At 43.1% G+C, this 57,671-nt stretch carries 47 protein-coding genes and 3 pseudogenes (1 of these 50 running past the window's edge); 15 read left to right on the top strand and 35 right to left on the bottom strand.

From position 1 onward, the window contains the following. The 6 genes from EAE89_RS13250 to hpaB form a co-directional block, all read right to left on the bottom strand. Nucleotides 1-455, bottom strand: partial view of a SpvB/TcaC N-terminal domain-containing protein gene (locus EAE89_RS13250; RefSeq protein WP_214086029.1) — the start only. 3,955 nt of this gene lie to the left of the window's left edge; 455 of the gene's 4,410 nt are visible here — the first part of the coding sequence; the start codon lies at nucleotides 453-455; its stop codon lies off the left edge, out of view. 57 nt (nucleotides 456-512) lie between these two features. After that, on the bottom strand, nucleotides 513-7,712 hold the full coding sequence (locus tag EAE89_RS13245; RefSeq protein WP_214086028.1) for a Tc toxin subunit A-related protein: 7,200 nt from the start codon (nucleotides 7,710-7,712) through the stop codon (nucleotides 513-515). A 606-nt stretch (nucleotides 7,713-8,318) separates the two neighbouring features. Then, nucleotides 8,319-14,861, bottom strand: a complete 6,543-nt coding sequence (locus EAE89_RS13240) for a Tc toxin subunit A-related protein (protein ID WP_214086027.1) — start codon at nucleotides 14,859-14,861, stop codon at nucleotides 8,319-8,321. A 435-nt stretch (nucleotides 14,862-15,296) separates the two neighbouring features. Then, complete coding sequence (dtpB, locus tag EAE89_RS13235; protein WP_054477724.1) at nucleotides 15,297-16,766, bottom strand: dipeptide/tripeptide permease DtpB; 1,470 nt, start codon at nucleotides 16,764-16,766, stop codon at nucleotides 15,297-15,299. Nucleotides 16,767-17,102: 336 nt separating this feature from the next. Then, nucleotides 17,103-17,618 (bottom strand): 4-hydroxyphenylacetate 3-monooxygenase, reductase component, encoded by a 516-nt coding sequence (gene hpaC, locus EAE89_RS13230; RefSeq protein ID WP_054477727.1) that lies wholly within the window; start codon nucleotides 17,616-17,618, stop codon nucleotides 17,103-17,105. A gap of 20 nt (nucleotides 17,619-17,638) precedes the next feature. Beyond that, on the bottom strand, nucleotides 17,639-19,201 hold the full coding sequence (gene hpaB, locus EAE89_RS13225; protein ID WP_054477729.1) for a 4-hydroxyphenylacetate 3-monooxygenase, oxygenase component: 1,563 nt from the start codon (nucleotides 19,199-19,201) through the stop codon (nucleotides 17,639-17,641). Nucleotides 19,202-20,092: 891 nt separating this feature from the next. Between hpaB and EAE89_RS24400 the strand changes: the two genes are divergently transcribed. From EAE89_RS24400 to EAE89_RS13215, 3 genes are read left to right on the top strand one after another with little or no spacing between them, the layout of a single operon-like run. After that, complete coding sequence (locus EAE89_RS24400) at nucleotides 20,093-20,386, top strand: DUF6347 domain-containing protein (protein ID WP_422615515.1); 294 nt, start codon at nucleotides 20,093-20,095, stop codon at nucleotides 20,384-20,386. Continuing rightward, nucleotides 20,316-20,735: a hotdog family protein gene (locus EAE89_RS13220; protein ID WP_244866438.1), complete on the top strand. Its 420-nt coding sequence runs from the start codon at nucleotides 20,316-20,318 to the stop codon at nucleotides 20,733-20,735. Before EAE89_RS24400 ends, EAE89_RS13220 begins: the two co-directional genes overlap by 71 nt. A gap of 4 nt (nucleotides 20,736-20,739) precedes the next feature. Beyond that, a complete protein-coding gene (locus tag EAE89_RS13215) occupies nucleotides 20,740-23,751 on the top strand; it encodes a PfaD family polyunsaturated fatty acid/polyketide biosynthesis protein (protein WP_214086026.1) in 3,012 nt (1,003 codons plus the stop codon). 290 nt (nucleotides 23,752-24,041) lie between these two features. On the opposite strand, the gene EAE89_RS13210 is transcribed toward EAE89_RS13215, so the two are convergent. The 16 genes from EAE89_RS13210 to EAE89_RS13135 all read right to left on the bottom strand — a co-directional run bounded on the left by EAE89_RS13210 (nucleotide 24,042) and on the right by EAE89_RS13135 (nucleotide 40,907). Beyond that, a complete protein-coding gene (locus tag EAE89_RS13210; RefSeq protein ID WP_214086025.1) occupies nucleotides 24,042-24,524 on the bottom strand; it encodes a hypothetical protein in 483 nt (160 codons plus the stop codon). After that, a complete protein-coding gene (locus tag EAE89_RS13205) occupies nucleotides 24,524-27,352 on the bottom strand; it encodes an RHS repeat protein (protein WP_214086024.1) in 2,829 nt (942 codons plus the stop codon). The genes EAE89_RS13210 and EAE89_RS13205 overlap by 1 nt, the downstream gene beginning before the upstream one ends. A 240-nt stretch (nucleotides 27,353-27,592) precedes the next feature. After that, nucleotides 27,593-28,339, bottom strand: a complete 747-nt coding sequence (locus EAE89_RS13200; RefSeq protein WP_214086023.1) for an SDR family oxidoreductase — start codon at nucleotides 28,337-28,339, stop codon at nucleotides 27,593-27,595. Nucleotides 28,340-29,138: 799 nt separating this feature from the next. Beyond that, nucleotides 29,139-29,450, bottom strand: coding sequence for a YjeO family protein (locus tag EAE89_RS13195; RefSeq protein ID WP_054477740.1), 312 nt, complete (start codon nucleotides 29,448-29,450; stop codon nucleotides 29,139-29,141). Beyond that, nucleotides 29,450-29,608, bottom strand: a complete 159-nt coding sequence (locus EAE89_RS13190; protein WP_161804220.1) for a hypothetical protein — start codon at nucleotides 29,606-29,608, stop codon at nucleotides 29,450-29,452. Before EAE89_RS13190 ends, EAE89_RS13195 begins: the two co-directional genes overlap by 1 nt. 403 nt (nucleotides 29,609-30,011) lie before the next feature. Beyond that, nucleotides 30,012-30,902, bottom strand: coding sequence for a 4-hydroxyphenylacetate catabolism regulatory protein HpaA (gene hpaA, locus EAE89_RS13185; protein WP_054477742.1), 891 nt, complete (start codon nucleotides 30,900-30,902; stop codon nucleotides 30,012-30,014). Nucleotides 30,903-30,926: 24 nt separating this feature from the next. Beyond that, on the bottom strand, nucleotides 30,927-32,303 hold the full coding sequence (hpaX, locus tag EAE89_RS13180) for a 4-hydroxyphenylacetate permease (RefSeq protein WP_214086022.1): 1,377 nt from the start codon (nucleotides 32,301-32,303) through the stop codon (nucleotides 30,927-30,929). Between the two features lie 97 nt (nucleotides 32,304-32,400). Beyond that, nucleotides 32,401-33,207 (bottom strand): 4-hydroxy-2-oxoheptanedioate aldolase, encoded by an 807-nt coding sequence (gene hpaI / locus EAE89_RS13175; protein ID WP_214086021.1) that lies wholly within the window; start codon nucleotides 33,205-33,207, stop codon nucleotides 32,401-32,403. An 11-nt stretch (nucleotides 33,208-33,218) separates the two neighbouring features. Then, nucleotides 33,219-34,022: a 2-oxo-hept-4-ene-1,7-dioate hydratase gene (gene hpaH / locus EAE89_RS13170; protein ID WP_054477748.1), complete on the bottom strand. Its 804-nt coding sequence runs from the start codon at nucleotides 34,020-34,022 to the stop codon at nucleotides 33,219-33,221. 4 nt (nucleotides 34,023-34,026) lie between these two features. Then, the gene (locus EAE89_RS13165; RefSeq protein ID WP_172910077.1) at nucleotides 34,027-35,499 is read right to left on the bottom strand and encodes an NAD-dependent succinate-semialdehyde dehydrogenase; all 1,473 of its coding nucleotides are present in this window, start codon (nucleotides 35,497-35,499) and stop codon (nucleotides 34,027-34,029) included. After that, nucleotides 35,489-36,718 (bottom strand): Bcr/CflA family multidrug efflux MFS transporter, encoded by a 1,230-nt coding sequence (locus tag EAE89_RS13160; RefSeq protein WP_214086020.1) that lies wholly within the window; start codon nucleotides 36,716-36,718, stop codon nucleotides 35,489-35,491. Before EAE89_RS13160 ends, EAE89_RS13165 begins: the two co-directional genes overlap by 11 nt. Before the next feature lie 2 nt (nucleotides 36,719-36,720). Next, on the bottom strand, nucleotides 36,721-37,107 hold the full coding sequence (locus EAE89_RS13155) for a 5-carboxymethyl-2-hydroxymuconate Delta-isomerase (protein ID WP_214086019.1): 387 nt from the start codon (nucleotides 37,105-37,107) through the stop codon (nucleotides 36,721-36,723). Nucleotides 37,108-37,110: 3 nt separating this feature from the next. Continuing rightward, a complete protein-coding gene (hpaD, locus tag EAE89_RS13150; RefSeq protein ID WP_149616872.1) occupies nucleotides 37,111-37,986 on the bottom strand; it encodes a 3,4-dihydroxyphenylacetate 2,3-dioxygenase in 876 nt (291 codons plus the stop codon). Between the two features lie 64 nt (nucleotides 37,987-38,050). Then, nucleotides 38,051-39,517, bottom strand: a complete 1,467-nt coding sequence (gene hpaE / locus EAE89_RS13145; RefSeq protein ID WP_214086018.1) for a 5-carboxymethyl-2-hydroxymuconate semialdehyde dehydrogenase — start codon at nucleotides 39,515-39,517, stop codon at nucleotides 38,051-38,053. After that, nucleotides 39,517-40,278 (bottom strand): fumarylacetoacetate hydrolase family protein, encoded by a 762-nt coding sequence (locus EAE89_RS13140; protein ID WP_054477760.1) that lies wholly within the window; start codon nucleotides 40,276-40,278, stop codon nucleotides 39,517-39,519. The genes hpaE and EAE89_RS13140 overlap by 1 nt, the downstream gene beginning before the upstream one ends. Beyond that, nucleotides 40,275-40,907, bottom strand: a complete 633-nt coding sequence (locus tag EAE89_RS13135) for a fumarylacetoacetate hydrolase family protein (protein ID WP_214086017.1) — start codon at nucleotides 40,905-40,907, stop codon at nucleotides 40,275-40,277. Before EAE89_RS13135 ends, EAE89_RS13140 begins: the two co-directional genes overlap by 4 nt. 453 nt (nucleotides 40,908-41,360) lie before the next feature. On the opposite strand from EAE89_RS13135, the gene hpaR reads away from it, so the two are divergent. Both hpaR and EAE89_RS13125 read left to right on the top strand, forming a co-directional pair. Then, the gene (hpaR, locus tag EAE89_RS13130; RefSeq protein ID WP_054477764.1) at nucleotides 41,361-41,798 is read left to right on the top strand and encodes a homoprotocatechuate degradation operon regulator HpaR; all 438 of its coding nucleotides are present in this window, start codon (nucleotides 41,361-41,363) and stop codon (nucleotides 41,796-41,798) included. A gap of 122 nt (nucleotides 41,799-41,920) precedes the next feature. Further along, nucleotides 41,921-42,490 carry a type II secretion system F family protein gene (locus tag EAE89_RS13125; RefSeq protein ID WP_244866434.1) on the top strand — a complete coding sequence of 190 codons (570 nt, stop codon included), beginning with the start codon at nucleotides 41,921-41,923 and terminating at the stop codon, nucleotides 42,488-42,490. 141 nt (nucleotides 42,491-42,631) lie between these two features. Here EAE89_RS13125 and nadS read toward each other — a convergent pair whose 3' ends face one another. Together nadS and EAE89_RS13115 are read right to left on the bottom strand one after the other, a co-directional pair. Continuing rightward, nucleotides 42,632-42,928 carry a NadS family protein gene (gene nadS, locus EAE89_RS13120; protein WP_054477766.1) on the bottom strand — a complete coding sequence of 99 codons (297 nt, stop codon included), beginning with the start codon at nucleotides 42,926-42,928 and terminating at the stop codon, nucleotides 42,632-42,634. An 80-nt stretch (nucleotides 42,929-43,008) separates the two neighbouring features. Beyond that, nucleotides 43,009-43,332, bottom strand: coding sequence for a type II toxin-antitoxin system RelE/ParE family toxin (locus EAE89_RS13115; RefSeq protein ID WP_054477768.1), 324 nt, complete (start codon nucleotides 43,330-43,332; stop codon nucleotides 43,009-43,011). Between the two features lie 210 nt (nucleotides 43,333-43,542). Here EAE89_RS13115 and EAE89_RS13110 point away from each other — a divergent pair, with 210 nt between their 5' ends. Both EAE89_RS13110 and EAE89_RS13105 read left to right on the top strand, forming a co-directional pair. Further along, entirely contained in the window at nucleotides 43,543-43,998 is a 456-nt protein-coding gene (locus EAE89_RS13110; RefSeq protein WP_214086016.1) for a hypothetical protein, read from the top strand. Nucleotides 43,999-44,000: 2 nt separating this feature from the next. Next, complete coding sequence (locus EAE89_RS13105; RefSeq protein ID WP_244866431.1) at nucleotides 44,001-44,825, top strand: TIGR03759 family integrating conjugative element protein; 825 nt, start codon at nucleotides 44,001-44,003, stop codon at nucleotides 44,823-44,825. Here the strand turns inward: EAE89_RS13105 and EAE89_RS13100 are convergent. From EAE89_RS13100 to EAE89_RS13085, 4 genes are all read right to left on the bottom strand, one after another. Continuing rightward, on the bottom strand, nucleotides 44,771-45,205 hold the full coding sequence (locus tag EAE89_RS13100; protein ID WP_054480723.1) for a regulatory protein RecX: 435 nt from the start codon (nucleotides 45,203-45,205) through the stop codon (nucleotides 44,771-44,773). The genes EAE89_RS13105 and EAE89_RS13100 overlap by 55 nt on opposite strands. Continuing rightward, nucleotides 45,202-46,596: a DUF6880 family protein gene (locus EAE89_RS13095; protein ID WP_054480725.1), complete on the bottom strand. Its 1,395-nt coding sequence runs from the start codon at nucleotides 46,594-46,596 to the stop codon at nucleotides 45,202-45,204. The genes EAE89_RS13100 and EAE89_RS13095 overlap by 4 nt, the downstream gene beginning before the upstream one ends. Nucleotides 46,597-46,655: 59 nt before the next feature. Further along, nucleotides 46,656-47,237 carry a recombinase family protein gene (locus tag EAE89_RS13090; RefSeq protein WP_214086015.1) on the bottom strand — a complete coding sequence of 194 codons (582 nt, stop codon included), beginning with the start codon at nucleotides 47,235-47,237 and terminating at the stop codon, nucleotides 46,656-46,658. Nucleotides 47,238-47,808: 571 nt separating this feature from the next. After that, complete coding sequence (locus tag EAE89_RS13085; RefSeq protein ID WP_149616867.1) at nucleotides 47,809-48,336, bottom strand: hypothetical protein; 528 nt, start codon at nucleotides 48,334-48,336, stop codon at nucleotides 47,809-47,811. Nucleotides 48,337-48,472: 136 nt separating this feature from the next. Between EAE89_RS13085 and EAE89_RS13080 the strand changes: the two are divergent. After that, nucleotides 48,473-48,632 (top strand): annotated as a pseudogene (locus tag EAE89_RS13080) (ribbon-helix-helix domain-containing protein); the annotation flags it as partial. Nucleotides 48,633-49,426: 794 nt separating this feature from the next. On the opposite strand, the gene EAE89_RS13075 reads toward EAE89_RS13080, so the two are convergent. Beyond that, on the bottom strand, nucleotides 49,427-50,047 hold the full coding sequence (locus EAE89_RS13075; RefSeq protein WP_214086014.1) for a TetR/AcrR family transcriptional regulator: 621 nt from the start codon (nucleotides 50,045-50,047) through the stop codon (nucleotides 49,427-49,429). 140 nt (nucleotides 50,048-50,187) lie between these two features. Between EAE89_RS13075 and EAE89_RS13070 the strand changes: the two genes are divergently transcribed. Next, nucleotides 50,188-50,898, top strand: coding sequence for a Tm-1-like ATP-binding domain-containing protein (locus tag EAE89_RS13070; protein ID WP_244866429.1), 711 nt, complete (start codon nucleotides 50,188-50,190; stop codon nucleotides 50,896-50,898). Nucleotides 50,899-51,527: 629 nt separating this feature from the next. Continuing rightward, entirely contained in the window at nucleotides 51,528-51,764 is a 237-nt protein-coding gene (locus EAE89_RS13065) for a helix-turn-helix domain-containing protein (protein WP_165578108.1), read from the top strand. 514 nt (nucleotides 51,765-52,278) lie between these two features. On the opposite strand, the pseudogene EAE89_RS13060 reads toward EAE89_RS13065, so the two are convergent. Both EAE89_RS13060 and EAE89_RS13055 read right to left on the bottom strand, forming a co-directional pair. Then, nucleotides 52,279-52,464 (bottom strand): annotated as a pseudogene (locus EAE89_RS13060) (transposase domain-containing protein); the annotation flags it as partial. A 199-nt stretch (nucleotides 52,465-52,663) separates the two neighbouring features. Beyond that, entirely contained in the window at nucleotides 52,664-53,284 is a 621-nt protein-coding gene (locus tag EAE89_RS13055) for a TetR/AcrR family transcriptional regulator (protein ID WP_214086013.1), read from the bottom strand. A gap of 140 nt (nucleotides 53,285-53,424) precedes the next feature. On the opposite strand from EAE89_RS13055, the gene EAE89_RS13050 reads away from it, so the two are divergent. The 3 genes from EAE89_RS13050 to EAE89_RS13040 all read left to right on the top strand — a co-directional run bounded on the left by EAE89_RS13050 (nucleotide 53,425) and on the right by EAE89_RS13040 (nucleotide 55,782). After that, the gene (locus EAE89_RS13050) at nucleotides 53,425-54,669 is read left to right on the top strand and encodes a Tm-1-like ATP-binding domain-containing protein (RefSeq protein WP_214086012.1); all 1,245 of its coding nucleotides are present in this window, start codon (nucleotides 53,425-53,427) and stop codon (nucleotides 54,667-54,669) included. Further along, complete coding sequence (locus EAE89_RS13045) at nucleotides 54,653-55,483, top strand: phosphoenolpyruvate hydrolase family protein (protein WP_149617587.1); 831 nt, start codon at nucleotides 54,653-54,655, stop codon at nucleotides 55,481-55,483. Before EAE89_RS13050 ends, EAE89_RS13045 begins: the two co-directional genes overlap by 17 nt. Before the next feature lie 110 nt (nucleotides 55,484-55,593). After that, a complete protein-coding gene (locus EAE89_RS13040) occupies nucleotides 55,594-55,782 on the top strand; it encodes a hypothetical protein (RefSeq protein WP_149617588.1) in 189 nt (62 codons plus the stop codon). Between the two features lie 157 nt (nucleotides 55,783-55,939). Here EAE89_RS13040 and EAE89_RS13035 read toward each other — a convergent pair whose 3' ends face one another. Continuing rightward, nucleotides 55,940-56,146, bottom strand: a complete 207-nt coding sequence (locus EAE89_RS13035) for a hypothetical protein (RefSeq protein WP_054481439.1) — start codon at nucleotides 56,144-56,146, stop codon at nucleotides 55,940-55,942. Between EAE89_RS13035 and EAE89_RS13030 the strand changes: the two genes are divergently transcribed. After that, nucleotides 56,132-56,344 (top strand): hypothetical protein, encoded by a 213-nt coding sequence (locus EAE89_RS13030; protein ID WP_054481438.1) that lies wholly within the window; start codon nucleotides 56,132-56,134, stop codon nucleotides 56,342-56,344. The genes EAE89_RS13035 and EAE89_RS13030 overlap by 15 nt on opposite strands. A gap of 162 nt (nucleotides 56,345-56,506) precedes the next feature. On the opposite strand, the gene EAE89_RS13025 is transcribed toward EAE89_RS13030, so the two are convergent. After that, complete coding sequence (locus EAE89_RS13025) at nucleotides 56,507-56,665, bottom strand: hypothetical protein (RefSeq protein WP_161804253.1); 159 nt, start codon at nucleotides 56,663-56,665, stop codon at nucleotides 56,507-56,509. 202 nt (nucleotides 56,666-56,867) lie between these two features. Then, the gene (locus tag EAE89_RS24010; protein WP_262500095.1) at nucleotides 56,868-56,999 is read right to left on the bottom strand and encodes a hypothetical protein; all 132 of its coding nucleotides are present in this window, start codon (nucleotides 56,997-56,999) and stop codon (nucleotides 56,868-56,870) included. A 168-nt stretch (nucleotides 57,000-57,167) separates the two neighbouring features. Between EAE89_RS24010 and EAE89_RS24395 the strand changes: the two genes are divergently transcribed. Then, entirely contained in the window at nucleotides 57,168-57,521 is a 354-nt protein-coding gene (locus EAE89_RS24395) for an Abi family protein (protein WP_054481436.1), read from the top strand. 36 nt (nucleotides 57,522-57,557) lie between these two features. On the opposite strand, the pseudogene EAE89_RS13015 reads toward EAE89_RS24395, so the two are convergent. Beyond that, nucleotides 57,558-57,671: pseudogene (locus EAE89_RS13015) on the bottom strand (IS5/IS1182 family transposase); the annotation flags it as partial.

The raw sequence follows: 57,671 nt of genomic DNA, 5'->3' as shown, positions 1-57,671 counted from the left end.
GTTGCGTTTGTTGTTTTCGGCTGCCAGTACTCTAACCGGCTGAAATGACTTTCCAAGCGGTAACGGTAGCCGGTAACGGTGAAAGTGGTACCCAAATTGATGTCTTGTAATGTGGATTCATCACGGGGGTGATCCACCATAACCAGAACTTCGCCTTCCGGTCCGAGGAAGGTATCGGTTTCATTATAATGGGGAACACCAAAATGTGTGCGGCGGCGAATAGCCATAACGTTGCAATCCCAGCCTAGTCCAAACGGGCTATTACCGGCACCGCTATTATAGTTCAGGGTTAATGAGGGGGCATAACCGCGCCCGGCAGAAATGGGCAATGGCAGAGAAAGTGCAGTCATACCATCCGGTCCGGCGGGTGTTAATGCTTCACCCATACCTGTGATAGCGCCCCCCCCTTTGGGCAATGACAGCTCTGTAATATTGAAATCTTGTGAATTTTGCATATAAAGACTCCTTGCAGGCCCCGCTTAGGGGCCTGTTTTAATACTTAGTTGAGATGGTTATTGGCGAATGGTGTAGCGAATATGCAGAATGATGTCGTTTAGACTCTCCAGCATGACTTTTTGTTTTCCAGTTGCATTTGGGAAGCTCAATGTCAACGTACCATTATCGATTGGGATTCCTTCAAACGGCAGGAACTTGCCATCATTGAAATCCAGCTGGAACTGACCACTGTCATTCATCCCATGAGAAACCGCCAGTGATTTGCAACTTTCAGCTAATCCGGTGACATTTCCGCCGTAAGACAGAATGGCTTGTACATCTTGATATGGTCCTAATAGCGCTGGTAGGGTAACACTGAGCTGTTTAATACGGCGAATGTTGCCTACTCCGCTATCTGTTGGATAATCATCACGGATTTGCAAGTCAGCTAATGAAATGGATGCTTGCAGAGAATTTCGGGCGTTCCCTGTACCAAACTTCAGGGTATTATTCCCGTTACCGGCATTGCCTGATCCACGTCTGACTAGTTCTGCAATTTTCTCTGACAGGGAAAATCGACCTTTATTTTTATAGAGTTCTGCCAGTGAGACGGTGCGTTCTATCTCCAGTACACGTTGTTCCTGTTTTAGGTGCGCATCTTCCATTTGTGCCAGATTCAGCATCAAGGCTTCACCTGCGAGCAGGCCGGCATGGGTTCCTTGCCAGGCTCCAGGTTTAATGAAGCGTACAGAAGCATTATTAGTTTCCCAGCAATAGGCCATTTCTGCCATCAAACAACGGGTTACCGCCAGATCGTAGAATTGGAAATAAATGGCGGCTAGGCGACCACGTAGCCAGTTGTACAGCGCCTGATTGCTGAACTTACGTTGCAGGAAGACCAATTGTGCTTGAGTTTGTTCCTGTTGGATTTGCAGGCTGGTTTTCTGCAACACAGTGGCTTCACGGCGTATAGTCAATGAATTGAGCTGAGCATCAATTTGTTTCAGCTCGGTTTCTGCATTATTACGCTGGATTTCCCATTCCTGACGACGACGACGATAGGCTTCAGATTGGCTGATTTTATCTGCTTCTGTGTTCATGACACTGGCTGAGAACTCCATGACATTACCTGTAGCTTGAGCAATTGCCCCCCAATGGCTGCCGCCATCAGCTAAGCCGAAAATGTTGGGTGCCAGATCAAGTGCTGCGCCTGCCAGATGTGATGCTTGAAGAGCAGTAGAAAGGCCAGCTATGGAGGCACGCAACGTCATTGCCTGTTTTTCACCGGCATTGATATTTTCATCGAACAGTTTGCTGTAACTGTCAAAACGTGATTGTGCTCCAGCGCGGTTTTTTTCCAGCACAGTTTTTTCAGCATCTAGCTCTTCGATGGTTTTGTCTTGTATGCTCAAATTGGTCAATATCAGTTCTGCCGCCTGATTCTGCAACAGCGTATTTAGTGCTTCTGCATCTTGACGTTCGATAATATTTTGTAACGTGGAACCAAACTGCGTGAGTTGACTTACCATGCTGCGCGCGTTTTCCAGCATGCGTGGGAAACGCCATAATGATATAAATGGTTGCGGGAGAACCCCTCCGGCCTGTGAGCTGGCGACAGTGGCGCTGAGCAGCGCTTTTGGATCTGCCGGTGTAGCGTAAATAGGTAGATGTAATGGCTGACCGTCGATAGAAAGGTTATGGCGCAGGTTGTATAACCGTTGTTCCAGTGTCTGCCAGTAGCTCAGCATGACTTCATTGACCTGCGGCAGGAAAAGATCTGTTTGTGTGTCGGTTGTAGATTGGCCCTGTCGTAAGGCTACCATTGAGCGGGAATGGGCTTTTTGTCTCTCAATATCTGCGGTATCTTTCAGATCGGGTTCGCTCCACACTGAATTGAGTGAAAGATGAGGCTTATCACCCAATAGGTGTAGTGCCTGCATATACCACATTTTTGCTTCGTTGAGCGTGTCCCGTTCCAGCTGGCGATAAGCATAATCTCCATGTGCTATTAACAAATCAAGGGTCCGCATAAACGTAGCAACTTTGTAATGCATCGGATCATGTTGAGCTACGGCGTCAGGATCAACCGAGTCTAATGGGTCATCGTTCCAACTGGTATCTTCCTGTAATGGGCGGACATTCCAGCGGTAATTTTGAATTTGACCATTAACAATATAACCAGACGAATTCCAGACATATTTCAGCCAACGGTTAGCTTCATCAAAGTTTTGTTCATGTAGCAAACGTTGAGCAATCAGCATCGGGGTATAATAGAACAGTTCCCAGAAATAGAGACTGTTAGCGCCGCTGAAATCCATCGGTTCGTTCTTAACATCTTTCAGAACATTAACGCTTTCGAAATGGGTCAAAATAGAGCTAGGACTTATTGTGACTACCCCATTAGCATCTCTGACAAAATGAGGGCCGCCCCAGGAACTATCTGACAATGATTTCTGAAAGGTCATATAAACCTTGGCGTGAAAATCTCGATTTAGTGGCGCATCATCAAGAGGGATAAATAAAGTTATGTTTGCGCGGGTATCGCCTAGCTGACCTGAATAGATAATATGTGAGTTATTATCTACAACATGTTTGAGATAAAGCTTAAACCAACGTTCATTACCATGAATCGATGGGCTATAAGGGGGTATGACAAACGTAGCATAGAAACCCTTACCTAATTGCGACTCCTGAATATTCTGAGTATCCATACTTAAGATAGTATCGATTCCAGCGGTGGCACGGCTAATTAATTTGCGGGCAAACAGCGTGTTAAGTCGAGTACGATAGATTCCCCACTGTATATATTGCGCCCCATTTGCATCATGGTTAAGGGTCAGGACATCATTATCGGTACTTACCTTACGAGTGACAGTAATACTGAAATGTTCCTCTCCCAGTTTACGATCATTTTCTCCTTCGGCAAATGGCTCAGCAAATGCGGTAAAGGTGATATCAATACTGGCTGAATTATTAATGAAATTCAGACCTGAACCCTCTATTTCCAGGGAATTAAATTGATAAATCATCTCTTCGAAGTTGGGTGATGGCTGAGTGGAAACCTGTTTGTCTGCTGTAAAAGTTTGTATTTTACTGCCAGCATTCACTGTTACTTGAACTTTTGTCGAAGAAATTGCCGTATTGATATTTATTGGTCCTGAAACATCAGTAGCAATTCCCATGTTGTCAATCATAAAGAGGTATTTATTAAGATCATTGGGCTGATTCTGGGGATCGGTAACATAATCATCACCAATGGCAGCATTGTCTTTGCTCAATGTTCGACGCGCATCAGGTATCCATGCTTCGACTTTAGATGAATAATTGGTATCCCGATGGAATAATAGTCTTCCTTTATCAAGCTTACTGGCATTTCCACTATACTGATAAATGGGGTAAAACAGTTGTTTCTTTGTTGAGTGATCTGGGTTGACGCCTAAATTGTTATAGATAATAAATTTGTCGCCCAATTTACCGTATTTCTTCATCAAGTTACATTGATTACGTTTTTGGCCTTCATATCCATTATGAATAACTCTTAATTTAGGTGAAATTTTGATTTTTAAATTATCTGATTGAGATTCTAGGCTGATAGCTGAAATATTCCCGCCATACACCATACCGAGGTAATGTTCTTCCCAATTGTAGCCCTTATTATTGTTTATTGATGAGGGGATTTCATATTTTTCTGCATAGCGGTTATTCACTCTTATGATACTGTTTGTATCGAAGTGTTTATAGCTATTATCCCGATAAGATGTAATTTGTGTAATTGGCATGGATTTGGAGGACATATCGGAGAAAATATACAGTCCTTGCATTGAGGCGTTTTTATAATTATCTAATTTATTTTCTTTGCCGTAAAACATAACCAACAAGGTATCTTCACCCTGATAACCTGCACAATAGAATCCGAGTGCTTTATTGGCCAATTTTAAATCAGATATTTTGCTATTTACATCAAAGGTGATTGGTGTATTCCAGGTTCCGTCATAGCGGATATGTGCTAGTTTTAATTCATAATAATACTCTTGGATAGTTTTTTGACCATTTTTTTCCTGTTTAGCAATCTTCTTCTGTTCCAGCCAGGTTATATGCAGACGGGATTGGTAAACTACCGGGCGGATAGTGTCCTGATAGGGATGAATCGGACAGTCAATTTTGTACCACTCACTCCAGGCGTTAGCGGCGAATTTGCCATTGCTGAATTTATTGTGATCCACGCTGCGCCAGTAATATTGATTAACTTCTGTTTTACTGTGTCCGATAAAATAGGTTAATCCCTGATCACTATTAATATTGTCGTGATAGGCGCTGACGATTTCCAGATTAGCTACTTGTTCGAATGACGTTAAATAAGAATTAAAGGCATCTTCTACAGTATCGGTATTTAATTGACTCTGGCTGACGGATTGCAGCAGTGTATCCATCATTTTTGTTTGTCCGATACGCATGGTCGGATCAATGTAATTTTCAGGGTAATAAGCGAGTTTCGATACGCTGGCCCAGGTGCTGTAGCGTTTATTATATTTATCCCAATCGGCAAAGAATTGACGGCTGGTTACATTCTGGACTGTATTTTCCTCTATGTTTTTCAGTGCCTGGTTAATATACAGTTGGATGCTAGCAATTGCTTCAGCAATTCGCGTGGTTTTAATAGCGGCGGAAACTTGATTATCAATCAATAAATACTGATACAGGTCATCACGGTTTTTAATCGCGGGGCCTTTATTAGTGATGTTGCGGATATAGTACTCGCTTAATGCCGTACTGCGGGATTCATCCAGAAATGCATGCAGGGTATTGGCCTTTGGGGTATCTAAACCAGCAGTTAATGCTGTAGCTATGTTTTCCCACTGGTTATAAGCAGCGAAAAGGTCATTGGTGAGTAATTCTGCCAGTTCTGAAACATTCTCTGGAGAGACATGTAATTGACGCGCTATATCAACCCATTGCAGAATGGCGTCGATAGATGCCCAACTGATGAAGGGATTGCTTGGCTGTATTTCATTGGTAGTTAATGAAATTAATGGATTATGTTTTTGTTCTAGGGTACTGGCTTGTAATAGCAGATTTTTATCAAGGTTCATGGCGCTAGCCAGCTGTTTTGCCGTTAATGTTCCTTTTTCAAGTTCGGTCAGGACGAAAGAAGCTTTTTTGCCCAGTGAATTAATCCAGTCAGCAAAGTGTGTCATCATTATCAATGATAATGCGTTAGGTGTTGATTCCGTTTCGGCTGTAGTGCCAAAGATTTGCGGTTTTGTTACAAACAGATGGAAAGCGTTTTCGTTGAGACCCGTGGAACGGTAGATCAGCGCCAGTTGTGCCAGGCACTGGCAATATTGAATAACGGGTTCAGCTTGTTGCTGGAATTCTGGTTGAGTTGTAACGGGGTTTACCCGTAACCAGCTCCATAATTTCTCAGCTGTCATTTTTCCTTTGCCGGGTTCTAATTTATCCGCCCAGGTGAGGATGGCATATGCCGTATGTTCAGACGGTAATTGCAAAGCGGCGGTGATATAAGGCGAAATAGCTTCCAGCAGATTTTTTTTGGTTTTCTCCGCTTTCTTATCAAAATCTTTTAAGCCGTTATATACAGTATCCAGCAAGTTGTATATTTCTGGGATCAGGGTTTTATCATAGTTATTAGTGGTCATGATGAACAACTGATATACACTTAGCTTCTGTGTACGCAGCCATTCGGTAATGTCATAGAGTTTGTTAATTAATAAGACCAGCTCATTATCTGTGATTTTGAGTAAGTTGGTTTTCCCTTCACCCGTAGCAATGAGCAATAAACCTAATTCATTAATAGTCAACTGATGGATATCTGCCAGTAATTTGGTGAGATAGAGATGAGAAAGATTCTCTATATTATGGATAATTTTTCTAGTGGTGCTACCACCATTGACGATCTTTACTAGGCGATAAAGTGAGACATCATCGACATTAAAAGCACGTTTAAGCGCAGTTTTTTTCCAGTCGTTGGTATTGTTTGGATTTAAATCAATCTCTTTATTCTCGGCAGAAAAATCTTGCCCATTCAGTTTGGGAGTATTAAACAAACGATCAAATTGGCTGGGGCTGTTATTATCATCACGTTGTGAAATGGGGGCTTTACACAGTATTAGTGCTGTTTCAGTATCAATACCGTAACGATGCATATAGTATTTTACACGAAAGACTTTCTTTAGTACTTCTGCATTGATGTTGAGTCCTGGGTTGGTATTGGAGATAATTTCTACCAATACGGGTAGTGGCAGATTTGTAGCTTTGGACAGACGAATAAATTTATTCCGTTTCAACAGAAGAAGATAATCATATTTTGCGTTGGAAGGTGTTGTACTTTTTATTTTTTTTGTAGTTAATGTAACATTCAATTTAGTTAAATGACTAAATTCTTCATCAGTCAGATTATAATAATTCCTCAGATATTCTGGGTTTTCTATCAGGGAAGGATTAATATTACCAAAATTTTTATTATAAAGACTCTTTGCATTGGCTTCGGTAATTTCTTCTGTCAGAATATTAAACAATTCAGGTGAAACAGATGAATTAATCTCCAACAGAGAAATTTGATACATGAGTTTGGCGACGGTTGTTTTCGGTGGTGTACTGGATTGTTCAAATACTGGAGCCTGTAACTGAATAATTTTACGCACGCTTTCATAAGCATCGTGATATGGCAGTGATCCAGCAAAAGGGAAGGTTGATAATTTTTCCATTATTTCAGCATAGTGACTACGTCCACTCTGATTGCTAATAATACTTTCGAGCAACACGTTATTAGACAGAGAAAGTGTGGATATTTCAGTATCCATATTTTTCTGGCTGAGCGTTAGTAACTGTAGATCCGGGCGGCGTGTATCCAGATGATAAATAGAATCGCTCGTATGTAAATCGCGTGCTTGACGGTAAAGTTCGGTCAGGTAAGCGGCAGGCGAGAACATGGAAGAAATTGAGTCTGGTGCTGCATATTGACTGGCGCGGTTGCCAAATTTACTGTTATAACCTTGTTGGTCAGCATGGGGTTTGGTCAAGGTAAGTTGTATTGCATTTTGTAACTGAGGATTAGCGCGTTTCAGAATACGAGCTTCATGCAGTAGATTATCTTTTTGCACCTGTTTTGCATCAAGATATAAGCTGACGGTTTGTGACCATGAAAGCTCGCCTCGTACTTTCTGGCGGAGTTCATCAAAAGAGAGATGGCAGATATCGGTCAGAGAAGTAAAGCTTTTTCCTAATGCTTGTTGGTATGCAGGATTGAGTGTATTCATATTTATTCCTTTTAAATATTAAGTAAAATAAGATACTTATGCGGCCTTGCTTATCGTGGGTTTATACCTGTTATCTTTCAAGTTGCCTCTTTGTTGACTGCACTCACTCACCCCGGTCACATCGTTATCTATGACATAGTTATCTATGCTCCCGGGGATTCGCGCCCTTGCCGTCGCGATCCATCTTGAAATCTATTGGGTATATATCTATCAAAAGCAGGCGGAAAATATAACGTTTGATAGCAGGCTGAATAGATTGAAAATAGTGGAAAAATAAAGAGAACCATTCAGCTATAAACTATTCCATGAAGTTATTATCTATTATTTATTTAAATGGTCGTTATGATGCAATAACAAAATTTATAATCACACCAAAGGTAATATAATTATCAACAATAACGAAATGAAATAATTGCATTTGTTACATATGGTCTACTATGAAAAAGAAGATGATTAATATTTTGTAATGAGCCGAAGGAAGTGTAAGACGGTCAGAAAGGAATCATGGAATTTCATTTGTGAGTGATGGAATATATTTTGTAATATTGATTGAGCAAAAAGATACAGGCCCCATTAGGAGCCTGTTTTAGCATTGAGTTGAGCGAGTTATTGGCGAATGGTGTAGCGAATATGCAAGATGATATCGCTCAGTGTCTGCAACATGGTTTTTTGTTTACCCGTTGCATTCGGAAAACTCAGCGTCAATGTACCGGTATCATTAATCGCAATTCCTTCAAACGGCAGAAATTTGCCATTGTTGAAATCCAATTGGAACTGACCGTTGTCATTCATTCCATGGGAAACGGCCAGCGCCTCACAACCTTTAGCTAACCTAGAGGTATCTCCATTGTAGGACAGAATTGCCTGTACATCTTGGTATGGTCCTAACAGGGCTGGCAAGGTAACACTGAGCTGTTTAATACGGCGGATGTTGCTTGCACCACTGTCCTCTGGGTAGTCATTATGTAGTGATAGACCTGCCAGAGAGATTGTGGTGCGTAGTTGGTTGTTTTTCAGCGTGACAGGATGACTGTCATCGTCAGGCGATTCGGCTTTACCTGTCAGCAGGGTGGAAATACGCGTTGCCAGATTAAACGGTTGTTCCAGCAAGGCGGCATACACTTGCGTCAATGAGATAGTACGTTCCACTTCCAGAGCGCGTTGATCCCATTTCAAATGTGCATCTTCCATTTGTGCCAGATTCAGCATCAAGGTTTCACCTGCGAGCAAACCAGCATGTGTTCCCTGCCAGGCCCCGGGCTTAATAAAGCGGGTAGAAGTATCATTGGTCTCCCAACGATAGGCCATTTCTGCCATCAAACAACGAGCTATTACCAAATCATAGAATTGGAAGTAAATAGCAGTTAATCGACCACGTAGCCAGTTATACAGCGTTTGATTGCTGAATTTGCGTTGTAGGAAGGTCAGTTGTGCCTGGATTTGTTCCTGTTGTGTTTTCAGGCTGGTTTTCTGCAATAACGCAGCTTCACGGCGTATCGCTAATGAACTGAGTTGGGAATTGATTTGCTTTATCTCTGCTTCGGCATTATTTCGCTGGATTTCCCATTCTTGATGGCGGCGGCGATAGGCTTCTGACTGGCTAATTTTATCCGCTTCTATGTTCATAACATTGGCGGAAAGCGCCATGATATGACCTGTAGCTTCGGCAATTGCCCCCCAGTGGCTGCCACCATCAGCGAAACCGAAAATATTAGGTGCGAGATCCAGAGCGGCCCCTGCCAAACGTGATGTTTGCAGGGCCGTATTGAGATCGGCAGCGGAGGCATGCAACGCTATCACTCGGTTTTCACCGGCATTGATATTTTCATCATGTAACTTTTTGTAGCTATCAAAGCGTGATTGCGCTGCGTCTTTAGTTTTTTCCAGCACGGTTTTTTCAGCATCCAGTTCTTCAATAGTTTTGTCCTGTATGCTCAGAGTCGTTAATATCAGCTCTTTTGCCTGATTTTGTAGAAGGCTATTTAATGCTTCTGCATCCTGACGTTCGATAATATTTTGTAGTGTGGAGCCGAATTGTGTTAGCTGATTCACCATGCTGCGGGCGTTTTCCAGCATCTGAGTGAAGTGCCACAGTGGTATAAATTCAGATGGCAGATTGCCGCTATCTTGTGAGTTGGCGATAGTAGCGCTGAGTAATGTTTTAGGATCTGTAGGTGTAGCATATATCGCCAGATGCAATGGCTGACCGTCAATGGAGAGGTTATGGCGCAGATTGTACAGTCGTTGTTCTAGTGTTTGCCAGTAGTTCAGCATCACTTCATTGACTTGTGGTAGGAAAAGATCTGTTGGTCTGTTGTGCAACTCAACATTACCTTGCCGCAAGGCGACTATTGCGCTGGAGTGCTCTTTTTGTTTTTCGGTTTTAGCCGTATCACCCAGACTTGGTTTACTCCACTCTGAACTGAGCGATAGATGAGGTTTATCACCTAACAGATGCAATGCCTGCATATACCACATCTTAGCTTCGTTGAGAGTGTCCCGTTCCAACTGGCGATAGGCGTAATCTCCACGTGTCATCAACAGATCCAGGGTGCGCATAAAAGTAGCAACTTTGTAATGCATGGGATCATGTTGCGCTATAGCATCAGGATCGACGGCTTCTAAAGGATCATCGTTCCAGCTAGTGTCTTCCAGTAATGGACGAACATTCCAGCGATAGTGTTGAATTTGACCATGTTTAATATAACCGGATGGGTTCCAGACATATTTTAGCCAACGATTAGCCTCATCAAAGTTTTGTTCGTGTAGCAAACGCTGAGCAATTAACATCGGGGTATAGTAGAACAACTCCCAAAAATAGAGACTGTTAGCACCGCTGAAATCCATGGGTTCGCTGTTAATATCACTCAGAACATTGACGCTCTGGAAATGTTCTAGATTAGAATCAAGTTTTACGAATACTTGCTCTTGATGGTTTTTAATAAAGAGAGAACCTGGTCGGTAATTATATGAATCTTCCCGGACTTTCTTGAAAGTCATATTAACTCTGGCGTGATAATCAGGATTCGGAAGAGCATTAGGATCGGTGATCAGCGGGATAAATAGTGTGACACTGACACTGGTATCTTCTAACTGACCTGAGTAGATAGTATATGGACTATCACCAGCAGGATATCTGACATGAAGCTTAAACCAGCGCTCACCATGAGTCGATGGATTATAGGGGGGGATCACAAACGTAGCATAGAAACCCTGACCTAACTGCGGCTCCTGAATATTCTGAGTATCTAGACTTAAAATAGTGTCGATTCCAGCAGTGGCCTTGCTAACCAATTGACGGGCGAATAGGGTATTAAGGCGGGTACGATAAATTCCCCACTGTATATATTGTGCCCTGTTGGTATCATGGTAAAGCGTTAAGATATTATCGTTATTAGTCTCTATTGATGGTGAGACTTCATACCGGTTATTCACCTTTATGACACTATTGACCCCAGCACCGGTATCAAACTGTTTACCAATGTTAGTTATGTAATCTCCGAGATTGATATCTTCAGATGACATATTTAAGGTGATATTCAGTCCTGTTATTGGTTCATCTATTGTGTATTTATTCACTGCCTCTTGTTTTTGATAGAACATTACCAGCAGTTTATTGTCTTGATAACTTGCACAATAGAACCCTGGTTTTTGCTCCAGTAGATACTGTTGCTTTTGTATCTCTTGTTGATTTAACTCTTTTTGTTTTCCCAGTATGCTTATTTCCGTCGTTGATTGCCCTTGTTCTGTCAGATTTTTCTCCCATAGCCTTAGTTGTTCCTTCCGTTGTTTTAGTAGCGCCTCTAATAGATCTGATGACTCCAGTGGCTCCACAAGTTCTGGTGGACTTATCGGTTGCAATGGTAGGAATGGTTTTAGCTGTTCTTCATATTCCTGCTGCTGCTTCAGTCTCTCCTCTAACTGTTTTTGATACTTGATCAATTGCTCCAATAATACCGATGTGTTCACTTGTTCTAACGGTGTTAATGTTCTAAAAACAGCAGATATTTTGTCATTCACATCAAAGGTTATTGGCGTACTCCAAGTGGCGTCATAACGAATATGTGCCAGTTTCAGTTCGTAATAATAGTCTTCGACAGTTTGATGTTTATCGTCTGCTTGCTTGGCAATCTTCTTTTGCTCCAGCCAGATTAAATACAGGCGGGATTGGTATATGACTGGACGGATAGTGCTGTTATAAGGGTTCATCGGACAGTCAATTTTGTGCCACTCACTCCAGGCGTTAGGGGCGAATTTTCCATTGTTGAATTTGTTGTGATCCACGCTACGCCAGTAATATTGATTAATTTCTGTTTTACTGTGTCCGATAAAATAGGTGAGTCCTTGATGACTATTAATATTGTCGTGATAAGCACTGATGACTTCTAAATTAGCGACCTGTTCAAACGACGTCAGATAAGACATAAAAGCATCTTCGGCGGTATCGGTATTTAATTGGCTTTGACTGACGGATTGCAGTAGAGCATCCATCATTTTTGTTTGCCCGATGCGTATCGTCGGATCGATGTAATTTTCAGGATAGTAAATAAGCTTAGCAACGCTGGCCCAGGTGCTATAGCGTTTATTGTATTTATCCCAGTTGGTAAAGAATGGACGGCAGGTGACATTTGTGATGGTATCTGCTTCCATATTTTTCAATGCCCGGTTGATGTATAGCTGGATACTGGCGATAGCTTCTGCGATCGGCGTCGTTTTGATGGCAGCGGAAACCTGATTATCAATTAATAAATACTGATATAGGTCATCACGGTTTTTAATTTTTGCACTTGTGTTGACGGCTTTACGGATATAGTACTCACTCAAAGCAATACTACGAGACTCATCCAGAAAAGCGTGTAAAGCATGGGTCTTTTGAGTATTCAGCCCAGCGGTTAATATCGCAGCTACGTTTTCCCATTGAGCATAGGTAGGGTGAGATTCTGCGGTTAGTAGTTGTGCTAGCGTAGAAACTTCTTGGGGGGAAATATTTAACTGACGCGCAACGCTAACCCATTGCAGGAGGGTGTCAATAGATGCCCAGTTGGAGAAATTATTTTGCGCTTGATGACTGGCTTGCAACAGCAGGTTTTCATCAAGATTCATGGCGTTAGCCAGTTGTTCCGCCGTTAATGTTTTACCTTCGAAGGCTGTTAGCACGGTGGAAGCTTTGTCATCCAGAGAGTTAACCCAGTCAGCAAAACGTGTCAGCATTATCAGTGATAGTGCATTATGCGTTGACGCTGTCATGCCAAAGAATTGCGGTTTTGTCACAAACAGACGTAAGGTATTCTCGCTGAGGTCAGTGGAGTGATAAATCAGTGCTAATTGTGCCAGGCACTGGCAATACTGAGCCGCGTGCTCTGGTGTGACAGGGAGCGGTGGTTGTTCTGAATTATGTTGTTCTGAATTATATTGAGCTTGCAACCACCCCCAGAATTTTTCTGCCGTCATTGTACCGTTGCCAGGTTTTAGTTGATCTGCCCAGGTAAGCACGTAGTGAGCGGCGTTTTCAGACGGTAATTGCAGAGCAGCAGCGACATAAGGAGATAGGGCTGCCAATAGTTGGTCTGGCTTACTTTCATCATTATTAAAGCCTTGCAAGCCATTGTAGGCAGTATCAAGTAAGTTTTGGATTTCTGGTGTTATCGTTTTGTCATAGTTGGTGGTAGTCATGACAAACAGCTGATACACACTCCATTTCCGTGTTCGTAGCCACTCGGTAACGGTATAAAGTTTGTCAATCAGAACAGCCAGATGGCTATCACTGATCTCGGATAAGTTGTTTGTCCCTTCACCGATGGCAACCAGCAGTAAATTCAACTCATTAGTCGTTAACTGATGGATATCAGCCAGCGATTGGGTCAAATTGAGGTGAGAAGGATTTGTTATATGAGTCCTTTCTGTAATAGAGACTTTGCACAGTATTAGCGCGGTTTCAGCATCAATACCGTAACGCTGCATATAGTATTTAACTCGAAAGGCTTTCCTTAATGCCTCTACATTGATATCCGGCTCGTCACGAAATTCATTGTATGGGGGAAGGGCAGGAACTTCTATGAGGTCATAAATATCCTCACCTCCAAGTTCTGTAGGTTGAGATGTATGGATACTACCAGAGATAATGTTTTTAAGGATTGCTGGGGAGAGTTTCGCTATTCGAGACAAACGAATAATCTTATTGAGTCTTAGCAGATAATATTGAGCAGGTTGCTCACTGTCTTCATTCTCCATCAACTGATGTACTCGTGCAATTTCTTCCTGTTTAATAAATTGATCGGCTTCTTGATCCGTCAGATGATAATAACTTTTCAACTGTTCTGGTTTGAACATTAGGGAGGGGGCAATATCACCAAAGATCCGTTGATAAAGGTCTTGAACATTATCTTCTGTAGCATTGGTCGTCAGAATATTAAACAAGTCAGGAGAGACAGCAGCATTAATCTCAAGCAGGGAGGTTTGATATATCAGCTTGGCAATTGGGGTTTCTGGAGATGTATTAAATGGATTTAATATTGGTGCCTGTAACTGAATAACTTGACGTATATTTTCATAAGCATCGTGATACGGCATTGAGTCGGCAAGGCGGAAGGTTGATAATTCTTGCATTACTTTAGTCTGGTCTTCTAACTTAGGTAGAGTTTTAATCCCTGCCAGCAACACCTTATTAGACAGAGAAAGGGTAGAAATTTCATCATCCATATTTTGCTGGCTGAGCGTCAGTGATTTTAGATCCGGGCGACGTGTATCCAGATGATAAATAGAACCTTGCACATGTAAATCCTGCGCTTGACGATAAAGTTCTGTTAAATAAGCAGCAGGAGAAAACATGGAAGATACCGCTCCTGGGATTACATACTGATTGGCCCGACCACCGAATTTACTGTTATAACCTTGCAGATCAGCATGAGGTGTTGTGAGGGCCAGCTGAATGGCATTTTGCAACTGAGGATTCGCACGTTTGAGAATATGCGCTTCATGCAATTGATTATCCTGTTGTACATCAAGATATAAACTGAGGGTCTTTGACCAAGAGAGCTTACCGTCCATTTTGTGGAGAAATTCGTCAAAAGAGAGGTGGCCAATATCTAGTGGGGAATTAAAGCCATTATCTTTTAATATTCTTTCGAGTTCGGGCGTGAGTGTATTCATGTTTATTCCTTTTAAATATTAAATAAATAAAACACTTATGCTGCCCTGAGTATCATGGGTACAATAATTTATACTCATTAAAATAAGGCAGAAAATATAACGTCTGATAATGATTGGAAATAAATTGAAATTAACTGACAAATAAGAAGAAATCATTCAATCATTAATTATTTCATAACGTTATTACCTTATTGTTTATTTAAACAGCCGTTGTTATGCAATAACAAAATTTATAATTTCATGAACAATAGTTGTTATTATTTATCATAAGAAAATGAAATAATTGCTTTTGTTCTGAACGAGGCTTTACGAAATGAGATGATTAATATTTTTCTGTAAGCAGAAGAATTAATGGAAAAGTGAACTATTCCGCTCGAATAAAAATGTTTAAACGAGCGGTGTAACCTCCTTTGACGAGGTTTTATTTAAAACAAATTATGCTTTTTGTTTTCCATTCATCATACGATTCAGCCTCGGTACCGTGATTGCCATGATGATGGCGACAATAAAGGTCGCAATACCAATTTTGCCAAATACGTTGGTATAGACTGGCAACGTTTCCAGTGGATCAGTAATACCTTCCGGTACCGCAGTAAAAGCTGCTACATGGCCGCCGAGTAAGAATGAGGTTGCTTGAGTTAAGTACCACATCCCCAGAATAAAGCCCATCAAATACTGAGGAACCAGAGCAGCGACCATTGCCAGACCGAGCGCACCGATCATTAATTCACCCAGACTTTGGAACAGATAAACCAGAACGATAAACCAGGGTGAAGTCAAACCTTGTTCATCAGCAAACCACAAACCGGCAGCCGCGGCAGTCAGGAAACCTAAAGAACACAGGAACATACCAATTGTAAACTTAGTTGGCATCGTCAGGTCTTTACCTTTAGAACCCCAGTGAGTGTATAGAGCCGCTAGTATCGGACTAGCAACCACTATCCAGAATGGGTTGAGGGCCTGGAAACTGACTGGGTTGATATCAAAACCAAGTAACTGATGGTGAACGTTATTGATTGCGAAGAAGTTCAGGGAAGTTGGCATCTGAGCATATAGGATGAAGAATACAATAGCTTGCAGCATCAGAATGAAAGCAACAAACATTTTGTTTCGGCCAACTTTATCCTGCTTGAATGCTTCACGGAAGAAGATAAACACGATAATTACAGACAGCCCAATCAGAACAATATTAGCTATGTTCACATTGTGCATCAGCCATGCACAAATGAAAATCATCACAACACTTCCAGCCAGTACCAGAGTCAGGTTTTTATAGTTGATTCGTTGATGATCGGGTTCAGAACCAATATTGCGAACCGTATTGCGAAAGAGGATATAGAACAACAAAGCAATAATCAGGCCAATACCACAAATATTGTAGGTAATGGCATAACCGAATTTTTCAGCAATGACTGGTGCAATCGCGAGTGAGAACAGGGAACCGATGTTGATTGACATGTAAAACAAAGTAAATGCTCCGTCCAGACGAGGATCTTTCGGTGGATAGCATTTAGATAGCAGGCTAGCCGGGTTGGCCTTGAACAGGCCATTACCAACGGCAATCGTTCCTAATGCGTAGAAAATTAATTCAGGTTTCAAGATCGAAAGACCTGTCATAAAGTAACCTATTGTCAGAACGATGGCGCCTAACACAATGGTTCGTTTGGTCCCCAGTAAGTGGTCACCTACATAGCCACCAATAGCGATCAGGCCATAGACCAGCGCAGCAAATGCTCCGAAGGTGGTAAATGCTTGTTCTTGAGAAAACCCTAATTTGTGTACAAAATAAACAGCAAGAATACCCTGTACGCCGTAGTAGCCGAATCGTTCCCAAAGTTCGACGAAGAAAATCATAAAGAATGGTTTGGGTTGTTGTAATAAACCGATGGATGCGGGTTTATTCATAGTTAATTGCCTCTGATTAGCTAATATTTATTGGAATACACACAAAAACTCACAGTAACATTCAGTAACATAATGTTTTGATAAAATTATGTTTTTATGTGATTTGTCCAATTGTTTGCGAACAAGGTAGATTATTATATGGTTAAAATAGGTTCTTGGTGGTTGATCACACTAATATAAATAACAATATTAAATTTAACAGTATATTCATCAGGTGAATGTCAGAAATTGTAGGGTTTAGAGAGTGGTTAACTGCCAGACAAGAAAAGAAGACTATTCAGGCCGGTTAGGGCCTGAATATTGGAGGAACAGTTTAATCATCTGATGGATGGGGGGTTAAACGGCAGCGGCAGTTTCCAGCATAACTGGACGGAAATTACGCTTGAAGTAGATCAAACCATGTCCTTGTTCGCTTACCGTAATATGTCGGATTTTGACCAGATACACATTATGAGTACCTACCTCTTGAACTTGTTCAATTTCACCTTCAAGACTGGCGAGGGTACCGGTTAACACAGGTTGGCCTAACACTCCTTTCTGCCAGATATTCCAGCGAAAACGTTCTTCCATACTGACGTCGGTCATGCCAGCAAAGTGGCGTGCCATCAATTCTTGCTCATGGTTTAAGATATTTACACACAGGCGGCCATTTTCCTGAAAAACAACATTCATAGCGCTGTTACGGTTAAGACATACCATCAGAGTGGGTGGCGTATCGGTGATCGAGCACACCGCTGTGGCAGTGATACCACAGCATCCGGCATTGCCATCAGTGGTGACGATATTCACCGCTGCTGACAGGCTCGCCATCGCATCTCTGAAACGCAGGCGATGTTCATTTTCTACAGACATAATTGGCCTCCTGCTACTGGTTATTTCAGCAGCTTATCTAACTGGTTAATATCGTTATTGTTGTATAAGTGTGGTCTGAGCCAGCCGTTCTGATCGTAATCAGAAAGGCAGCGATCAACCATATCCATCATTTTCTTCATATTGCCAGAACCATGGGCATGACGTAGACATTGCATACGAATTTCATCTTGGCTGCCAGCGTAATTAATTTCATACAACTCATGACGACCGCCGAATTCACTGCCAATTGCATCCCACATCAGTTTTAAGATCTTAATTCGTTCAACATGATCTATGCCGTTGGAACCGCGAACATATCGGGCCAGATATTTGTTGATTTCTGGGTTATTCATGTCACGTACACTGGATGGCAGATAAATCAGGCCACTGGTGACGTTTTTTTCAATAATATTCTTAATCTTGGTATAAGCCGTTGGCGCCATAACCCGATAAGTTTGTATCGCTTGAGTATCCGGCATATAGGCTCCGCCTTTCCACGGTTTAGCTTCGGCCCACATTGCATCACTCAGCGACCAGAACAGGTTACGCCAGGCAACAACTTCACCTAAATCAGCTTGAACACCTCGGAATTCTATCACTCCGGTACATTCCAAGCTCCTTTGCAGCAGGGCGGTAATAAAATCCAGCTTCACAGCCAGACGTACACAAGCCTGTAATGGGTATAGGCTTGCGAATCCTGCTTGAACTGCCCAGTGACGAGCGCGGTCAAAATCACGGTAAATCAGGACATTTTCCCAAGGGATAAGGACTTTATCCATCACCAGAATTGCATCGTTTTCATCAAAGCGGCTGGATAAGGGATAATCGAACGGAGAACCTGTCGCACCTGCTACGAGTTCATAGGAGGCGCGGGAAATCAGTTTTACCCCATCAGTATTCATTGGTGCGACAAACATCAGGGCGAAGTCAGGATTATCTCCCATTATTTGCGCGGAACCGAAACCAATAAAATTATAATGAGTCAGAGCTGAGTTGGTTGCTACCACTTTTGCGCCGCTGACGATGATACCTGCATCAGTCTCTTTTTCCAGTTGGATATAAACATCACGTGTCTGATCTGCGGGTTTATGGCGATCAATTGGAGGATTAACGATGGCGTGGTTAAAGTAAACACCCGCTTCCTGAATACGTTTATACCAGATACGGGCGTTGTCAGAGAACTGACCATAATATTCAGGAAATGCGCCTAGTGCATTGCCGAATGCCGCTTTATAGTCAGGCGAACGACCCATCCAACCATAAGTTTGACGTGACCATTCAGCGATAGCATCACGTTGCTGACGTAACTCATCTGCGCTGGTGGCAAAGCGGAAAAATTTATGAGTATATCCACCACTGCCGGTATCGGTATTCCAGCATAAAGTATCATGGGTTTCCGGGGAGTGCAGTGCGTCATATAACTGACCGATTGAAGCAGCAGAATTGCGGAACGCGGGATGTGTAGTGACATCTTTTACGCGCTCACCATAAATATAAATTTCGCGACCATCCTGAAGGCTTTTTAGGTACTCTTCACGGGTAAACGGGCGTTTCTTATCGGCGCGAAAATCTTCTGGTTTCATGTCTACCTCACAGTCTGAATAAAAAGCGCCTGTTTTGATATCAATATAATCAATGTTGGCACTGATATGTTAATTTAATGTTTATTTTGTGTTTCTTAATTGAAGCTTCAGAACGGCTTTTCTTGAATAGATTTTTGGAAGGTTCGCTGGTACTTTTCGTTGAGGAGTTGTGATTTGTCACTAAACTGTGATCCAGACGATCTTTTGGTGACGAACTGTTTTAAGATCTGTCTTTCGTCGGCTGAATTGATGAGGTGGTAATTGTATGATCTATTAAGTAAACGGTGACTAGGTTTTTCTCTTTAATATCTTGATAATCAAATTTTCTCCCGATCTTCCTCACATAATTGTTACAGTTTTATTATCTATTTCACTGTATTTCATTGTATTTATTTATGTTTTTTAAGATTTTTATTTTATTTGGTATAAAATGTTATTTTTTATTTTTTTTATGGTTTTTATAGTCTTATATTCCATTTTTTTACCATTGCCCATACATATAACAATTTATTAATGTTTGGTTTTTTTGTATTTAATTGATTTAAAAGGATTATGTTGTCTTTGGTTTTTGATATAAAACAATTTTTACTGGAATTTGAAAGTTAATCTAAACCGATGTATACCAATTATCATAAAAATAAGGCCAGTTTTATTGCCTTGAAAAATACAAAATAAACCAATATAACTCGCACATGCCTTATATACCCTATAGATTTCAAGTTGCAGGGCGACGGCAAGTGAACGCAGCCAACAAAGCAGCAGCTTGAAAGATGAAGGGTATAGATAACTCTGTGACTGGGGTGAGTGAGTGCAGCCAACAAAGAGGCAACTTGAAAGATAACGGGTATAACATGGTGGGGTATATCTATTAGCAAGGTACAAGGTAAGAGCATGTTATGTGTACTTATTGGTAGTATTTATTTTTTCCTCAGCAGCATGGCAGGAAACCCAACCTTCATTGATATTTCTCTGACATTATATTCACTGATGGCGATTATTTCCGTCTCAGGGGAAGTTATTTTTTACAGTACGGTTCAGACTGTCAGGAAATATGATTGTGAGAATAAGACTAATCTTAATAATAATATTCTTATAAACGCGGGACGAATGGTTAATGTACTTTTTAATCTGTGCCTTCCGTGCGTTTATCCTCGTCGTTTGTTTTGGCCCGAAATATGCCTTTGAAGTTGAAGACTGTGAACAACTGATGCAGTTCTACCTATATTATCTGGGGCTGAAATCGCAAAGCGATTTGGTCTCCCAAACACTGTATAACTTTCAGCACAGCGCCAAATTCCGTAGTGAAGTAAAGCGTGAGCGCGGCGTGTTACGTTATCGTCTAACCTGTAAATCGATTGATGCACAGTACCAAGATAATAGCACCACCTTGACGGCTATCTCGCTGATCTTCATTGCTGAAATCATCTATCGCGGCAACGTCATTGGTTTGTGCGATAACCTTGGGATAGGCTTTACTCAGCGCCTGTCTCTACCTTCCACCTCCTCTACGACACTGTTGACACAGGGAGCATGAAAAAATGAGTCATCGTTTGTCTGTTAACCAATCCGGCAGCCGACGCCCAACGTCCGCGCTGCCACTGACGGCGGGTTCCGCCAGTTTGTATGATCTTGACCACGCTCTGCAAGTAGTGCAATTGGGTGACGGGGTAGTGCTGTTACCGGCCAGTGAGCCACTTCCCTCCGAGCAGGCGGTTGTGCTCGGCATGCTACCGGCGGTGACGGAAGCTGATTTGGGGGATGACAGTTTCCGCCGGGATTATGGTGTACGCCTGGCCTATTACGCTGGGGCTATGGCAAATGGTATTCATTCAGAAGAGATGGTGATCGCCTTGGGTCAGCAAGGTATCCTGGGCATTTTTGGCGCTGGTGGCTTGAGCATTTCGCGCATTGCTGAGGCTATTACCACGCTGCGCCAGCACCTACCCAACGGGCCATTCGGTGTCAACTTACTTCACACTCCCAGCAACCCGGCGTGGGAAATGGCTTGTGTGCGGCTGTGTATGGAGCAGCAGGTCAGGGTGATTGAGGCTTCGGCTTATATCAACTTGAGCACAGCGTTAGTGTACTACCGCGTTTGTGGGCTGACGCAGCAACAAGATGGCAGCATCCTGCGTCAAAATCGCATCATAGCTAAGGTATCACGCCGTGAGGTTGCTGAGCGTTTCTTGCGTCCAGCACCGGAAAACATCCTGAAAAAACTTCTGGCTGAGGGGGTGATTACCGTCGCGCAGGCAGAGCTGGCGCGTCAGGTGCCGATGGCAGATGACATTACCGTGGAAGGGGACTCCGGCGGCCATACTGATCAGGGGGTACTGTCCTGCATCTTTCGTTCCATAGTGCAGCTACGTGATGATATTGAACGCGAGTCTTGCCACGGTTTCCGGGTGCGGATTGGGGCAGCAGGTGGTTTGGGAACCCCTCACGCTATTCTGTCTGCCTTTGCCCTTGGCGCGGCGTATGTGGTGACGGGTTCTATAAACCAGGCTTGTGTGGAAGCCGGCACTTCTGAGGTGGTAAAACAGATGTTAGGCAAGGCGCAGACAAGCGACGTGGCAATGGTGCCGTCGGCAGATATGTTTGAGTTGGGCGCTAAAGTACAGGTGTTGAAGCTGGGTAATATGTATGCAATACGCGCCCAGAAGCTTCTCGCGTTGTATAAACAGTACGACAGTCTGGATGCGCTCCCGGCGCAGGATGTGGCTCTGTTAGAAAAACAGATCTTCCATAAGCCGCTGGCTGATATCTGGCAGGAAACGGTGGCCTATTTCCAGCGTTGCAACTTGCCGGCGGTGGTTGAAAAGGCGGAGCAGCAGCCAAAGAAAAAAATGGCGCTGTTGTTCCAGTGGTATCTCGGTCAGTCATCACGTTGGGCGATAAACGGTGAAGAGACACGGCATATTGATTACCAGATTTGGTGCGGTTCGTCGATGGGGGCAATGAACGAATGGTTACAGGGTACGCCACTGGAGGATGTGGCTCAGCGCAAGGTGGCTGAACTTGCTCACCTACTGATGAGTGGCGCCGCTTACCTGGCTCGCATTGCACTGCTTGAGCTTATGCACGTTATGCTTCCTGAGTCGGTTAAGCAGTATGTGCCGTTTAACTTATCCAAAGATGCGGACTATACCAACGGTAATTTGACATCACAAACACAGGCGGAGGGTAAGCAACCTATGGGTACAGCAACAAAACTGTCATTGGAAAGTTCAACAGAATTTTATAAAAAGTGCTGTGATCTGTTACCGGGTGGCAGCCATTACAACTTTGGTGATCCTGAACGACCATTGGTGATCCCGTTCAACCGTGGGCGCAACTCGCGCATTTGGGACCTGGATGGTAATGAGTACCTCGATCTGTTCTGTAAATTCGGGGCACTGTTTGTCGGCCATCACAACGAAGCCTACAATGAATCTCTAATCCAGTACATGGGTAAGGTCACGTCAGTGGATACCTGCGACTTGGAAGTGGAAGTGTGTGAAACCATGGTGAAGCATATCCCCTGTGCTGAAATGGTTCGCTTCTGCCTGAGTGGTACTGAGGCGGTACAGAACGCATTACGTCTGGCTCGCGGTTTTACCGGCAAAAATCGTTTTATCCGTTTCCACGGTCATTACCACGGTAGTGCCGATAACATCATCGGGTGGCGGAATAAGCAGGATCTTCACTATCCAGTGCCGGAGCAATTCCAGGGCGACTTGCTCGATACCTGTGGACGAGCGACCGGCTCGATGACTGAGCAATCCTTTATGCTGCCGTGGAATGACATCGACGTACTCGCGGCCACTATTGAGCGCTATCATGGCGAAATCGCTGCTGTGTTGATGGAGCCTATCTGTCTCAACGGTGGGGGCATTTTCCCGCGTGAAGGTTATCTGGAAAAGGCCAAGGTGTTGTGTGAAAAATACAATATTGTGCTGATTTTCGATGAGATTATCACTGGTGTGCGCTTGGGACTCGGCGGTGCACAGCAACTGTTGGGCGTTACCCCACATCTGGCGACGTTTGGCAAGGCGTTGGGCGGCGGTGCAATGCCAGTTTCCGCCATCGTTGGCCGCCGTGACATCATGGACTTGTATACCCGTGGTAAGGTGATCCATGCCGGTACTTTCAACGGTTATCCGCTGGGGCTGGCGGCTATCAAGGCAACCCTCTCACTGATTGAGCGTGATCCGAGCTGCTACGACCGTATGGCTGACATTACCCGCCAACTTTCCAACGTCTTCGTTAAGGCTGCTAAAGCAGTTGATTTACCGCTGGTGGTTCAGGGTATGCCAACCGCACTGGTGTACCACTGCCAACAGAAGCCGCTTGAACGATCCCAAGACTACAGCGATAAGGTAAAGTTTTGCGATATCATCATCCGCGAAACCGCCAAACACTACGGCATCCAGTTCTCACCGTTATCGCGTATATATTCTAACGTGTTAATGTTGCAGGATGATGTGCGCTTCTTTGAAGAACGTATCTTCGATGCCATGGCGAACGCCCGCAAGATCATCGACATCACTTTTAAAGAAGGGATGGATTGAGTTGGTAAATGGCTGTCATCAGTGGTACAGCAGGCGGTTTTATTTGACGATTGTTAAGATGTTACTGGATGTCGGCTATCTGGCGGTCGCGTTGGGTCATAGGTGTTTCTTCTTGGAAGAAACACCTCATTCAATTGTAATTATTTCAAATTGTTATATACCCAATAGATTTCAAGATGGATCACGACGGCAAGGGCGCGAATCCCCGGGAGCATAGATAACTCTGTGACCGGGGTGAGTGAGTGCCGCCAACAAAGAGGCAACTTGAAAGATAACAGGTATAAATAAATTTATTCAACGGGTTGTAATGAAACAGCCATTTCCAAAGCAATTTTTGAAAAATTTACCCCACCATCTACAGCAGGCTGTAGTTTTAATTCATCAAGTGCATAAACAATAGCGGCTCTATAACCAATTCGAAAAAGTATGACATCATCTTTGTTGTTTACATAAATACCAGCAGTACATATAGAGCCATCACTTAATTTCAAATCAATGGTGTTGTTCATGCTGAAATTGTCCTGACCGGCAATATACGCATCACAGATAACACCAGAAAGAAACAACAGAGGCATCTTCCGTTGTTTGATATTTTTCCACCAGTCTGGCGATCCAAAAAGTCCATACTTCCCTTTAAGACCCATTTGGGGCTTTAATTGGTTAAGTGTTAACTCTTGTGTTAATGAGATACGTTTAGCATTGGTTTTTAGCTCCTCAGAGAGTAAAAAGACGCATTTCATAGGAATACAATCTTGTTCTAAATTAAGTAACATTAATTTTTCCTCTCTGAACGGACTAGTTTGTAACCAATAATGTTTCTATTGAACGTTTCTATTGCCATACCTTGACCAAGTTGTGTTGTCATTTGCCCACCTTCTACTTTGAAGCGTGCGTTTGTTTGCATCCACTCCCCGATGCCTTTTAACATATGAGGGAATTGAACTTCAGCTGGCTTATTGGCTGCGATACCAATTTCTTTAAGTTGCTCAAAGGTACCTGGTTTGGTTATAAATTGGACCGTATGCCCTTTGTAATCTAATGAATAAGATAAAGCCGGAGAAATAGAAGTTTCAGTGGTTGGGGGTAACTTACCGGTTTGTTGTAAATGTTCATAATGTTGCTCTGACATTGTTCGATAAAAGATCTCATTGCCATGAGCGTCAAACTCCAACACTGGATTTAACGGATTTTTTGTGCCTTTGGCGGGAATACCAGTTCCAATTGGTGTTTTAGTAAGACTAATTCTGTCTGGGTTTTGAGCGTTTTCATCAAACTTAGGCGTATATTTATCTGACGTTTTTCCAACGACCTTGGCGGCTTGGCTTAAGGTTTGGGGGTACCCTTTTGACGCCAGTTCTGACTCATCGGGGGCTTTTTTCTTCCGACTGTTTTCCAGATTAGTAATAAATTTTTCAGCAGCGCTGTGAGCATGGGCGTATGCAGAACCCCTTAGCTCTCTAATACCACCGAGATACTGCCTGATATCTTCAATATTATAATGTTTGAATCCAGCGACTGCATTGCGTGTCAATGAGACTAAGGACGGTGGTGATTGTACTGCCTCAGTTCGAGATGATGTCGGCTCTAACATTCGGCCATCTGTGTCTATAAAGGTGACGGGATTATTGCGCACCATTTGGTACAAATTCAGTCCATCTACCGTTCCGGCTGGATCGGCACTTAGCCATCTACCTATCCACGGCTGATAATACCGAAATCCATAATAATACAATCCCGTTGCATCTCTTTCTTTGCCTGAGTACCGGATAGTCTTGTAATTGGCTTCTGTCCTATTCTTTGCCGCCCATAAAGCGGTACCGCCAAATGGATAGTACTCTTCCTGACTAATAATTTGCCCTTCATGATCCAGTTCAAGTTGGCTGGAGCCAATCGAATTATCAACGCTGTAGCGTAGCTGATTGTTGCTGATATCTGCTGGTGGAGTGGTTTCCCAGTGCAATACTCGCACTTGTGCGTGACCCGCCGTCCCTACCGTAATAACATGCAGGTTTTCTGTTATAGCGTTGCCATTTTGTGTTGTACGTAGTTCCAGCCCGGGAAGATAAGTGACTCGTTGTTGTTGGCTGTGACCGGTTTGCTGCTCATTAACTTTTAACAGACGCATCCCGTTACTGTCATAACGATACCATTCCCGGTCACTGATATTTTCATGATTCACTGATGTTACCTGTTGCAGTTCGCCCCGTGCGTTCCAGCTCAGATTTTGCCCCGGCATCAGCAATTTTTGATGTCCGCCAGTATCAAACAACGCATCTACTTGTGTCGGATCTGTCGTTAGTGAATCCAGCACTGCACGGTTACTGTTATTCGATATTGTCAGATTTGTAGTGTAATTATTTTTAGTGGCTGGTGAGCTGTGTTGGATTTTGGTCAGGTTGCCACTGCGATCATGGGTGTAAGTTCGGAGATAATTGGTGTAGGTATTATTATCATAAGGGAGAGCAGGGGAGGGAAATTGATGCTTTTGCTGACTGATATTTGCCATCTCACGGCCTGTTGCACTGATGAGCTGGTACAGGGAATCGTAATTATAGGTATTTTCCGGCACCACTTTCTGATTGTGCCAGAAGCGGGTGGCTTCTGCATCGTTACGGATGCTTATCACGTTGCCTACTGGGTCATATTCATAGCGTAAATCTTGTAACACTTGGGAGTCTGACGGGCGGTGGGTTTTGATACCGATAAGCCGCTGAGTTTCCGGTTCATAGGTGTATTCGGTGATAACGCCGTTACCGTGTTCTTCACGCAGTTTCTGGCCTGCGGCAGAATAGGTTAGGGATTTGATAATGATTTGTTCGTTCCGACCTTTCATGGTTAACCAACTGTTTTTCAGTTGTCCAGCAATATCATAGGCCAGATGTTGTACATTATCTTTTGCATCTATCTGAGTCAGTAAAGTACCGGTAGCATCAAAAGTACTTTGTGTGGTGTAAGTTTCATTGTTCAGTTTCGCCAGCCAGTTGGTTTCGTTATCGCCTACCCAATCTGTTTCCTGATCATCGGTCAGTAATTGACGAGACTGAGATAATATGTTTTTGGTTAGCGACAATCCTCTCAGTTGATTCAAGCCTGCGGTATCGTAGTGGCGCACACACTGACCCGCGAGATTATAATTTTTTTCTTCTGGTGTATTCCCAGCCCAGATAAAGCGTTCAGTGACGCAGGGTGCTTTTTCTGGTATTTGCTCAGTGATTGACAACAGACGGCCTGGTAAGGAAGAGTCTTCATATTGCCGGATTTGTATGACTCCGGTTGCAAGTTTTGTCAGTACTAAACGGCCTTCAATATCATTGAGAGTGACAGTGCAGCCTGCATCCACGCTTTCTGTTCGTAGGAGATTACCGGTCAGATCGTACTGCCAGATAAAGTTAGGTTGTCCCGAGTTAGTATCATACAAACGTGGATCAATGCTGTAGTTCAAATATCCGTGGGCATCATATTGATGGCGGGTAATACGGGTATCTGTATTACCTTCTGCAAAGGCACGATGGAAGTCGATATTACGGATAGTCAGGCCACGGTTATCGTAGACGCTGACTGAGGGAGTGTGTTGATAAAGTCTTGAGTCAATATTTTTCATGATTTACCTCTTTGTTATATTTACGAATTTCTATCATTAAGTTTCATTTACATTAAGTTGTATAAGCGAGCTGATATATCATTTATCCAGGCGGTAGTAATCAGATGTGCCATCAATATGCTTGCCCATGCCAATTAATAATACATCTTCGGTATTAATTCTGGGGTAATTGAAAATATGGGTCGCTTTTCATTTTCTGGTCTGTTTTCCATGTATAGCTAGATTCAACTTAATCGATATTTATTTCCCTCCGGCTAGATCAATAAAATTTCCGGTTACGTATGAAGCTTCATCCGACAGTAACCAGGCTATGGCCTGTGCGACTTCTTCTGGTTGCCCGCCACGTTTCATTGGGAGGGAATTTTTTACCCGATCGACTCGATTTGGCTCGCCGCTATCGGTATGCATATCAGTATAAATAAATCCGGGGCGAACAGCATTTACCCGAATGCCTTGATCTGCGACTTCTAAAGACAGACCGATAGTCAAAGTATCGATCGCACCTTTCGATGCGGCATAATCGATATATTCGTGCGGTGAGCCTAGTCGAGATGCGACTGATGAAACATTGACGATTGAGCCTCCTTGGCCGCCATGTCGGAAAGACATTCTTTTAACCGCTTCTCGTGCACAGAGAAAACTTCCCACGACATTGGTGGCAAAAATATTATTCAGGCGGTCAGCGGTTAGTTGTTCAATTGATGCTTGTGGTTTGAGAATGCCGGCATTATTTACTAAGCCGGTTATACATCCAAGTTCTTTATCGGTTCTCTGGAAGAGTTCTATAACTTGTTTTTCGTCAGCGATATTGACCTGAATGGCGATAGCCTTACCGCCCATATTATGAATAATTTCTGTGACTTCCTGTGCTTGATCTTGATTAGTGTGATAGCCAATACCAATGTGATGCCCTTTCTCTGCCAGATAAAAAGCCGTTGCTCGACCAATGCCGCGTGATCCACCAGTAATTAATGTAATTTTTTGCATAATGTTCTCATTTACAGTTTTATATTAATAAATTAAATATCAAACGCGGTGATGTTAATAAGTCAAATTGAAACAAAAAAACTTTTGCATATGCTATAGAAATGTTTTCAATATTGCTATTGTTATTTATATAATTGTTTTTATTTTATCTAAATTTAACTTATTTATATGTGATTAATGTTCTTGCAGTTTGGTTAATAAATAGCATGGGAATTCATTGAATAGCGCTTTTGAAGTATAATGTATAATTATTTATTACCTTCAAAAGTACTTGTTTTTACTTGAAAACTTTACAGATAGAAAATTGATTTATTTATCTTTATTTAAGGTGTTCATTTATAAAATTTTGCATTATTTGGAATGTTTGATTCAAGTAATATAATATCAATAGCTTGCCGAAATTTCAGTTCAAATTCATCGTAATGCATGTTCTCAGAGTTTTTTTGATATCTTTAGCAATAGCAGATAAGTGAATGAATACTATCTAATAATACTAGTGGTGCGGTATTAAGATAATTTAATTGTAATTCGCCTAATTCATTAAGAATCTTGCCGAGTAACTCATAATCTTGACGATAAAAAGCTCTTTTAAACTTATTTATATACTGTAATCTTTCTTTAATGTCCATTGTATTTAACCTTTTTATTTACTGTTACATTAAAAATCACTATGGTTAGTCATCTTTCAAATTGCCTCTTTGTTGGCTGCGTTCTCTTGCTGCCGCACTGCAACTTGAAATCTATTGGGTATATATTCAGGTAGCATCTGCTAGTCGCCACCTGAATATCTGAAATTATTTTAAATGCATACTATAAGGCGGATAAAAAAACGCCATATCCAATATGCCAGTAAAGCCAATGTCATTATATTAAGGGAAAGTGATTTGAATCTTTTTTTCACAACTGCATAAATTAATGGTGATACAATTAGTAAACATACGGGAGCAAATACATCACGGTTATCATCTATAATTTCTTTATATACAACACAAATGTCTTTTATATCCCGATCACCTATATAATATTCTTCTTCCAAATATGACATCGTATATATGAATAAGGCGCAAAAGGTGGCATAAAGGGTATTTAAGGCTATGGTCGATTTGCACATTATAAGATGCCCATTATTGAATTTTTTCTTTTCTCTAAAGCTGTTCTGCCGGATTCATTATATTCTCTGTTGCTGGATAACCATTTATAACGTATGAAGGCTGTAGCATCAGAACGTCGGAATCCAAACTCATTTGCCGTATAGTTAGGATCTTTCATATGTTGTTTCCTTGTCTTTAATAAATTTATCTATATCATCGGCACTCCTATTGCCATCATTTTATCCGTCGAAATTCCAGTAAGTTACACATTCCAGTATATGCGGAATTTTAATTCTGGGAAGAGGTTTTGTAATAAAAATTCTTGAGTCTAAGGGAAATTAATAACAGAGAGCATAAAGTGCTAGAAAATAGATAGCAGGGTAATCATCATCCGATTGTAGTTTAAATAGGATGCTGTCTATTGATATGACAATTTTCTGGTTTCATATTTACTTTAGGATTGAAATAAGAAGTGCCAGTATTGATATACCCAATAGATTTCAATTTGCAGCGCGGCGGCAAGTGAAAGCAGCCAACAAAGAAGCAACTTGAAAGATGACGGGTATAGTCAATATTAGCATTTATTTTTCATAAATATTTCTTTCCCGCCAAAAACTGGGGGAGCAGCCAACCAATCTATTAAAGAAACGAGCAAAATAGGCGGGATCTTTGAATCCAAGCTGATAGGCAATTTCAAATACGGCACAATCACTGAATAACAGTAGTCGTTTAGCCTCACGTAGCTGGCGATCAAAAATCAATCTTTTAGGTGGACGGTTGGCAAACCGTCGGCACATATCTTTCAACCGTGATTCTGTAATTCCTAGTTTATTGGCATATTCCGGTACGGAAAGGTGATGATGGTAATAGTTGTCTATTAGTTGGTTAAATCGCTGAAATATTTTAATTTCCCCGCGTACACCATTAACAGGATGGTCATCAAGAGGAATATTACGCAGTAGCAAAGTGAATAATGCTTGTGCTAAAAATGTCAATGATTGTTCCCGTCCGGCAAAGTTATTCGCTGATTCGCGAGCTATCAGCGCCCAGTAATGGTTAAAAGCGTCTAATTCTGTCGGTTTATCTGCGACAGATAAGCAAATAGCTGGAATATCAAGAACATCTTTGTTTGCAGGATAGAGAGATTCCAATAGCGGTAATATCAGTTCCTGTCGCACGGTAAGGACATATCCGTCACTGTCATCTTGAGTAAGAAAAGCATGAGGAACAGATGGTGGTGTCAGGATAAACAGCGGTGCTTGTACAGAATAGTGTTGCTCATCTAACTGTAATTCAATATGTCCGGTGATCAGAAAATGAAGTTGGAAGAAACCATCATGACGATGAGCCTGCATGTTACGACCGAAAAATGCAGCCATTCGGCCAAATGTTTGATAATGCACATCATCAGTGCCTTGAGTTTCATCATAGTCTTTGCTGATATCAATATTGGCAATGATAGGCTCAATCATGACGATTTTTCCTTTTTATCGAAATTACGGCGTTGCTCTCTGTCTGGAATATTTCATTGGGATTGCCCAGATAATGGCGGCACCAATGACCAGTAATCCGGCAACGAAATAGAGACCAGTATTAAAGCTCCCTGTCTGATCTTTCAGCCAGCCGATTAATAACGGACTGAGTGCTGAACCTATGTTACCTGTAGCGCTAATAACTGCAATGCCGATTGCTCTTGCACGTAAGCTGATAGCTTGATCCGGCGTTGTCCAGAAGACCGCCATTGCGGTAAATGAACCGGTTGAAGCCATAATAATCCCAGTCAGTTGAATGACACTGTGGTTGGTTAATGAGGTCAATATCCAGCCTGCGGCGGCGAACAGATAGGGTAGAGCTGTGTGTACTTTACGTTCTTGTAACCGGTCTGAACGGCGACTCCAGTAAACCATCCCAATAATAGTACAAAACTGAGGAATAGCAGTCAGAATGCCGATCGTAATGTTACTGCTGCCCTGATTGAAGCTTTGCACAATCTGCGGCGTCCAGATATTAATCGCGCTCAGTGTGTTGGTCAGGCAGAAATAAGACAGAATATACATCAGCATGATCGGAGCGAAAATCTCACGCCATATACTGCGTTTTTGTATTGCCTGGTGAGTTGATGAGCTTGCCGGTTGAATCAGAGCGGATTGGTCATTATCCATCATCTCTTGTAAGCATTTTTTATCTTCATCTGTCAGCCAGTTAGCGCGTTTGGGTGAATCATCAAGGTAGAACCAAACGACAATTCCCAGTAATACCGAAGGAAAACCTTCCAGCAGGAATAACCATTGCCAGCCGTGAAGGTTCAGGAGGCCATCCATTTCCAGAATATAACCGGAAGCCAGAGAACCAAAAGCCATAGTCACCGGCATTGCCACCATGAATAGCGCATTGGCACGGGCGCGATAGTAAGCCGGGAACCAGTAAGTCAGATACAACAGGATACCCGGCACGAAACCCGCTTCGGCGATACCGACCAGCATACGCAAGATGTACAGGCTGGTTGGTCCGGTGGCGAACATGGTGGCAGTGGAGGAGATCCCCCAGAGCACCATGATCGTGGCTATCCAGCGTCGCGCCCCGACAATACTGAGCATGATATTGCTGGGAATACCGAAGATGACATAAGTGGCATAAAATAGCGTTGCCGCCAGACCGAACATTGTCGCGTTCAGCCCAAGATCTTTACCCATTGTCAGGCCGGCAAACCCAATATTAATGCGATCCAGAAACGAGAATACAAATAAGACAAACAGGAAAATAATCAGGCGACGAAATAGCTTGTTAATGACGGATTGCTGTTGTGCCGTTAGCTGCTTATGTTGACCAGCCGGGAGATCTGGCTGTTGCACGGCGGTTGATGAATCGCTCATTGTTATTTTCCTTACTTATTGTTTTATGTGTATTACGTTGTTTAGGAAATTAAAAGCTGGTTGAGTAAGTCGGTTGTTAATATTGTGATTGTTGAGACTAATAAACACTGGATGAAGGTGCTGCTGGAAGATCCTTACCCGCACCAAATCGTGCAGCCAGCGTTTCTGCGGCACGAGCCAGTAAAGTTGTATCAATACCAACAGCAACAAAGAGGGCGCCGAGTTTCAGGTAATGCTCAGCAACATCAGGCGCTGACATCAGAATGCCCGGTGCTTTACCCGCCGCTTTGATTTGAACGATTGCTTGCTCAATTGCGGCTTTTACTTCAGGGTGATGCGGATTATTGACAAAGCCCATATCAGAACTTAGATCTGCTGGACCGATAAAAACACCATCGATACCTTCTACTTCGAGGATCTCCGGCAAGTTACGTAGTGCTTCACGGGTTTCTACCTGAATCAGGACACACATTTCATCGTTGGCTCGATGCAGATAATCAGGAATTCTGTTCCAGTGGGAAGCTCTTGCTAAAGCACTACCCACACCACGGATACCCGCCGGTGGGTAGCGAGTTGCTCGAACCGCCTCGTAAGCCTGCTCCGCGTTTTGTATCATGGGGATTAATAAAGTTTGCGCGCCCACATCCAGTAGCTGCTTGATGATCACCAGATCATTCCAGGGTGGGCGGACAATGGGATGGCTTGGATAAGGGGCAATGGCTTGCAATTGGCTTAGAATCGTTTGAACGTCGTTTGGCGCATGCTCGCCATCAATCAATAGCCAATCGAAACCGGCTCCGGCCAGTAATTCTGCACTGTAGGAGCTGCAAAGCCCCAGCCATAAACCAATTTGTGGGCGGCCTTCTTTTAACGCTTGCTTAAATTTATTGGTTAACCGATCCATATTTTTCCTCTTTAAACAAAACGGCAGCTAATAGAACCGATGTGGCCGTAATCCACATGGAAAGTATCGCCTTTACGTGCCGGAACTGGGCGAGTAAAAGAGCCACCAAGGATGATTTGCCCTGCTTCAAGCTGAACACCATGTGGCGCCAGTTTGTTTGCCAACCATGCGACACCGTTAGCCGGATGATTAAGTACCGCAGCTGCGACACCAGATTCTTCAATCACGCCATTGCGATAGAGCAGGGCGCTGATCCAGCGCAGATCAAATTCTTCTGGTTTAATCGGTCGCCCCCCCATGATCACACCGCCATTAGCGGCATTATCTGAAATAGTATCGAACACTTTGCGCGGACGATGGGTTTCTGGATCGATGTTATGGCAACGGGCATCGATCAATTCCAGTGCCGGAATGACATAATCTGTTGCATTGTAAACATCAAACAGCGTGCAGTTCGGGCCACATAAAGGTTTTGCCAATATGAATGCAAGTTCGACTTCGATACGGGGAACAATAAAGCGATCACAGGGAATATCGCTGCCGTCAGGGAAAAACATATCATCCAACAGAGCACCGTAGTCTGGCTCACTGATCTGCGAACTGGCTTGCATAGCTTTGGAGGTCAGGCCAATTTTATGGCCCTTGAGTACCCGACCTTCCGTAATTTTTAAATCCACCCATTCACGCTGGATGGCATAAGCATCATCAAGGGTTATTTCAGGATGATCCAACGAGATCTGGCGTATTTGTTCACGGCTTTTCTCTGCCTGATGCAGCCGGTGCGCAATCTGTGATATGACTTCTTTCTGTAACATACGGTTAAGCTCCTGTGTCTTCTATGCCACCAAAGCAGAGATATTTCACTTCCAGATAATCTTCAATACCGTAACGTGAGCCTTCACGTCCCAGTCCAGATTGTTTAATGCCACCGAACGGCGCAACTTCATTAGAAATCAAACCTTCATTAATACCTACCATGCCGCTTTCCAGTGCTTCGGCTACCCGGTAGATTCGGCCAATATCACGAGAGTAGAAATACGCAGCCAGACCGAACTCGGTATCATTGGCCAGATGAATAGCTTCTGCTTCGTCACGGAATTTGAATAGTGGCGCAATGGGGCCGAATGTTTCCTCTCGGGAAATAAGCATGGATTCATTGACATCAGCCAGTACGGTAGGTTCGAAGAACAAACCGCCCAGCGCATGGGGTTTCCCGCCAGCCAGTATGCATGCACCATGAGAAACAGCATCACTGATGTGTTCCTGCACTTTATCAATGGCTGCCTGATTGATCAGCGGACCTTGTTGTGATTTGACGTTACTGGCAGGACCAACTTGCAGTGCATTGACTGCTTGTGCCAGACGTTTTGCGAATGTGTCATAAATCGTTTCTTGAACCAGAATACGGTTAGCGCAAACACATGTTTGACCACTGTTGCGGAATTTGGCGGTTAGTGCGCCCTGTACCGCCGCATCAATATCCGCGTCATCAAAAACAATAAATGGTGCATTTCCACCCAGTTCCAGCGATAGCTTTTTCACGGTATCGGCGCTTTGTGCCATCAGTAACTTACCGACACGAGTTGAACCGGTAAAGGAGAGTTTGCGGACAATCGGGTTTTGAGTCAAAACGCCGCCGATGGTTTTCGCATCTATTCCGGTGACAACATTCAATACACCAGCCGGAATGCCGGCTTGTTCAGCCAGCGCCGCCAAAGCTAGAGCTGAAAGTGGTGTTTCTGAGGCGGGTTTCAGTACCACAGTACAGCCGGCTGCCAGTGCAGGGCCAACTTTGCGGGTGATCATGGCATTAGGAAAATTCCACGGTGTGATAGCGGCAACCACACCGATAGGCTGCTTGATAGTGATAAGCCGACGGCCCGGTAGAGGGCTTGGGATGGTTTCACCGTAAGTACGCTTACCTTCTTCTGCAAACCACTCAATGAAATTGGCGCCATAAGCGATTTCTCCCATGGCTTCTGCTTGGGGTTTCCCTTGTTCCAGACTCAGTAATTCAGCGAGGGCTTGTTGATTTTCCATTATTAACTGGAACCAGCGTTGCAGAAGTTGGCTACGTTGCTTAGCGGTCGTTGCTCTCCATGCCGGTAGGGCTTGTTGAGCCGCTTCAATGGCGCGTTCTGTTTCAGCAGAACCCAGATCACTGACTTGTGCAATAACCTCTCCATTTGCTGGGTTAGTCACATTAAAAGTCACTTTGTTATCGGCATCGATCCATTGTCCGTTGATATAAGCTTGCTGACGCAGTAGTGCGATATTGACATTATTTGTCATTGTTTTTTTCTCCGGGAGACACCTGAGTGAGTTGCATCTGTTGGCGAAAAGTTGCCAGTTGCTGGCATAACCAACCTAGTCCAGCGCAAACTGCCATCACAAGGGCCATAGCAAAAGGGGTTTCATCCTGTAATAAAGAAACCGCAACGCTGGCGAGTGCAGCCATAGCGAATTGAGTAGAAATAGCGAGCGCGCTGGCGCTGCCGGCAAATTGACCACGATGTTGAAGTAATAAAGAGAGGCCATTAGTACCAATGGCATTAACCAGCGATATAACCAGTACAACCAAAATAACGATAATAGTAAGATTTTGTTGATAAAAAATAACCAGCAAAATACCAAACAGTAATTGCGCAGTGGTTTGGATCAATAACAGACGGGAAAGGTTGTAAACTTTCAATAACCGGACATTGAGCAACACCATAGCGATCATGCCCAATACGTTACAGCCAAACAGTAATCCGTAATAATTCGCTGGAACCTGAAAATAATTGATATAAACGAAAGGTGAGCCGCTGATAAAAGCGAACATGGCGGCACAAGAGAAAGCGACCGTGCCGATAGTTGCCATTGCTTCACTGTCAGCCAGTAACGTACCGTAATTTTTGAACGTGGTGATAAGCTTTCCTGCGCTATTACTGGCAGGCAGCGTTTCGGGTAATAAAAACAATAATAATAATCCGCTGATACAGCCGACCAGGGTTAGCAGAATAAATATTGCCTGCCAGTTGAAATAGGTTAACAGTAGACCACCGAGTAACGGTGCGATAAGTGGTGCTATCATGGTCACCAAAGTCATGAGTGACAACACCCGCGGTAATTCCTGTGGGCCATAGATATCACGGGCGATAGCTCTGGCCATGACAACCGCAGCACCGCTGCCAAATGCCTGTAATGCGCGGAGTAAAATCAGATGTTCAACTTGTGTCACCTGTGTACACAACATACTGGCGACGACGAATAACACCATACCACTGAGCAACAGTTTTCTTCGCCCTAAACGATCGCTCAATGGGCCATATAACAGCATTCCAATACAGAAACCGATGAAAAATGCGCCCAGGGTATATTGCATCTGCCCTTGTGTTGCTTGTAATTGCCTTGCCATTTCCGGCAAGGCAGGCAGATACATATCAACTGACAGAGGCCCGAATGCTACCAATGAACCTAATAAAGGGATCAACCAGCGCGGGGGATGTTGACTAAAGGGCTTCGGCATCATTATTCCTTACGAAATAAGGCGTGGGCGTTGTTTTGTTTGTAGTTTAATACTGGGTCCAATTCTTCCATCGTAAAAGAGAGAGCGAGATAGCGCTGTGCCATCAGAGAGGCAAAGTATTCTTTGATCAGCGTGAATAACATCTCGCCAACTTGTTGACGGCTTTCAAGACTGCGTCCAGCGCCGATTTTCAACGTCATATGGACGAATGCGTAATCATGTTGACCGTCAGCCATGTGCCAGGTATCCAGCCAGATGGCGCGACTGCGGATTCCTCCCAATGGGAAAATGCCAGTCTTCGCCAAAGCCTGATGCACTTTGCTAAACAATTCTGGCAGATTGGCTTGTTCACGAATATTTTCCGTACATTCAGCATAAAAATGTGGCATAAGTTACTCTATAACGTGATTAGTAATGTAATCAGGCAACGGGAATACAGCATTGACTTGTCCAGTGCCGGAACTAGCAAACAATTCAGTCAGGAATTCCACTTTACCGTCATATTTATCCCAGCCGAGTAAACCCAACAACATCACGGTGTCGTGCATATTGCCTTCGCCATAGCAATAATCTGCATATTCCGGCAGCATCTTGCAGAACTCTTTGAATTTGCCTTCTTTCCAAAGTTGGACAACTCGATGATCCATCTGTTCATCAAATTCGCGGGTATAACTGTTCATTCCTTCTTCTGCACGTTGATCATCAATAAAGCGGTGAGAAAGGGAACCACTGGCTAGCACGGCCACCGTACCATCATATTTTTCAATTGCTTTCAGAATAGCTTCCCCAAGACGACGGCTGTCTTCAAAAGCATGAACGGTACAGAACGCGGAGACAGAGACAACTTTAAAATGTTTGTCACTGTTCATATAGCGCATTGGCACCAGAGTGCCGTACTCCAGTTTCAGACTTGGGATTTCATGTGCTTGAGCTCGCACACCCATATTGCGGGCTTCTTCTGCAATGATTTGCCCAAGTTCAGGATTACCGTCATATTCATAGCTCATATCACGGATAAAGTGTGGCAATTCATTACTGGTGTAAATACCGGCGAAATGGTCGGCACAGTTGATGTGATAGGCACTGTTCACCAACCAGTGCGTATCAAACACGATAATGGTATCGACTCCCATTTCACGGCAACGGCGGCTGATTTCTTTGTGTCCGTCAATAGCTCCCTGACGGCAACCGTGATGTTTCCCCGGTAGTTCAGACAGATACATGGATGGCACATGTGTAATTTTGGCTGCTAACGCTAACTTACCCATAAAATCCTCGCTTGATATCAGGACGGCAAACCGGAATTTGCCGAGGTTAACGCTGATGAATCGGTTACATCCCCCAACGTGGGATTGGGTGATCGCCCATAGAAATACAGACGTTTTTCATCTCAGCAAACACTTCAAAACTGTATTCACCGCCTTCACGACCTGTCCCGGAGGCTTTCACGCCGCCGAATGGTTGACGCAGATCGCGGACGTTCTGGGTGTTAACGAATACCATCCCTGCTTCGATATTACGGGCCAGACGCAATACTTTGCTGACATCTTGCGTCCAGATGTAAGAAGCCAGACCATACTCCACGTCATTAGCAAGACGCAGACCTTCTGCTTCATCTTTGAATGGCAGTAGACAAGCGACAGGGCCGAAGATCTCTTCCTGAGCGACGCGCATACGGTTATCAACATCCGCCAAAACCGTTGGGCGCAGGAAATTACCGCCTTTTAGGTGTTCCGACAAATTAGTCGGTTTATCCGGGCCGCCTGCCAGTAGCGTTGCACCTTCTTCAATCCCCAGACGGATGTAACCGGAGACTTTTTCCCAATGCTGTTTACTGATAAGTGCACCAATCTGCGTGCTTGGATCTTGTGGATCGCCAACCCGCAGGCGATTAGCACGTTCAGCAAAACGTTTAATAAATTCAGGATAGATACTTTCCTGAATGAAAATGCGTGAGCCGGCGGTACAACGTTCACCGTTAATCGAGAAGATCGTAAACAAGGCTGCATCTAGTGCGCGTTCAATGTCGGCATCTTCGAAGATCAAAACCGGCGATTTACCACCCAGTTCCATTGAATATTTTTTCAGGCCAGCATTTTTCATAATCTGGCGGCCTGTTGCAGTACCGCCGGTAAAAGAAACTGCACGTACATCGTGATGTTTCACTAGCGCATCACCGACAGTCGCACCATAGCCTTGAACCACGTTCAGCACACCAGCAGGAATCCCGGCTTCCAGAGCTAATTCACCTAGCCGATTTGCGGTTAATGGAGAAAGCTCTGACATTTTCAAAACAGCGGTATTGCCCAGCGCTAGACAGGGGGCAACTTTCCAAGTGGCTGTCATGAATGGCACATTCCACGGAGAAATCAGAGCACAAACACCGACTGGCTGCACCAGCGTATAGTTGAGCATCTTGTCATCGACCGGATAGGTATGGCCGTTCATTTGCTGACAAATCTCGGCAAAAAAGTTGAAATTGTGAGAAGAGCGTGGAATGAGGACATTTTGTGTCTGATGAATTGGCAGACCAGTATCTTTGGTTTCCATTGCTGCAATTTCAGGCACATTCTCATCAATCAGTTCCCCCAAACGGCGCATCAGACGAGCACGCTCTTTCATTGGCAGGTTAGCCCATTTCGGGAAAGCTTCCTTTGCTGCGGCAACGGCTTGATTAATCTCCTCCTGACCACCAGACGCAACTTCAGCCAGTACTTCGCCGCTTGCAGGGTTTGTGGTTTCAAAATAATCTTTGCTGTTGACGTTTTTGCCGTTGATCCAATGATTAATCATCGTCATTACAAGCTCTCCTCATATTCTTGTTGACTGACAATACGGTTGACCAGACGCCCAACACCTTCAACCTCAACAATAACTTCATCTCCCGGTATCACATCAGCCAGCCCTTTAGGGGTACCAGTGGCGATCATGTCTCCGGGTTGCAGTGTCATAAAGTCACTCAGATAAGCGATCAGAAAGGGAATATCGAAGATCAGATCGGCAGTTGTACCGCGTTGACGCAGTTCACCATTGACCCAGGTGCTTAATGTCAGATTATGGGGATCGGGGACATCGGCTTTATCTGTGATCCAAGGGCCAATAGGCGTCAGTGTATCGCGGCTTTTGACACGGAGATTAGGGCGATAATAGTTTTCCAGATAGTCACGGATCGCATAATCGTTACAGACAGTGTATCCAGCGACATAATCCATGGCATATTCTTTGGCGACTTTATGGGCGGTTTTGCCGATGACAACAACCAGCTCAGCTTCATAATGCATGTATTCCACATTATCAGGGCGAACGGAAAACTGGTGATGACCGGTCAGGGTATTGAACGCTTTGATAAAAACCAGCGGCTCTTCTGGTGGCTTAAATTCAAGTTCAGTAGCGTGATCAGCATAGTTCAAACCGAGGGCAAATAGCGTGCCATTTGCTGGTGGTAGCCATTGCACGGATTTACTATTGACTTTACTGCCATCTGGCAGACAGATATTTTCCTGATCATCAACAGTAACATTCAGATCTTGCCCCTGATAACGGACTCTTGCGTGCTTCATGCTTTTTCTCCTGCTTGCACAACCTGATTCTCCAGTGATGGGAAACCTGTTGCCCGGATGACAACCTTGTCACCTGGTTTGATGGATACACGTTGGTGTGGCGTTCCAAGCAGGATCACATCACCTTCTTGCAGTGTTGCGAAATCACTTAATGCCGTGACTAATTCTGTGGCTGAGCGCACCAGATCTTTTGTTGACCAGCGATCAACTTCCTGGTCATTAATTTCAGTAATGATATCCAGCACATTAATTGATTCTGGATTCGCCATTTGACCTATAGGGCAAAAACCATCACGACACTTAGCTTTAATGGCTGGGCGATAGAAAGCTGTTTCAGGCAGGCTGACTTCATTCGCTAATGCATAACCTGCGATATATTCGGCTGCATTTTCAATAGTGATTTTGCGGGCAGTTTTACCTATTACTAGTGCCAGTGTTGCACCGCTCTGAACTTCTTCACCTATAGGATGGGGAATAACGTCATTGGAGGTAATAACCGTATTCCTTGGCTTAATAAACCATACAGGTGTCTTAGGTAGGGCTTTATAAGGTTCTTGCTGAAATGAGTCATGCCAGAAATCTACCTGGCTCTGATGATTGAGGGCTACGGCGAACACAGTGCCTTTCATTAACAACTCCTCATAAACTTAAGCAGACAGTTTTAAGATGCATTTATTAATATATTAATAAACCATAAGTCGTTTTGTTGCAATACGCCAATGTTTTTGTTAATTTTAATTGTGATCTTGGTAACAATTTCTTTGCTAAATTTGTTTTTTATCGTTATTAATCAATTGGTTAATATTTTTTTAAATAAAAATTTTATTTTTGCATTAACTTCTTATTAACCTTGCATTGGCATTTTATTTTTGTTTATTTATTAATATCTTTATGATTTTTTCTTTGTGGTTGGTGGTAGGACGTGCTAGTCTTTTTTTGTTGTGGTTATAAAATGGCATATATACCCAATAGATTTCAAATTGCAGCGCGGCGGCAAGAGAACGCAGCCAACAAAGCAGCAGCTATAGACTCTCGACAGGGAGTAAATCAGTGATTAACTAAGATAAGAGCCTTCATTACTCATGCATGAATCTCTGACAATTGCATTACTCCAGGCGCGGGAAACCGCGATGGGTTTTTTTCGCCCGATCCTCAAGAGTCATAATTTGACTGAACAGCAGTGGCGTATCATTCGCGTACTATCTGATAACCGGTCAATCGATTTTTATGATTTATCTTGTCAGACTTGCATTCTTCGTCCAAGTTTGACTGGAATACTGACACGCATGGAGCGTGATGGATTAATCTTTCGCCTTAAGCCGATGAATGACCAACGCAAACTTTATGTTTCTTTAACGCCAGAAGGGCAGAAACTTTATGAGAAGGCAAAAGAGCAGGTGGAACAGGGATATCAGGCCATTGAAAAAGCTTTTTCACCGGAGAAACTGGCTCAGCTTTTAGTTTTGTTGGAGGAACTGATTGCTGTGGGTGATAATCCACAAGTAAGTATTGATAGGTAAGGAATAAGAGAGGGATTTCACTGCTATAGTCATACTTAATGGGTGAGATTTAACCTCTGGATAGTAGGGGATAGATACATGCCAAAGGTCAGTGGCTTCTTCTGCTGATCACCGCAACAGAATTGGTACCAACGCTAAGAAATATTGCCGATCCGGAAAACGGGCAGGGGATGCTGGCATGGCTGAACGGGATGGCGATATTCTTTGAGCATGCTTTTCTGTGGTGTGGTGTCTTACTGCTCTCTTTTATTGTGGGCGTGGCGTATTCACTACCGCGGTGGGTCAACCGTCTGCGTCGCATTGCGGATCATCTTATCCCCTGGTCGGTCTATAGCGATATTCAGGGGGCTATTTTTTTACTGAACATGGCTTCCCTTTTGCGTGCCCAGGTTCAGACGCTGGATGCGTTAATTATCCTGCAACGCTTTGCATCTCCCTGGTTACAAATTCGTCTGGAGTCTATTGCTGATTGTGTCCGCGAAGGGGATCACTTTGGCCGGGCATTGCATCATTGTGGCTATGACTTTCCGTCAAAGGAAGCGGTGAATTTTCTGTCATTGCTGACGGAAGGTGATGGTACTCCTGACATGATTGGACGCTATGGTGAGCGGTGGCTGGACCAAACCATCGTTCGGGTGAACAGGCGAGCCAATTTTGTCATGTTGTGTTCACTGTTGCTGCAATTATCCTGAAGCAGCACGTCCACATTGTGGATGTTGCCAGTATGACGTTATATCGGAAAGTAACTGCTCAACGCAGTTACTTTCCAAACGTGCATAAAAAACAGCAATCTTTACCTAAACGTTCTAGACAATTAGCAATGCTTTTCTAACTCAAATAGATCTTAACGTGTCTACGATATTCGGATTTTTCTCTATTAAAAATAGCATCTTCAAGGCGGCCCCTGATGGTATTCTCTGGTTTTGTTCCCAACTTTGCACCAGTCTAGTGCTCACCCCTACCATTTCCGCAAACTCGGATTGTTTCATCCCGAAATTTTTGCGGATTAATTTAACATTAGGGATAGCATGACGATGAACATGCTCAGGCTTAGGCTGAAATTCACCGTTTTCTATAGCGACCATCTCATTTACACTACTCAAAAGTTCTTTAAACATGTTTTCTTCCATAATTTATCCTCAATACGTTAGATCATTCCATGAAAATTTAGATATAAAATTGGAGAAGTTAACCGCCTGAAGGCTGCATTTTATTTCATATGTTGAACAGCATTTTTCAATTGTGCTTTCTGATCTTGTGTCAGGTCTTCTTGTACATTTTTCGGATAAATAAACAACAAATACAATCGACCACTTAACGTCCTGACATAGTAAATAACTCGTACCCCACCGCGCTTACCCATTCCTTTGCAACCCCAGCGAATCTTTTTGCACCCACCAGTTTGACTAATCGTGTCGCCATGTTCGTGATACTTCAACAGGTAAGTTTGAAGCTCCTGAAACTCATTATCTTTTATGAGTTCTGCTCTAACCTTACTGAAAGCGGTAGTTTCGATAAATTCCAAATAATCCATCGTAACTTCTCCATGCTGTCTATGATGACATCATACTGACACGTCGTGTTACTTTTCAAGTAAAAAATGACACTGTGTGTTAGTTTGGCCAAATTTAAATCTTTTCAATATATAATATGTGTGGTTTATATTAGGCACTCATTATTGGGGGGGAATTTTCATTTTTTTATGTTGGATTTTTCATCGTCATCCTCTCAAGGATGTTGTGGTATGACAACTGAAATACCTCCTCTGCTGCCGACGTCTGAAGCTGAAATTGACAGCTTACGGCAGGCGGTTTCTCAAAAGATTCAACCCAGGTTGTTGTCGTTAAAAAAATGTCTGAGATATCTGTCAATATTGCTTGTTATTGTCAGCATAGCGTTGCTGGCATTTGTGGTACGGCAGCAACATCATCAGTTAGTAGAATTTCAGTCATTGATGCATTTTCCTGATGAGGTGCAAAAGCTGCATGAACGGCTTGATAAAGCAGATACCAGCTTTGTCTCCCGTCAGGACTGGCAAATGCAAAATGACCGGTTTCATCAGGCATTGATAGCGCAACAGGGCTCCGTTAACGACCAACAGAAACCGCTGGTACAGTCAGTGACTGATTTAAGCCGTGCTCATCAGGCTTTGTTCCAGGTACAAGGGCATCGTCAAACCCTGTCAGTCAATGGAGGGTAATGATGAGAAAAGATTTTTTCAGCCAGAGGAAGGGGTTGGTACTGATTGGCGTTGTTATGTCTCTGTCAGCTTCGGCGGCACAGGTTGCTATTTCTGAACAGACAGAGACGGGAATGAAAGCGACTCAGCAACAGGTCACGCAGGCTGAAAACCACCGTATTCAGGCGCAAATGTGGGGATTGACAGAAGCAGAGTTTCAGCGTTATCAGCAATTGATGCAGGGGCAACGGGGCATTCAGTCTCCTGGACTCGATCCGTTGAGTGCATTGGGCATTGAGGCAGAAACAGTACAAGCGCGTCAACGTTATGCAGAATTGTGGGTTAAACAGGAATATGTTCGTACTGAAAAAGAGTTGGCGTTCCAGCGGGCGGTGGATGCGGCCTGGAAGCGTCTGGCGCCGAATATTTTGCCGGTTAATTTAGGGAAGGGGGACGGAATCGCACAGGGTAATCAAGGGCGGCTGGCGTTATTTGTGAAAGAGGATTGCGCGGCTTGTGATGCCCGGCTGGCTGCTGTCTTGTCAGCTGACCGTGAGGTAGATATTTACCTGGTAGATAGCGAAGGCAACGATGATGTTTTACGTACCTGGGCAGGTAAACATCATATTCCCTCAGAAAAAGTCCGTAGCCGAAAAATCACGCTTAATCATGACAACGGACGCTGGCGACAATTTGGTCAGGGGAAAATGCCGGTCGTACTACAACATGGGGTAATGGGAGTGAAGCTACAATATGACGACATTTGTCTTGGATGGGGCTCTGACAACCATGATCAGCTTAACGCCTCAAATATCATGTCCATCGAAAACCCCTTGTACTGGAGGTAGCGAATCTGTTTGTTTTTTTCTTTGGCTTCTGATACCACCGCATCACCAAATTTACTGACTTTCAGGTCCCTTGCCATGGCATACCAGTCCACATCCACTTTCTCCAGCATCTGCTCGACCAACTCCTGAGAAAAACCTTTTTGCCTGATCTCCTGTTTGATTCTGGCCGGGCCATGTTTTTTTCGAACATGTTTATCAATCAGGTGCGTTATCAGGCGGTTATCATCCAGATAACCACACTCACCCAGTCTCGACAACGCCCTGTCGATATTCTCTCTGTTTTCCGTCATCTTACTCAGAGCCCGTGTCAACTCACCGGATGCGTAATCCCGCCTTGCCAGCAGTGACACCGCGTGGTCATACAGTTCCTGTGATGTCATGAGGCATCTCTGCTGTAGCGTAGGCCGTCCTTTCCTACGGATAATCCTTTGATTTTATCTGTCATCAGTGGCCAGAGTGCGGTTTTACGTTTATGTTGTTCGTAGAGAGTTCTGAGGTAGCCCTCTGTTTCCGGAAGCTGAGGGCAATCCTCCAGACCTTCGCCATAATCGATGGCTTTTTTCATGTCTGAAGCGGCATAGCTGTAATACTTGCTTTTTGATTGCTGAATGTTGTCCTCCACCAAAAAGCGGCGCAAAAGGGTCGCCGTATGCGCATAGCCGTGTTTATGCAGGGTACTGGATAATGTCCGTAAATATGAATGGGTGATATAAGCCAGCGAGTCGGCGAGGTTGTTTTTTGGCGTGCCCATAATGCAGGCGTCGATTAAGTCATACCGTTCAATGTCTGATGCAAAACAGACATATGGCGCTAATCCTGTATCTTTTGCTATTTTCAGGAATGCCGGGCTGTGATCGACATCTTTTTCAGCAGCTTTTGTGTACAGATGATAAAAACGGGTATCACCTTGAAAGGTGAATGCTGTAATACAGTGGGCTTTGGCCTCTTCTTTTCTCCCTTCCTCAATCAGGGCCTGAATGAATAGTTCATTCCATATGATATTATCTGTGATATCCTCATCGTCATTCCGCTGACTTTTTAATACGGCGAGTGCATCATCGGACCGCAGTTCTTCCATAAGTAATCTGGCATAATCAAAATAATGGGTGGAATGGCAAAACTCATCGTTTTTAAACGCCATCGTCAGAAAATCTAGGTCTTTCATTATCATGCTGAGACCCAAAGCTTCCCGGTGGAGTTTTTTTTGATAATACATGTCACGAATTATACGTAAAATATCCGTACCGAGTAAGGCGCGGTATTTTTTAAAGATTTCAATCCCAAAATAAAATTCTCTTTCAACAACGGTGAATATTTTTTTAGCAATGAATGCAGGATCGTTGTTTTTTTGCGCTCCCAGTGATTTCATCCACGCATCCAACAAAATGGTGTAGTAGTCCATCCAACTTCCGCTGGAGGTGTCCACGTTACCGGTGAATTTTTCGAACTCAAGCATCATTTTTACGCTCAGACTTTCCACCTGCTCGGGGAGCGCGTGGGCGATACCCACAAGGGGGGTCGCTATACTGCGTGTCAGCTCGTCAAAAAAGGCATCGGCATCATAGTAATCATAAAAACGTTTGCTTTTGGCGCGTCGGACATACTCCTTCTCGACGGCTTTGAGTACCTCCGCTGCCGATAACAGATACCCGTTCACCAGTGCGTTCCTGGCCTGTTTATTATCCTGTATCAGGTCATGAATGATATTGAGTAGCACGTCATGACCCATCTCTGAAAGCTGTGCGGTTTGTTTTTTTGTTAACGATACCATGAAACTCCTCGTGGGGCAGGCTGTATGAAACACCAGGGCGAATTATTTGCCCCTTCAGGTTATAAAATCATCCCGGCCTTTATTCTGTGAATGGTTTGCCGAGTTGTACTGAACTGACGGGCAACAGCACTGATGCTGTCTCCAGCTTTCAGACGAATGATCACCGCCTGCTGCTGTTCCTCATTTAATGCAGGTGGACGCCCGAAGCGTTTTCCTGCCGCTTTTGCTCTGGCAATACCAGAATGAGTGCGTTCAAGAAGCAAATCACGTTCGAACTCAGCCACCGCCGAAATGACCTGCATGGTCATTTTCCCTGCCGGGCTGGTAAGATCAACTCCGCCCAGCGCCAGGCAGTGAACCCGAATATCTGACTTTGCCAGCAGCTCTACTTTCTTTCGTACGTCCATCGCATTGCGCCCCAGACGGTCAAGTTTGGTGACAATCAGTACGTCGCCATTTTCCATACGATCAAGCAACCGGGCAAAACCGGGACGTTCGCTGGCGGCCACCGAACCGCTGATTTGCTCCTCAATCAGTCGCTGGGGTCTGATGGCAAAACCAGCCGCCTCAATTTCCCTGCGCTGATTTTCGGTGGTCTGTTCGAGAGTGGAGACCCGGCAGTAGGCAAAAACTCGTGACATAGTGAAAATTCCTGTACGTAATGGATGTCCGAATTATATGCATGTACGAAATAAATTATACTTACTTTCGTACATCTTTTGCAGAGGGTGTACGAAACCGCTGGGTTCTGGTCAGCCAACAATCGAGTTATGAACTACGATGAGTTACCCATGATGTAAATGATGTAGAAGTCCATAAGTTGATGTACTGACAGGTAGAACCGACTCTCTGCGAACCTGGTAAATAACCCAGTCTATCAAGACTGTTGAAATAATGAGGGCAGAGAGTGCGGATTTTCATCAGGACTCATTGAAGCCGAATATATGTTTGCGACTACGTTGTCAGAAAAATTTACTCACCCACTTTAATTGAGTTGGTGTCCATATACATTATATTAGGTGACAACTACCTTGAAAAACGCCGTTAAAGGGCGAACGCCTTCGCGGTAATACACATTCAATGATAAAAAAACAAACTGGTGTTGACTATGGGAAGCTCTTATAGTGCTTTAAATTCCGTTTTCTAAAACGACTTGATTTTTAGAAACGCGCCTTTGGCACATAACCAAAGGCGTGTCCTTAACAGTTCGTGTTAGTTGTAGTTTACCCAGCAGTCATAGCTCGAAATGTACGGCGGCTGATACAACCCGCCAGTGATATTTCCGACTTTCATTTGCAGGGTAATCCTACAGTCTGCTGGAACATTCGATCCAGCCGCATTGATAGTGGCCGAGTCGCTGGCTACATCCAGAAATGCTTCCCATGCAGCAGAATTATTCGGGGTGGTGATGAGAAGACGCAACGTGATTTGATTTTGCCAGCCAGACCAATTGACTCGGTCATAGCTACATACAATGGTGCTCACAATTCCTGCTGGAGGCGTCTGTCCGGGAGACAGGGTTGTACCAGAAATATACACCCCGCCTTGAGTTGGTTTAGGACCTATACCAGCGTGATACCAACGTGGTCCGGCTAGTTGCGCGAGACTATCCTCGGCTTCAATTTGCTGTTGTAGTAACTCCAATAGAGATGAATCTTCTTTAGTTAGATCTACTTGGGTCAACGAAACAGTTTGTCCCTCTTTCAACAATATATCAGAGGGAAGAATCAGCTTGCTCATTCATATTCTCCTAACTTATATCTAAAAGATGGTTACGGACATTAAAACATCGTTCGCAAATGCAACACAATCAATGCAGCTCATTAAAAATTAGAAGAGCTAGGATTGAATCCTATTGGTATAAGAGGAGCCAATCGTGAGAACTACCCAGCAAATAAATATTACCCTACCCAACGACATTGAAGTCTAAAGTACGCACTAGTGAATACGCGAAAGAAAGTGAAGTGATTCGTGATGGATTGCGGGTACTGATGGCGCGGGATCGTGCTGTGGAAAGCTGGTTACACAATCAACTTCGTCATGATAATAGTTGTCCTTTCTTTGTGTTGACGGAAACTTACTGATCGATGGTAAAACTAAATCTATATTAGCCAGTACCCGCAATAAACTAAGGGCAGAGAGCATCCTTACTTAGAGTTGGAGTGGAAATATGCCAGAGTGTAAAAGTACGTATCGGTTCTAATGAACGACAACAAAAAGCTAATCAATGCAGGCTTGAACAATTTCAAACACGGATCGCTACTGCGTATTTTCTTCCTCGGAGATCACCCAATAACGGCGTTTTTCAAGGCAGTTGCCGTTCTACTTCAGAGATAAATATCGTCAGGAATACGATAAGGTTCAGGTGCGAATAACAAGCTGTATCGGTGCTGAGCAATGTGTCGCCGTTGCCAAAGAGCTACGGGCATTACAGGGTGATTCAGTGCACGGATAGGTGAAATTCATGAAAATACGCAGCTGGGGCTGTCAGCATAAGTCCACCAGGATATGCAATGAATGAGCGGTGAAGGAAACTGAAATCTTGCCAAATAGACTCAGCTTCTCACATTGCACACGGCATATGATGAGCTACCTGCTCACAACACCACTGACCAGTGCTGGTAATTTACCCAATCGCTATGCTTACTTATTGGAAACATTAAGTATGTTTGAATTATCAACAAAGCTTCCTGACAGAAAATATCCGAGAGTAATGAGGCATAAACCGCAAAAATGCCTGGTAAAAAGAAAGGCCAGTCAGCTTAACTGACTGGCATTAGGGCCTCGTACCCGGTTTTTTTACCCTTTGTGTTAAAAAATGGTCTTCTGATTATTTTAGCTCTTCGTTAATGGCCTGCCGAACAATCAACTTGGCAGCCCAACTCGTTAAGTTGATGATTCCGTCGTTTTCTAAACCAAAAGTGTCTTTCAGAATAGTCATAGCCTCTGTACCATATAAAACTGAAATCAACATAATAATCTTATGTATTGTGTCATCTTTAAGCTGACCTTTTAGCGGCGCTAACGCCGTAGAAAGTGTCTCTTTGCGGTTACTTTTTTTCTTCAAAACAGATCGTTTATGGTTATCTTCACCGGATAAAGATTCCTGCCAGCGTAACTGAGAAATGCGTAAGGCATCCCTCATCAGGGCCTCATTGGTTTCTATTTCTTCATAACCCCATCGTAATAATTTCTCGATATTTTCCTCTGCATCATTGCCCATCGGGGGGATAACGAATGATCCAATAACTTGTTTTACAACGTATTCGACAAAATCACTGTGGGTTGAAAAGTAGCTGCGCAACGTGACCTTCGCATATTCAGCTTCATTAGCAATCTCTTCAGGAGACGGAAATTTTTTTTCTCGATATAACTTCAGAGCTGAATGAGTGATACGTTCCAGGGTACGCCGCCGCACTGGCGACAGATTTTCTTCATCAAACAGGATCATTTAACCCCCTTAAAGTTTTAACCGTATAGCATTCATAATAAAAAATATCACTAATGATAAAAAATAACTTGCATGTTGTAAAATATTACAATAGGTTTACATTCGTCTTTGAACTAGGTATACCACATAGGGTGAACACTATGACGCGATTTGTGGTTGTCGTTGGCACAGCAGACACAAAACTGGACGAACTGGTCTGGTTGAAATATTATTTATACCTCGCAGGAGTTGATTCAATCATCATTGATGTGTTTGCATCAATTCCTGGGAAAAATTATCAGAATAACAAGATAGATATTCATTCACTTCCGGTGGCTGAGTATCATCCCGCTGACACTGTTTTTTGTGACGTGCGGAATAAAGCGATAACCGCGATGTTTGTCGCCCTCACGAATTTCCTGAACAGCTCAATCGACGATATCGCGGGGATGATTGGTATCGGCGGAACAACGCTGATCACTCCGGCTATGCAAAGCCTGCCGATCGGTTTACCTAAAATCATGGTATCAGCGATGATGTCAGGGAATGTCTCGGCCTACGTTAGGGCCAGCGATATTGCCATGTTTTATACGGTAACCGATCTCAACGGACTCAACCGTATTTCTCGTTCAGCCTTGTCTAATGCTGCAAATATGATGGTTGGCTCTGTCAATTATTTTACGCCATTGGCTGATATTCATAAACCCGCTTTAGGGTTGACGATGTTTGGTGTGACAACTCCGTGCATTAATCAGACTAACATTAAAGATTATTTGGTTGTTGTTCGGATTATTACCTGTGAGTTAAGTTTGATTATTGAACCTAAATTAATAAGAAATAAAGTGTTTAAACAAGCTGAAAGCATTTTTTAATATGAAATCCCTTTAATGAAATTTACGATTTTTTATTCTAATTAAAATAAAAAACTGTCTTTACTGTTGATCATCAATGAAATAAAAATATCCATTTAACAATAAGGGTTTTAATGATTTGATATGTCAGAGAATCAGAAAGAAATCTTAAAACGGCTCAGGCGAGATCCATTGATGAAACCAACGGAATTAGCCGATATTTTTTGGATTGGACATTCATGCACTTCAGGGCATAAAGACATTGTTCACTTTGAACAAGGATGCTCAGCTTTAGTCTTGTCCTTAAAATTCACCAATAATCCCAGTTTATCTCACAATAAAGTGAAAAACTTTTTGGAATCAAAATGAAAATTATTTTGGCAGGGTAATAACGCAAAACATTACTTGCAACAGTAATGGGCATGAATGACAAGGACGTTTTTTAGTAATAGTAATTTGATCAATAACTAGGAATCATGGTCCTGTGTTCATGGACATTGGTAAGAAATTTTTTGCCGATGTGTCTGTTATTAGCCTTTTCATGGCGGTTCTGGTGGGAGAGGTTTTGGTTTTACTCGCCGGAAATGAACACTGATTCATGCATCCTATTTGAATAGCCACCATAAATCAATTAGGGGAAGTAAACAGAGATGATAACGACTCAAAATGACTGGCATCCGGCAGATATTATTGCTGCATTGCGTAAACGCGGCACCACACTTGCCGCATTATCAAGGGAATCGGGCCTGAGTCCATCGACACTATCTAATGCATTAATACGCCGGTGGCCTAAAGGGGAGAGGATTATTGCGGACAGACTAGGAGTACATCCTTCAGAAATTTGGCCAAGTCGATATTTTAATCAGAACGGGGATCTCATTAAGTAAAATTTTCGAAATTATTTGAATAACAGCACTAATGATAATAGTCGATATGCTATCCAATTCTAATTTAAATTCACCATGATTTTTGTGTATTCAGAGGGGGTACTATAAAAAAATAGGTTTCATTAGATCAAGCTATGCATATATCAGGTCTGGCAACTTCTTTATATGAGGTGATCCTTGAAAAAATAACTAAAGAATGTTCATAACCCTTATCGGGTCTTATTACACTGGCGTGTGATATAAATCAAGAAATTTATCGTACTCTTATCGCATATAATGAGGAAAGAGATGCTAATGTTATTAATAATCCAGGGTTGGTTAAAACTCTTTTAAAAATTCACATGAGAAAGTTGTAAATATAATTTAAGCGCTACCTTTGAACCTTTATTGATATCTCTTAATCAAGGTCGGGAGCGCTTTCTTTGGTAATAACTCTGATTTATTAATAGTGATGAATATTCAAATACTCCCGCTCCCCTATGTAAGCAGCACATTCAAACCATATTGACGGTGGCTAAGAAGTGAGATCGACCCGTTCATGCACCCGGTTTGCAGGCCAGTCCACAATATGACTAATGACATGGCGTAACCAGACCTCGGGATCCACTTTCTTTAGCCGACAGGTACCGATAAGACTGTACAGAAGGGCCGCTCGTTCGCCACCTTTGTCAGCGCCGGTGAAGAGCCAGATGGTACGACCTTTATATCATCACTTTAATTTTCTTGGTCGAAAACTCTGTTTTCCGAACAGGCATTGAGTTCAATGTTTTTATCCAGAACTCAGGTTATATCTAATCTAATCAGAGGATTGGTAACAAAAATTATCGGTACCAAAAGAAACTTTTACCGGGCCTTGTGCCCGGTTTCTTTACTCTTTGTGTTAAAAAATGATCTTCTGATTATTTTAGCTCCTCATTAATGGCCTGCCGAACAATCAACTTGGCAGCCCAACTCGTTAAGTTGATGATTCCGTCGTTTTCTAAACCAAAAGTGTCTTTCAGAATAGTCATAGCCTCTGTACCATATAAAACTGAAATCAACATAATAATCTTATGTATTGTGTCATCTTTAAGCTGACCTTTTAGCGGCGCTAACGCCGTAGAAAGTGTCTCTTTGCGGTTACTTTTTTTCTTCAAAACAGGTCGTTTGTCGTTATCTTCGCCGGATAAAGACTCCTGCCAGCGTAACTGAGAAATGCGTAAGGCATCCCTCATCAGGGCCTCATTGGCTTCGATTTCTTCATAACCCCATCGTAATAATTTCTCAATATTTTCTTCTGCATCATTGCCCATCGGGGGAATAACGAATGATCCAATGACTTGTTTTACAACGTATTCGACAAAATCACTGTGGGTTGAAAAATAGCTGCGCAACGTGACCTTCGCATATTCAGCTTCATTAGCAATCTCTTCAGGAGACGGAAATTTTTTTTCACGATATAACTTCAGAGCTGAATGAGTGATACGTTCCAGGGTACGACGCCGGACTGGTGACAAATTTTCTTCATTAAACAGGATCATTTAACCCCCTTAAAGTTTTAACCGTATAGCATTCACAGTAATAAATATCACTAATGATAAAAAATAACTTGAATGTTGTAAAATATTACAATAGGTTTACATTCGTCTTTGAACTAGGTATGCCACATGGGGTGAACACTATGACGCGATTTGTGGTTGTCGTTGGCACAGCAGACACAAAACTGGACGAGCTGGTCTGGTTGAAATATTGTTTACACCTCGCAGGAGTTGATTCAATCATCATTGATGTGTCTACATCAATTCCTGGGAAAAATTATCAGAATAACAAGATAGATATTCATTCACTTCAGGTGGCTGAGTATCATCCCGCTGGCGCTGATCCCGTTTTTTGTGGCGTACGGAATAAAGCGATAACCGCGATGTCTGTCGCCCTCACGCATTTCCTGAACAGTTCAATCGACGATATCGCGGGAGTGATTGGTATCGGCGGCTCAGGCGGAACAGCGCTGATTACGCCGGCTATGCAGAGCCTGCCGATCGGTTTGCCTAAAATCATGGTATCAACGATGGCGTCAGGAAATGTCTCGGCCTACGTCAGGGCCAGCGATATTGCCATGCTTTATACAGTAACCGATCTCAACGGACTCAACCGTATTTCTCGTTCAGTCTTGTCTAATGCTGCAAATATGATGGCGGGCTCTGTCAATTATTTTACGCCATTGACTGATATTCATAAACCCGCTTTAGGGTTGACGATGTTTGGTGTGACGACGCCGTGCATTAATCAGCTCACGACTGAGTTAAATACTCAATACGATTGCTTGGCTTTTCATGCTACCGGCAATGGTGGAACAAGCATGGAGAAATTGGCTAAGGACGGCGAATTAGTTTGTGTTTTAGATATTACATTAACAGAAATTGCCGATCTGTTATTTGGGGGTGTTTTGGGTTGTCCTGACACACGTTTAGACGTCATTGCAAAAAAAGCTATTCCGTGGATCGGCAGTGCTGGTGCTTTGGACATAGTTAACTTTGGTGCAAAGGACACCATTCCAGAACGCTACAGCAACAGGCTATTTTTTGATCACAACTCTCAGGTGACATTGATGCGAACCACACCTGAAGAAAACTATCAGCTTGGTATCTGGATAGGGAACAAACTTAATAAGTGTGATGGACCTATTCGATTCATTATTCCGGAAGGCGGATTCTCTGCACTAGATTGCCCTGAACAACCTTTTTATTTACCTGCATCAACACAGGCTTTCTGTCATGGACTAAAAAAAACAATAAAACAAACAGAATTACGAAAAGTTATAAAAACACCTTTTCACATCAATTCACCACAATTTTGTGCTCTTGTAATACAACAATTCAAGGAAATTGTAGAACACCAGGGAATTTCTTATGCAGAAAAAATATAATCAGATTATTGAAACTATAAGACAAAAAGTCGAACGTAACGAAACTATTATTGGCGCGAGTGCAGGCTCTGGTCTTTCGGCGCGTTGCGAAGAAGCAGGAGGGGCCGACCTCATTGTCATATATAATTCTGGCCGCTTCAGAATGGCGGGCAGAGGATCATTGGCCGGATTAATGCCATACGGTAATGCAAATGAAATTGTCAGAGAAATGGGTAATGAAATATTACCGATAGTTAAGGAAACACCTGTATTGGCGGGTGTCTGTGGTACTGATCCATTCTGTAATTTATCTCTTTTCCTGGATGAACTGAAGGCACAAGGTTTTGCTGGTATTCAGAACTTCCCAACGGTAGGACTTATTGATGGAAAGTTCAGAAAAAACCTGGAAGAAACAGGCATGGGCTATGCACTGGAGGTGAAGCTTATTCTCCTGGCACATGAAAAAGGAATGATGACCACGCCTTATGTTTTCAATGAAAAAGAGGCTGAGGCTATGGCACAAGCAGGTGCTGATATCATCGTCGTACATCTGGGGCTAACCATTGGCGGTGATATTAGTGCTAATACATCATATGATCTGAAATCTTGTATACCAATCATTAACGCTTGTGCTTCGGCAGCTAAAGCTATCCGAAATGACATTATTACTTTATGTCACGGTGGCCCAATTTTAGAACCGGAAGATGTCGCCTATATTATGGCTCATTGCCCCAATTGCCATGGGTTCTATGGTGCTAGTTCAATGGAACGTTTGCCAACAGAACAGGCCATCAAACACACTATCCAGAAATTTAAAGAAATTAATCGGGGTTAGTGAGAATTATACGTAAGCTACGTGGAAACTTAGTACTACAACCGTAATATTTGTTACGTTATGATGACGCATTGTTTTCTTTTCCTCAAAAATACGGGAAGATGCCCAATATGTCATCCTACCGGTCCGCAACAACTCAGTCTCGTTTGTCTCCGAGGGCTTACTCCGCGATGTTAATGAAAAAATGGCGGACAACTGGCTGGACAGAAGCCCCTACACCAGATGGCATTCAATACTTTTTTGAACGTGCTGATCGAGGCAAAAACAGCCCTCAATATTCTACGTCTAGTGCGTGCTGATGCCGGGCAAAGTGCACGGTGACGACATCTCGATGCCAGTTCAGACCTCGGGAAAGGGAAAAATCAGCTCTGATGAGTATCGAACACCCTGTCGGCGATAGTTTATGCCTTTAAACCGGAAAACCATCCAAAAATTTTCCGGTTTCATTTGACAAAGCTATTTTATCTCGTTTTTCGAAGTTCTACGACGATATTCACCACTCGCTTTTTCATACATGGTAAACAGCATCGGTAATAGAGAACTCAGCGCTGATAGGCTATGCCCAAGCTGACACAAACTCTCTGGAATAAATTCATGGATATTATTACTGGCAAACGACAACATTGAGTCACCAAGAAAAGTTACACCATGACAAATGCCCATATTAACGCCTTAAATCTATGCGAAGTAGATAAGCTTATAAAATTAATTCACCGTAAAGGTATTGAAGGGCTATTAACAATGGCTCATGAAAAGCAAGATATCAAGGATGCCATTGATAAGCTTCATATTAGATCAAGCTTGAAACAAGCAATCAAAATGGCTCTTGCTGGGGATGAATCCCTTTCAATTCTCACTTAGTCAAGCGAATAGCCAGATAAAAATGCAGTACATTGAGAAACAGCACGGAGAACTGAGTGTATGGGTCTGTGTAAAACACCCGAAGAATAATTACGAACTAGGTAAACCAACCTAAAAGCTCACCACCACTCAAAAGGAAGTCACAGACAAAGCTTTATCAAGCTAACGAAAAGAACAGCACTCAACGATAACAGGACGTTTCGTTAACGTACCTGTACGTTCAGCCAGATCAAAAGCAGCCCTAGCTCGACGCATGCCTTCAATTTTGCGTTCTTTTACGGACATTTGCTTAAGTTCAGAAATTCGGCGTTTTGATTGCATAACCTTCCTCTATCATCATTTAGTACTATAGTTATAAAAGCCAAAAATCTGTGTTTTTCTGATGTTCACGATGCTGAGAAACCGCATGACTTAAAGCTTTCCTATGAATGTACCTTCTGTTGAGACAAAAAAGATGTACAATTTATAGTACTAACAAATACCAGTAAATAGGATTTCCGTATACTAATTTTTGCCTTCTTAATTAAAAAGAACGAGAAAACCCCAGTTGATTTCTCAACTGGGGTTTATCCCGAATATCTTTCGGCATCAGCAGCATGATTTCCATCATCTGTGACCCTAGCACCTTGCTGGCGGCAATAGCCACAATCAGCAACAAGTATCCTACAGCAACAAACAGATAGCATCAAACACCCTACTGTTAAGGCAAAAACCCATTGATATGCTATTGACATCTTTCTCTTCTCTGGTAACACAAGTATCGACAACGCTCGCTACCTTCCTCCGGGAACGTAAGCGGGTTTTTTTTATGGAATCTTAAATCATGGTTCATATCCCCTACGCAAAGTCGCATCGTAAACCTATAGACCTTATTAGTGATTTAGAGGAAAAGGGGCTAAATTTCAAAAATAAAGCATTAGCTGAACACATATTATCATTTATCAGCTATTATCGTTTTAAAATTTACCTATTCCAGTTCATGTATCAAGATGAAGAAGGGAAAAAGCAATTTCGTGATGGCATTTTTTTTGAAAACGGCCTTGATATTTATCGTTTCGATGAATCATTACGCAATTACATATTTCGCATAATTTCTCGACTCGAAATAAAATTTCGCAGTAGGCTAGATCATACTATATCAGAATATACCCAAGAAACTTCAAGATGCAGTTTTTAGCACCTGAAAATGGTCGTTAATTCTAGGTAGTGTCCCTTAATTATATAATCTCCGGCAAAAGAGTCGAATACAGCCTAATTTCACCATCGACAGATAGTTTCGTGCTGTTTTTTCATAGCGTGTTGCAATACGTCGATTACCTTTCAAAAA

The organism is Photorhabdus heterorhabditis (assembly GCF_018448905.1).
GTDB classification, from domain to species: Bacteria; Pseudomonadota; Gammaproteobacteria; order Enterobacterales; family Enterobacteriaceae; genus Photorhabdus; species Photorhabdus heterorhabditis.
The sequence above is the reverse complement of the archived record's forward strand: the minus strand, read 5'-3'. Positions and strand labels throughout refer to the sequence as shown.

Bases quoted from the DNA above. Each gene is read 5' to 3' on its own strand.
- EAE89_RS13110 (WP_214086016.1), top strand. From the start codon at position 43,543: ATGACAACTGAAATACCTCCTCTGCTGCCGACGTCTGAAGCTGAAATT.
- hpaD (WP_149616872.1), bottom strand. From the start codon at position 37,986: ATGGGTAAGTTAGCGTTAGCAGCCAAAATTACACATGTGCCATCCATG.
- EAE89_RS13215 (WP_214086026.1), top strand. From the start codon at position 20,740: ATGAGTCATCGTTTGTCTGTTAACCAATCCGGCAGCCGACGCCCAACG.
- EAE89_RS13190 (WP_161804220.1), bottom strand. From the start codon at position 29,608: ATGAAAGATCCTAACTATACGGCAAATGAGTTTGGATTCCGACGTTCT.
- EAE89_RS13165 (WP_172910077.1), bottom strand. From the start codon at position 35,499: ATGACAAATAATGTCAATATCGCACTACTGCGTCAGCAAGCTTATATC.
- EAE89_RS13140 (WP_054477760.1), bottom strand. From the start codon at position 40,278: ATGAAGCACGCAAGAGTCCGTTATCAGGGGCAAGATCTGAATGTTACT.
- EAE89_RS13075 (WP_214086014.1), bottom strand. From the start codon at position 50,047: ATGATCCTGTTTGATGAAGAAAATCTGTCGCCAGTGCGGCGGCGTACC.
- EAE89_RS13030 (WP_054481438.1), top strand. From the start codon at position 56,132: ATGACAAATGCCCATATTAACGCCTTAAATCTATGCGAAGTAGATAAG.
- EAE89_RS13070 (WP_244866429.1), top strand. From the start codon at position 50,188: ATGACGCGATTTGTGGTTGTCGTTGGCACAGCAGACACAAAACTGGAC.
- EAE89_RS13050 (WP_214086012.1), top strand. From the start codon at position 53,425: ATGACGCGATTTGTGGTTGTCGTTGGCACAGCAGACACAAAACTGGAC.
- EAE89_RS13035 (WP_054481439.1), bottom strand. From the start codon at position 56,146: ATGGGCATTTGTCATGGTGTAACTTTTCTTGGTGACTCAATGTTGTCG.
- EAE89_RS13160 (WP_214086020.1), bottom strand. From the start codon at position 36,718: ATGCCGAAGCCCTTTAGTCAACATCCCCCGCGCTGGTTGATCCCTTTA.
- EAE89_RS13240 (WP_214086027.1), bottom strand. From the start codon at position 14,861: ATGAATACACTCACGCCCGAACTCGAAAGAATATTAAAAGATAATGGC.
- hpaC (WP_054477727.1), bottom strand. From the start codon at position 17,618: ATGTCTGTAGAAAATGAACATCGCCTGCGTTTCAGAGATGCGATGGCG.
- EAE89_RS13045 (WP_149617587.1), top strand. From the start codon at position 54,653: ATGCAGAAAAAATATAATCAGATTATTGAAACTATAAGACAAAAAGTC.
- EAE89_RS13195 (WP_054477740.1), bottom strand. From the start codon at position 29,450: ATGTGCAAATCGACCATAGCCTTAAATACCCTTTATGCCACCTTTTGC.
- hpaI (WP_214086021.1), bottom strand. From the start codon at position 33,207: ATGGATCGGTTAACCAATAAATTTAAGCAAGCGTTAAAAGAAGGCCGC.
- EAE89_RS13100 (WP_054480723.1), bottom strand. From the start codon at position 45,205: ATGACATCACAGGAACTGTATGACCACGCGGTGTCACTGCTGGCAAGG.
- EAE89_RS13040 (WP_149617588.1), top strand. From the start codon at position 55,594: ATGTCATCCTACCGGTCCGCAACAACTCAGTCTCGTTTGTCTCCGAGG.
- EAE89_RS13205 (WP_214086024.1), bottom strand. From the start codon at position 27,352: ATGAAAAATATTGACTCAAGACTTTATCAACACACTCCCTCAGTCAGC.
- EAE89_RS13105 (WP_244866431.1), top strand. From the start codon at position 44,001: ATGAGAAAAGATTTTTTCAGCCAGAGGAAGGGGTTGGTACTGATTGGC.
- EAE89_RS13090 (WP_214086015.1), bottom strand. From the start codon at position 47,237: ATGTCACGAGTTTTTGCCTACTGCCGGGTCTCCACTCTCGAACAGACC.
- hpaH (WP_054477748.1), bottom strand. From the start codon at position 34,022: ATGTTACAGAAAGAAGTCATATCACAGATTGCGCACCGGCTGCATCAG.
- hpaX (WP_214086022.1), bottom strand. From the start codon at position 32,303: ATGAGCGATTCATCAACCGCCGTGCAACAGCCAGATCTCCCGGCTGGT.
- EAE89_RS24395 (WP_054481436.1), top strand. From the start codon at position 57,168: ATGGTTCATATCCCCTACGCAAAGTCGCATCGTAAACCTATAGACCTT.
- nadS (WP_054477766.1), bottom strand. From the start codon at position 42,928: ATGGAAGAAAACATGTTTAAAGAACTTTTGAGTAGTGTAAATGAGATG.
- hpaB (WP_054477729.1), bottom strand. From the start codon at position 19,201: ATGAAACCAGAAGATTTTCGCGCCGATAAGAAACGCCCGTTTACCCGT.
- EAE89_RS13200 (WP_214086023.1), bottom strand. From the start codon at position 28,339: ATGCAAAAAATTACATTAATTACTGGTGGATCACGCGGCATTGGTCGA.
- hpaR (WP_054477764.1), top strand. From the start codon at position 41,361: ATGCATGAATCTCTGACAATTGCATTACTCCAGGCGCGGGAAACCGCG.
- EAE89_RS13155 (WP_214086019.1), bottom strand. From the start codon at position 37,107: ATGCCACATTTTTATGCTGAATGTACGGAAAATATTCGTGAACAAGCC.
- EAE89_RS13025 (WP_161804253.1), bottom strand. From the start codon at position 56,665: ATGCAATCAAAACGCCGAATTTCTGAACTTAAGCAAATGTCCGTAAAA.
- EAE89_RS13085 (WP_149616867.1), bottom strand. From the start codon at position 48,336: ATGAGCAAGCTGATTCTTCCCTCTGATATATTGTTGAAAGAGGGACAA.
- EAE89_RS13065 (WP_165578108.1), top strand. From the start codon at position 51,528: ATGATAACGACTCAAAATGACTGGCATCCGGCAGATATTATTGCTGCA.
- EAE89_RS13055 (WP_214086013.1), bottom strand. From the start codon at position 53,284: ATGATCCTGTTTAATGAAGAAAATTTGTCACCAGTCCGGCGTCGTACC.
- EAE89_RS13115 (WP_054477768.1), bottom strand. From the start codon at position 43,332: ATGGATTATTTGGAATTTATCGAAACTACCGCTTTCAGTAAGGTTAGA.
- EAE89_RS13245 (WP_214086028.1), bottom strand. From the start codon at position 7,712: ATGAATACACTCAATCCTGCATACCAACAAGCATTAGGAAAAAGCTTT.
- EAE89_RS13220 (WP_244866438.1), top strand. From the start codon at position 20,316: ATGTACTTTTTAATCTGTGCCTTCCGTGCGTTTATCCTCGTCGTTTGT.
- hpaE (WP_214086018.1), bottom strand. From the start codon at position 39,517: ATGACGATGATTAATCATTGGATCAACGGCAAAAACGTCAACAGCAAA.
- EAE89_RS13135 (WP_214086017.1), bottom strand. From the start codon at position 40,907: ATGAAAGGCACTGTGTTCGCCGTAGCCCTCAATCATCAGAGCCAGGTA.
- hpaA (WP_054477742.1), bottom strand. From the start codon at position 30,902: ATGATTGAGCCTATCATTGCCAATATTGATATCAGCAAAGACTATGAT.
- EAE89_RS13210 (WP_214086025.1), bottom strand. From the start codon at position 24,524: ATGTTACTTAATTTAGAACAAGATTGTATTCCTATGAAATGCGTCTTT.
- EAE89_RS13095 (WP_054480725.1), bottom strand. From the start codon at position 46,596: ATGGTATCGTTAACAAAAAAACAAACCGCACAGCTTTCAGAGATGGGT.
- EAE89_RS24400 (WP_422615515.1), top strand. From the start codon at position 20,093: ATGTTATGTGTACTTATTGGTAGTATTTATTTTTTCCTCAGCAGCATG.
- dtpB (WP_054477724.1), bottom strand. From the start codon at position 16,766: ATGAATAAACCCGCATCCATCGGTTTATTACAACAACCCAAACCATTC.